Source organism: Kitasatospora sp. NPDC101157, from assembly GCF_044768255.1.
In the GTDB taxonomy this organism is placed as follows: Bacteria; Actinomycetota; Actinomycetes; order Streptomycetales; family Streptomycetaceae; genus Kitasatospora.
This window is the reverse complement of the sequence record NZ_JBIWPL010000025.1, coordinates 1-54,019: the sequence shown is the minus strand read 5'-3', so window position 1 is coordinate 54,019 and position 54,019 is coordinate 1. Positions and strand designations below refer to the sequence as shown.

At 73.8% G+C, this 54,019-nt stretch carries 55 protein-coding genes and 1 pseudogene (1 of these 56 cut by a window edge); 27 read left to right on the top strand and 29 right to left on the bottom strand.

Annotated features, from left to right (window positions below; all coding sequences use genetic code 11):
* Positions 1–3,026, top strand: the 3' portion of a protein-coding gene (locus ACIRVF_RS34240; RefSeq protein ID WP_402826794.1) for an error-prone DNA polymerase. It extends 283 nt beyond the left edge of the window; only the last 3,026 of its 3,309 coding nucleotides appear in the window; the start codon falls outside the window, past its left edge; it ends in the stop codon at positions 3,024–3,026.
* A 224-nt stretch (positions 3,027–3,250) separates the two neighbouring features.
* On the opposite strand, the gene ACIRVF_RS34235 is transcribed toward ACIRVF_RS34240, so the two are convergent.
* Positions 3,251–4,075 carry a TIGR03084 family metal-binding protein gene (locus ACIRVF_RS34235; RefSeq protein ID WP_402826791.1) on the bottom strand — a complete coding sequence of 275 codons (825 nt, stop codon included), beginning with the start codon at positions 4,073–4,075 and terminating at the stop codon, positions 3,251–3,253.
* A 148-nt stretch (positions 4,076–4,223) separates the two neighbouring features.
* Here ACIRVF_RS34235 and ACIRVF_RS34230 point away from each other — a divergent pair, with 148 nt between their 5' ends.
* Both ACIRVF_RS34230 and ACIRVF_RS34225 read left to right on the top strand, forming a co-directional pair.
* Positions 4,224–5,120: a LuxR C-terminal-related transcriptional regulator gene (locus ACIRVF_RS34230; RefSeq protein ID WP_402826788.1), complete on the top strand. Its 897-nt coding sequence runs from the start codon at positions 4,224–4,226 to the stop codon at positions 5,118–5,120.
* Between the two features lie 254 nt (positions 5,121–5,374).
* Positions 5,375–5,569, top strand: coding sequence for a hypothetical protein (locus tag ACIRVF_RS34225; protein WP_402826785.1), 195 nt, complete (start codon positions 5,375–5,377; stop codon positions 5,567–5,569).
* Positions 5,570–5,654: 85 nt separating this feature from the next.
* On the opposite strand, the gene ACIRVF_RS34220 is transcribed toward ACIRVF_RS34225, so the two are convergent.
* Genes ACIRVF_RS34220 through ACIRVF_RS34210 form a run of 3 tightly spaced genes read right to left on the bottom strand, consistent with a single transcriptional unit; the run spans position 5,655 to position 8,461 of the window.
* Positions 5,655–7,190: an AMP-binding protein gene (locus tag ACIRVF_RS34220; protein ID WP_402826782.1), complete on the bottom strand. Its 1,536-nt coding sequence runs from the start codon at positions 7,188–7,190 to the stop codon at positions 5,655–5,657.
* A gap of 51 nt (positions 7,191–7,241) precedes the next feature.
* Positions 7,242–7,676 (bottom strand): MerR family transcriptional regulator, encoded by a 435-nt coding sequence (locus ACIRVF_RS34215; RefSeq protein ID WP_402826779.1) that lies wholly within the window; start codon positions 7,674–7,676, stop codon positions 7,242–7,244.
* Between the two features lie 20 nt (positions 7,677–7,696).
* Positions 7,697–8,461, bottom strand: a complete 765-nt coding sequence (locus ACIRVF_RS34210) for an SDR family NAD(P)-dependent oxidoreductase (protein WP_402826776.1) — start codon at positions 8,459–8,461, stop codon at positions 7,697–7,699.
* 125 nt (positions 8,462–8,586) lie between these two features.
* Here ACIRVF_RS34210 and ACIRVF_RS34205 point away from each other — a divergent pair, with 125 nt between their 5' ends.
* From ACIRVF_RS34205 to ACIRVF_RS34195, 3 genes are all read left to right on the top strand, one after another.
* Entirely contained in the window at positions 8,587–9,147 is a 561-nt protein-coding gene (locus ACIRVF_RS34205) for a GNAT family N-acetyltransferase (protein ID WP_402826773.1), read from the top strand.
* A gap of 4 nt (positions 9,148–9,151) precedes the next feature.
* Positions 9,152–9,538 (top strand): VOC family protein, encoded by a 387-nt coding sequence (locus ACIRVF_RS34200; RefSeq protein ID WP_402826770.1) that lies wholly within the window; start codon positions 9,152–9,154, stop codon positions 9,536–9,538.
* 118 nt (positions 9,539–9,656) lie between these two features.
* Positions 9,657–10,304, top strand: a complete 648-nt coding sequence (locus tag ACIRVF_RS34195) for an NAD(P)-dependent oxidoreductase (protein ID WP_402826991.1) — start codon at positions 9,657–9,659, stop codon at positions 10,302–10,304.
* Positions 10,305–10,400: 96 nt separating this feature from the next.
* On the opposite strand, the gene ACIRVF_RS34190 is transcribed toward ACIRVF_RS34195, so the two are convergent.
* Complete coding sequence (locus tag ACIRVF_RS34190) at positions 10,401–11,183, bottom strand: dioxygenase (RefSeq protein WP_402826767.1); 783 nt, start codon at positions 11,181–11,183, stop codon at positions 10,401–10,403.
* A 132-nt stretch (positions 11,184–11,315) separates the two neighbouring features.
* Between ACIRVF_RS34190 and ACIRVF_RS34185 the strand changes: the two genes are divergently transcribed.
* On the top strand, positions 11,316–11,783 hold the full coding sequence (locus ACIRVF_RS34185) for a MarR family winged helix-turn-helix transcriptional regulator (protein ID WP_402826988.1): 468 nt from the start codon (positions 11,316–11,318) through the stop codon (positions 11,781–11,783).
* On the opposite strand, the gene ACIRVF_RS34180 is transcribed toward ACIRVF_RS34185, so the two are convergent.
* The 3 genes from ACIRVF_RS34180 to ACIRVF_RS34170 form a co-directional block, all read right to left on the bottom strand.
* Positions 11,780–13,021, bottom strand: a complete 1,242-nt coding sequence (locus tag ACIRVF_RS34180) for an RNA polymerase sigma factor (RefSeq protein ID WP_402826764.1) — start codon at positions 13,019–13,021, stop codon at positions 11,780–11,782. The genes ACIRVF_RS34185 and ACIRVF_RS34180 overlap by 4 nt on opposite strands.
* Before the next feature lie 55 nt (positions 13,022–13,076).
* Positions 13,077–13,448, bottom strand: a complete 372-nt coding sequence (locus ACIRVF_RS34175; RefSeq protein ID WP_402826761.1) for a YciI family protein — start codon at positions 13,446–13,448, stop codon at positions 13,077–13,079.
* A 139-nt stretch (positions 13,449–13,587) separates the two neighbouring features.
* Positions 13,588–15,117, bottom strand: coding sequence for a PucR family transcriptional regulator (locus ACIRVF_RS34170; protein ID WP_402826758.1), 1,530 nt, complete (start codon positions 15,115–15,117; stop codon positions 13,588–13,590).
* A gap of 289 nt (positions 15,118–15,406) precedes the next feature.
* Between ACIRVF_RS34170 and ACIRVF_RS34165 the strand changes: the two genes are divergently transcribed.
* The 3 genes from ACIRVF_RS34165 to ACIRVF_RS34155 all read left to right on the top strand — a co-directional run bounded on the left by ACIRVF_RS34165 (position 15,407) and on the right by ACIRVF_RS34155 (position 17,509).
* Positions 15,407–15,631 carry a hypothetical protein gene (locus ACIRVF_RS34165; protein WP_402826755.1) on the top strand — a complete coding sequence of 75 codons (225 nt, stop codon included), beginning with the start codon at positions 15,407–15,409 and terminating at the stop codon, positions 15,629–15,631.
* A gap of 91 nt (positions 15,632–15,722) precedes the next feature.
* Positions 15,723–16,241 (top strand): GNAT family N-acetyltransferase, encoded by a 519-nt coding sequence (locus tag ACIRVF_RS34160; RefSeq protein WP_402826752.1) that lies wholly within the window; start codon positions 15,723–15,725, stop codon positions 16,239–16,241.
* Between the two features lie 230 nt (positions 16,242–16,471).
* On the top strand, positions 16,472–17,509 hold the full coding sequence (locus tag ACIRVF_RS34155) for an endonuclease/exonuclease/phosphatase family protein (protein ID WP_402826749.1): 1,038 nt from the start codon (positions 16,472–16,474) through the stop codon (positions 17,507–17,509).
* A 21-nt stretch (positions 17,510–17,530) separates the two neighbouring features.
* Here the strand turns inward: ACIRVF_RS34155 and ACIRVF_RS34150 are convergent, their stop codons facing one another.
* The gene (locus tag ACIRVF_RS34150) at positions 17,531–18,556 is read right to left on the bottom strand and encodes a LacI family DNA-binding transcriptional regulator (protein ID WP_402826746.1); all 1,026 of its coding nucleotides are present in this window, start codon (positions 18,554–18,556) and stop codon (positions 17,531–17,533) included.
* 155 nt (positions 18,557–18,711) lie between these two features.
* Here ACIRVF_RS34150 and ACIRVF_RS34145 point away from each other — a divergent pair, with 155 nt between their 5' ends.
* Positions 18,712–19,692 carry a DUF4436 family protein gene (locus tag ACIRVF_RS34145; protein ID WP_402826743.1) on the top strand — a complete coding sequence of 327 codons (981 nt, stop codon included), beginning with the start codon at positions 18,712–18,714 and terminating at the stop codon, positions 19,690–19,692.
* A gap of 29 nt (positions 19,693–19,721) precedes the next feature.
* Here the strand turns inward: ACIRVF_RS34145 and ACIRVF_RS34140 are convergent, their stop codons facing one another.
* The 5 genes from ACIRVF_RS34140 to ACIRVF_RS34120 form a co-directional block, all read right to left on the bottom strand.
* Positions 19,722–20,480 carry a GNAT family N-acetyltransferase gene (locus ACIRVF_RS34140; RefSeq protein WP_402826740.1) on the bottom strand — a complete coding sequence of 253 codons (759 nt, stop codon included), beginning with the start codon at positions 20,478–20,480 and terminating at the stop codon, positions 19,722–19,724.
* Positions 20,481–20,584: 104 nt separating this feature from the next.
* Complete coding sequence (locus ACIRVF_RS34135; RefSeq protein WP_402826737.1) at positions 20,585–21,679, bottom strand: WD40/YVTN/BNR-like repeat-containing protein; 1,095 nt, start codon at positions 21,677–21,679, stop codon at positions 20,585–20,587.
* A 189-nt stretch (positions 21,680–21,868) separates the two neighbouring features.
* On the bottom strand, positions 21,869–23,332 hold the full coding sequence (locus tag ACIRVF_RS34130) for a dihydrolipoyl dehydrogenase family protein (protein WP_402826734.1): 1,464 nt from the start codon (positions 23,330–23,332) through the stop codon (positions 21,869–21,871).
* A 128-nt stretch (positions 23,333–23,460) separates the two neighbouring features.
* Positions 23,461–24,195: an alpha/beta fold hydrolase gene (locus ACIRVF_RS34125; protein WP_402826731.1), complete on the bottom strand. Its 735-nt coding sequence runs from the start codon at positions 24,193–24,195 to the stop codon at positions 23,461–23,463.
* A 117-nt stretch (positions 24,196–24,312) separates the two neighbouring features.
* A complete protein-coding gene (locus ACIRVF_RS34120; protein WP_402826728.1) occupies positions 24,313–24,741 on the bottom strand; it encodes a thioredoxin family protein in 429 nt (142 codons plus the stop codon).
* Positions 24,742–24,860: 119 nt separating this feature from the next.
* Here ACIRVF_RS34120 and ACIRVF_RS34115 point away from each other — a divergent pair, with 119 nt between their 5' ends.
* From ACIRVF_RS34115 to ACIRVF_RS34105, 3 genes are read left to right on the top strand one after another with little or no spacing between them, the layout of a single operon-like run.
* Positions 24,861–25,505: a hypothetical protein gene (locus ACIRVF_RS34115; RefSeq protein ID WP_402826725.1), complete on the top strand. Its 645-nt coding sequence runs from the start codon at positions 24,861–24,863 to the stop codon at positions 25,503–25,505.
* Between the two features lie 36 nt (positions 25,506–25,541).
* The gene (locus ACIRVF_RS34110) at positions 25,542–26,114 is read left to right on the top strand and encodes a sigma-70 family RNA polymerase sigma factor (RefSeq protein WP_402826722.1); all 573 of its coding nucleotides are present in this window, start codon (positions 25,542–25,544) and stop codon (positions 26,112–26,114) included.
* Positions 26,111–26,851, top strand: coding sequence for an anti-sigma factor family protein (locus ACIRVF_RS34105; protein WP_402826719.1), 741 nt, complete (start codon positions 26,111–26,113; stop codon positions 26,849–26,851). The genes ACIRVF_RS34110 and ACIRVF_RS34105 overlap by 4 nt, the downstream gene beginning before the upstream one ends.
* A gap of 29 nt (positions 26,852–26,880) precedes the next feature.
* Here the strand turns inward: ACIRVF_RS34105 and ACIRVF_RS34100 are convergent, their stop codons facing one another.
* Genes ACIRVF_RS34100 through ACIRVF_RS34085 form a run of 4 tightly spaced genes read right to left on the bottom strand, consistent with a single transcriptional unit; the run spans position 26,881 to position 29,602 of the window.
* The gene (locus ACIRVF_RS34100) at positions 26,881–27,588 is read right to left on the bottom strand and encodes a hypothetical protein (protein ID WP_402826716.1); all 708 of its coding nucleotides are present in this window, start codon (positions 27,586–27,588) and stop codon (positions 26,881–26,883) included.
* Positions 27,585–28,202, bottom strand: coding sequence for a hypothetical protein (locus ACIRVF_RS34095; RefSeq protein WP_402826713.1), 618 nt, complete (start codon positions 28,200–28,202; stop codon positions 27,585–27,587). The genes ACIRVF_RS34100 and ACIRVF_RS34095 overlap by 4 nt, the downstream gene beginning before the upstream one ends.
* A 42-nt stretch (positions 28,203–28,244) precedes the next feature.
* Positions 28,245–28,796: a DUF1990 family protein gene (locus ACIRVF_RS34090; RefSeq protein WP_402826710.1), complete on the bottom strand. Its 552-nt coding sequence runs from the start codon at positions 28,794–28,796 to the stop codon at positions 28,245–28,247.
* Positions 28,793–29,602: a YndJ family protein gene (locus tag ACIRVF_RS34085; protein WP_402826985.1), complete on the bottom strand. Its 810-nt coding sequence runs from the start codon at positions 29,600–29,602 to the stop codon at positions 28,793–28,795. The genes ACIRVF_RS34090 and ACIRVF_RS34085 overlap by 4 nt, the downstream gene beginning before the upstream one ends.
* 205 nt (positions 29,603–29,807) lie before the next feature.
* On the opposite strand from ACIRVF_RS34085, the gene ACIRVF_RS34080 reads away from it, so the two are divergent.
* Both ACIRVF_RS34080 and ACIRVF_RS34075 read left to right on the top strand, forming a co-directional pair.
* On the top strand, positions 29,808–30,077 hold the full coding sequence (locus ACIRVF_RS34080) for a DUF1876 domain-containing protein (protein WP_030281392.1): 270 nt from the start codon (positions 29,808–29,810) through the stop codon (positions 30,075–30,077).
* Positions 30,074–30,277: a hypothetical protein gene (locus tag ACIRVF_RS34075; RefSeq protein WP_402826707.1), complete on the top strand. Its 204-nt coding sequence runs from the start codon at positions 30,074–30,076 to the stop codon at positions 30,275–30,277. Before ACIRVF_RS34080 ends, ACIRVF_RS34075 begins: the two co-directional genes overlap by 4 nt.
* A 78-nt stretch (positions 30,278–30,355) precedes the next feature.
* Here ACIRVF_RS34075 and ACIRVF_RS34070 read toward each other — a convergent pair whose 3' ends face one another.
* The 4 genes from ACIRVF_RS34070 to ACIRVF_RS34055 form a co-directional block, all read right to left on the bottom strand.
* Positions 30,356–30,796, bottom strand: coding sequence for a PPOX class F420-dependent oxidoreductase (locus tag ACIRVF_RS34070; protein WP_402826705.1), 441 nt, complete (start codon positions 30,794–30,796; stop codon positions 30,356–30,358).
* Positions 30,797–30,823: 27 nt separating this feature from the next.
* Positions 30,824–32,437: a cytochrome bc complex cytochrome b subunit gene (locus ACIRVF_RS34065; protein ID WP_402826702.1), complete on the bottom strand. Its 1,614-nt coding sequence runs from the start codon at positions 32,435–32,437 to the stop codon at positions 30,824–30,826.
* 218 nt (positions 32,438–32,655) lie between these two features.
* Positions 32,656–34,191, bottom strand: coding sequence for an MFS transporter (locus ACIRVF_RS34060; RefSeq protein WP_402826699.1), 1,536 nt, complete (start codon positions 34,189–34,191; stop codon positions 32,656–32,658).
* 148 nt (positions 34,192–34,339) lie between these two features.
* Complete coding sequence (locus ACIRVF_RS34055; RefSeq protein WP_402826697.1) at positions 34,340–35,020, bottom strand: TetR/AcrR family transcriptional regulator; 681 nt, start codon at positions 35,018–35,020, stop codon at positions 34,340–34,342.
* Positions 35,021–35,145: 125 nt separating this feature from the next.
* Here ACIRVF_RS34055 and ACIRVF_RS34050 point away from each other — a divergent pair.
* Together ACIRVF_RS34050 and ACIRVF_RS34045 are read left to right on the top strand one after the other, a co-directional pair.
* Positions 35,146–35,418, top strand: a pseudogene (locus ACIRVF_RS34050) (Uma2 family endonuclease); the annotation flags it as partial.
* A gap of 119 nt (positions 35,419–35,537) precedes the next feature.
* The gene (locus ACIRVF_RS34045; RefSeq protein ID WP_402826695.1) at positions 35,538–36,326 is read left to right on the top strand and encodes a VOC family protein; all 789 of its coding nucleotides are present in this window, start codon (positions 35,538–35,540) and stop codon (positions 36,324–36,326) included.
* 66 nt (positions 36,327–36,392) lie between these two features.
* On the opposite strand, the gene ACIRVF_RS34040 is transcribed toward ACIRVF_RS34045, so the two are convergent.
* Together ACIRVF_RS34040 and ACIRVF_RS34035 are read right to left on the bottom strand one after the other, a co-directional pair.
* Positions 36,393–36,851: a hemerythrin domain-containing protein gene (locus tag ACIRVF_RS34040; RefSeq protein WP_402826692.1), complete on the bottom strand. Its 459-nt coding sequence runs from the start codon at positions 36,849–36,851 to the stop codon at positions 36,393–36,395.
* A 148-nt stretch (positions 36,852–36,999) separates the two neighbouring features.
* Positions 37,000–37,593, bottom strand: coding sequence for a TIGR03086 family metal-binding protein (locus ACIRVF_RS34035; protein WP_402826690.1), 594 nt, complete (start codon positions 37,591–37,593; stop codon positions 37,000–37,002).
* A gap of 193 nt (positions 37,594–37,786) precedes the next feature.
* Between ACIRVF_RS34035 and ACIRVF_RS34030 the strand changes: the two genes are divergently transcribed.
* Positions 37,787–38,356, top strand: a complete 570-nt coding sequence (locus ACIRVF_RS34030; RefSeq protein WP_402826687.1) for a DoxX family protein — start codon at positions 37,787–37,789, stop codon at positions 38,354–38,356.
* A 126-nt stretch (positions 38,357–38,482) separates the two neighbouring features.
* On the opposite strand, the gene ACIRVF_RS34025 is transcribed toward ACIRVF_RS34030, so the two are convergent.
* The gene (locus ACIRVF_RS34025; protein WP_402826684.1) at positions 38,483–39,244 is read right to left on the bottom strand and encodes a PP2C family protein-serine/threonine phosphatase; all 762 of its coding nucleotides are present in this window, start codon (positions 39,242–39,244) and stop codon (positions 38,483–38,485) included.
* A gap of 170 nt (positions 39,245–39,414) precedes the next feature.
* On the opposite strand from ACIRVF_RS34025, the gene ACIRVF_RS34020 reads away from it, so the two are divergent.
* From ACIRVF_RS34020 to ACIRVF_RS34005, 4 genes are all read left to right on the top strand, one after another.
* Entirely contained in the window at positions 39,415–40,569 is a 1,155-nt protein-coding gene (locus ACIRVF_RS34020) for an LLM class flavin-dependent oxidoreductase (RefSeq protein WP_402826681.1), read from the top strand.
* A complete protein-coding gene (locus ACIRVF_RS34015) occupies positions 40,566–41,192 on the top strand; it encodes an FMN reductase (protein ID WP_402826678.1) in 627 nt (208 codons plus the stop codon). Before ACIRVF_RS34020 ends, ACIRVF_RS34015 begins: the two co-directional genes overlap by 4 nt.
* A gap of 204 nt (positions 41,193–41,396) precedes the next feature.
* Positions 41,397–42,446, top strand: a complete 1,050-nt coding sequence (locus tag ACIRVF_RS34010) for a Dyp-type peroxidase (protein WP_402826675.1) — start codon at positions 41,397–41,399, stop codon at positions 42,444–42,446.
* Positions 42,447–42,487: 41 nt separating this feature from the next.
* A complete protein-coding gene (locus tag ACIRVF_RS34005) occupies positions 42,488–43,285 on the top strand; it encodes a family 1 encapsulin nanocompartment shell protein (protein ID WP_402826672.1) in 798 nt (265 codons plus the stop codon).
* A 144-nt stretch (positions 43,286–43,429) separates the two neighbouring features.
* On the opposite strand, the gene ACIRVF_RS34000 is transcribed toward ACIRVF_RS34005, so the two are convergent.
* Positions 43,430–46,516, bottom strand: a complete 3,087-nt coding sequence (locus ACIRVF_RS34000; protein ID WP_402826669.1) for a BTAD domain-containing putative transcriptional regulator — start codon at positions 46,514–46,516, stop codon at positions 43,430–43,432.
* A 263-nt stretch (positions 46,517–46,779) separates the two neighbouring features.
* Here ACIRVF_RS34000 and ACIRVF_RS33995 point away from each other — a divergent pair, with 263 nt between their 5' ends.
* Positions 46,780–48,939, top strand: coding sequence for a tetratricopeptide repeat protein (locus tag ACIRVF_RS33995; RefSeq protein WP_402826666.1), 2,160 nt, complete (start codon positions 46,780–46,782; stop codon positions 48,937–48,939).
* Here ACIRVF_RS33995 and ACIRVF_RS33990 read toward each other — a convergent pair.
* Both ACIRVF_RS33990 and ACIRVF_RS33985 read right to left on the bottom strand, forming a co-directional pair.
* Positions 48,908–49,597 (bottom strand): hypothetical protein, encoded by a 690-nt coding sequence (locus tag ACIRVF_RS33990; protein ID WP_402826663.1) that lies wholly within the window; start codon positions 49,595–49,597, stop codon positions 48,908–48,910. The genes ACIRVF_RS33995 and ACIRVF_RS33990 overlap by 32 nt on opposite strands.
* Positions 49,594–50,892, bottom strand: coding sequence for a hypothetical protein (locus ACIRVF_RS33985; protein ID WP_402826660.1), 1,299 nt, complete (start codon positions 50,890–50,892; stop codon positions 49,594–49,596). Before ACIRVF_RS33985 ends, ACIRVF_RS33990 begins: the two co-directional genes overlap by 4 nt.
* A gap of 370 nt (positions 50,893–51,262) precedes the next feature.
* On the opposite strand from ACIRVF_RS33985, the gene ACIRVF_RS33980 reads away from it, so the two are divergent.
* A complete protein-coding gene (locus ACIRVF_RS33980; RefSeq protein ID WP_402826657.1) occupies positions 51,263–52,048 on the top strand; it encodes an electron transfer flavoprotein subunit beta/FixA family protein in 786 nt (261 codons plus the stop codon).
* Positions 52,049–52,093: 45 nt separating this feature from the next.
* Positions 52,094–53,056, top strand: coding sequence for an electron transfer flavoprotein subunit alpha/FixB family protein (locus ACIRVF_RS33975; RefSeq protein ID WP_402826654.1), 963 nt, complete (start codon positions 52,094–52,096; stop codon positions 53,054–53,056).
* A 91-nt stretch (positions 53,057–53,147) separates the two neighbouring features.
* On the opposite strand, the gene ACIRVF_RS33970 is transcribed toward ACIRVF_RS33975, so the two are convergent.
* On the bottom strand, positions 53,148–53,582 hold the full coding sequence (locus ACIRVF_RS33970) for a hypothetical protein (RefSeq protein ID WP_402826651.1): 435 nt from the start codon (positions 53,580–53,582) through the stop codon (positions 53,148–53,150).
* A gap of 183 nt (positions 53,583–53,765) precedes the next feature.
* Here ACIRVF_RS33970 and ACIRVF_RS33965 point away from each other — a divergent pair.
* On the top strand, positions 53,766–54,019 hold a 254-nt coding region (locus tag ACIRVF_RS33965; RefSeq protein WP_402826648.1), incomplete at its 3' end, for an acyl-CoA dehydrogenase family protein.

Below are 54,019 nucleotides of genomic sequence, written 5' to 3'. Positions count from 1 at the left end.
TCACCGACCACGACGGCCTGTACGGCGCCGTGCGGCTCGCCGGCGCCGCCCGGGGGACGGGCGTGGCCACCGCGTTCGGCGCCGAACTGACGATCAGCCGCGCAGGCGACACCGGACGCGACGCCGGACGCGGCACCGGACGCGGCACCGGACAGGACACCGGGCACGACACCGAACACCTGCTGATCCTCGCCCGCGACCCGGCCGGCTACCGCCGCCTCTCCGCCGCGATCGCCGCCGCCCAACTGGCCGGCGGCGCCAAGGGCCGCCCGGCGTACGACCTCGCCGAGCTCGCCGGGGCGCACGACGGCCACTGGGCGGTGCTCACCGGCTGCCGGCTCGGCCGGGTCCCGGCCGCGCTGCCCGACCGGGACGAGGCGCGGCGGCGACTGCGCGCCCTCACCGAGGCGTTCGGCCCCGAGAACGTCCACGTCGAGCTGATCGACCAGTGGCTGCCCGGCGACGACCGCCGCAACGACGCCCTCGCCGCGCTCGCCGCCGAACTGCGGCTGCCCGTCGTCGCCTCCACCAACGCCCACCACGCCGGCCCCGCCCAGGGCCGCCTCGCGCAGACCCTGGCCGCCCTGCACGAGCGCCGCACCCTCCAGGAGGCGGTCGGCTGGACGCGGGCGGCCGGCACCGCGCACCTGCGCTCGGGCCGCGAGATGGCCGCCCGACTGGCCCGTTTCCCCGGCGTGCAGCGGGCCACCGCCGAACTCGGCCGGGCCTGCGCCTTCGACTTCGCCAAGCTGGACCCGGAACTGCCGGGCTACCCCGTCCCCGAGGGCGAGACCGAGATCGGCCACCTGCGCGCCCTGGTCGCAGCCGGCGGCCCGGCCCGCTTCGGCCCCGGCAACGCCGCCGCCCGTCGCCAGCTCGGCAAGGAACTGGACGTGATCGAGGACCTCGACCTGGCCGGCTACTTCCTGATCGTGCACGACATCGTGGACTTCTGCCGGAGCCAGGACATCTGGTGCCAGGGCCGCGGCTCGGCCGCCAACTCGGCGGTCTGCTACGCCCTCGGGATCACCGCCGTCGACCCGATCCACTACAAGCTGCTGTTCGAACGCTTCCTCTCCACTGCCCGGGACGGGCCGCCCGACATCGACCTGGACATCGAGAACCGCCGCCGCGAGGAGGTCATCCAGTACGTCTACCGCCGCTACGGGCGCGAGCACGCCGCCCAGGTCGCCAACGTGATCACCTACCGGCCCCGGCTGGCGATCCGCGACGCCGCCCGGGTGCTCGGCTACCCGCAGGGGCAGGTGGACGCCTTCAGCCGGCAGACCGACTTCCGCTCCGCCCCCGGCGCGGACGCCGTCATCCCCGCCGACGTGCTCTCGCTCGCCACCCAACTCCACGGCCTGCCACGCCACCTGGGCATCCACTCGGGCGGCATGGTGCTCACCAAGGAGCCGATCGGGGAGATCTGCCCGACCGAGTGGGCCCGGATGCCCGGGCGTTCCGTGCTGCAGTGGGACAAGGAGTCGATCGCCGGCGCCGGACTGGTGAAGATCGACCTGCTGGGCCTCGGCATGCTCGCCGCGCTGCACGACGCCTGCGACCTGATCGCCGAACACCACGGCCTGCACTACGACCTGGCCACCATCCCGGACGACGACAAGGGCGTGTACGCGATGCTGCGCCGGGCCGACACCGTCGGGGTGTTCCAGGTCGAGTCCCGGGCGCAGATGGCGACCCTGCCCCGGCTCAAGCCCGACCACTTCTACGACCTGGTGGTCGAGGTCGCGCTGATCCGGCCCGGCCCGATCCAGGGCGGCTCCGTCCACCCGTACCTGCGCCGCCGTGCCGGGGTGGAGCCGCCCGGCTGCCCCCACCCGCTGATGGAGAACGCCCTCGGCAAGACCCTCGGGGTGCCGCTGTTCCAGGAGCAGATGATGCAACTCGCCATCGACTGCGCCGGGTTCACCCCGTCCGAGGCCGACCGGCTGCGCCAGGCGATGGGCGCCAAACGCTCGCACGAGCGGGTCGCCCGGCTGCGCGACCGGCTGCTCACCGGGATGGCCGAGCGCGGCATCCCGCCCGAGGTGGCCGAGGACGTCTACGGCAAGATCGAGGCCTTCTCCAACTACGGCTTCCCGGAGAGCCATGCGATCAGCTTCGCCTACCTGGTGTACGCCAGCGCCTGGCTCAAGTACCACTTCCCGGCGGCCTTCACCTGCGCCCTGCTGGCCAACCAGCCGATGGGCTTCTACTCGCCGCTCAGCCTGGTCGCGGACGCGCGGCGGCACGGCGTCCGGGTGCGCGGGGTGGACGTCAACGCCAGCGGCCCGCGCCCCACCCTGGAGCCGTACCGGGGCCCGACCCCCGCGCCGCCGCTGACCGCCGGCCGCCCGCAACCCGCCATCAGGCTCGGCCTGGAGACGGTGCGCGGCATCGGCACCCCGCAGGCCGAGGCGATCGCGGCCGGACAGCCGTACGCCGACCTGGAGGACTTCGCCCGTCGCACCGGCCTGCCCGCACCCGCCCTGGAGGCGCTGGCGACGGCCGGCGCCTTCGACTGCTTCGACATGACGCGACGTCAGGCACTCTGGGCAGCAGGGGCGTTCGCCGGGATCTCGGCCGAGCTGCTCCCCGGCACGACCCCCGGCGCCGAGGCGCCCGAACTGCCCGGCATGAGCCCGGTCGAGGAGACCATCGCCGACCTGTGGGCCACCGGCACCTCCGCCACCAGCCACCCGCTCCAGCACCTGCGCGCCCACCTGGACCGCGGCGGCGCGCTCCGCGCCGACCAACTCCCGGACGTACCAGCGGGAACGGCGGTGGTGGTCGGCGGCCTGGTCACCCACCGGCAGCGGCCGCCGACGGCCGGCGGGGTGCTCTTCCTCAGCCTGGAGGACGAGACCGGCCTGATCAACGTGATCTGCAACCGCCCGGTCTGGGAGTCCCAGCGCCGCACCGCCCTGGACCGGGCGGGCCTGTTGGTCCACGGCCACGTCGAGCGCGACCGCGGCGCCACCAACCTGGTCGCCACCCGGCTCACTCCGCTGCGGATCGGCCTGTGAGCGGCGGCGCCGTTCGGTCGGGGTGGCGCACGAGCCCGCTCAGGTCCAGCTCGAAGTCGAACGGATCGGGAATGCGCATGGCATCACCGAACTTCCGGACGTGCCGCACGTGGTAGCGGTCGCGGTGCGGTTCGGAGAACTTCGGAGAACGGCGGAGAACTTCGGAACTTCGGAACTTCGGAGAACAGCGTGACCGCCCCCTGTGACGACCCGCCCCGGGCCGTTCAGGTGCCGGAGGCCGCCGCCCGACCCTTGCCGGGGGGCCCGGCGAAGGCCTGGGCGATCGGCAGCCAGGCGGTGGCGACCGGGCCGGTGGCGGTGAGGGCCAGGTCGTCGCGGTGGCGGCGCTGGGTCACCAGCAGGCAGAAGTCGAGGGCCGGGCCGGTCACCACGTCCGCCGCGTCGGCCGGGCCGAAGGCCCAGGTGCTGCCGTCGGGGGCGGTCAGTTCGAGCCGCACCGGGTGCTCCGGCGCGGGCAGCCCGTGGGCCGCGAAGGCGAAGCCGAGGGTGCGCAGGCCCAGGTGGGCGATGTGACGCAGCCGGGAGGTGGGCTCCCGGGTCACGCCGAGCGCGTCCGCGACGTCCTGGCCGTGCGCCCAGGTCTCCATCAGCCGGGCGGTCGCCATCGAGGCGGGCTTCATCGGCGGGCCGAACCAGGGCAGCCGGACGTCCGCCGGGGCGGCGGCCAGCGCGGCCTGCACCTCGGCCCGGCCGGTGCGCCAGCGGGCGAGCAGGGCGGCGGGGTCGGCGGCCGCACCCTCCCGGGCGCCCTCCTCGACCGGGTCGGCCCCGGCGGCCAGCAGGGCGGTGAAGCCGCCGCCGAGCGCCGCGGTGAAGCCCTCCGGGTCGCGGGCGGCCAGTGCCGTCCAGTCGTCGGTCCAGGCCAGGTGGGCGATCTGGTGGGCGACCGTCCAGCCCTCGGCCGGGGTGGGCCCGGCCCAGTCGTCGGGCGGCAGGGCTGCCACCAGCGCGTCCAGGACGGCGCTCTCGGCCCGCAGGTCGGCCAGCAGGCCGCGCAGGACGTCGCCCGCGGGGTTCGGGTCGGTCATCGGCTTTCCCTCCGGTCGAGAGCGGTTGCCACCCGCCGGCGGTCCGCCGCCGCACCCTACGCCGAGCCCGGCACCGGTGCCCGCCACTCCACGAAACACGCACGTCAGGCCTCTCGCCACCGGACCCACCGCATGTGACAATTCCGCGATGACCAGGGCTGCGGACACCCTCACCGCTGCGCGACCCGTCGACGGCGCCGCGCGTCCGGACACCCGTGCCGCGTGTCCGGACACCCGCGCCGCCGCGCGCGCCGAGGCCCCCGAACTCGCCACGCGGGCCGAGGACCCCGAACTCGCCGTGCGGGCCGCCGAGCTGGTCCGGGACGCCGTGCTCGGCGACCTCGCCCGCCGGGTGGTGGCCGAGTGCGGCGCCGATGTCGGCCTGGTCGGCGTGCCCGAGCCGCTGCCCGGCGGGGCGGCCCGCGGCCGGAACGACGGCGGTATGGTGCTGCGCCACTGGGCGGGCACCCGGGCCGATCTGCTGCACGACGTCGCCGTCCCGTCCGGACTGGGCCTCGGCGGCCGGGCGCTGGCCGAGCGCGCGCCCACCTGGGTGTCCGACTACCGTGCGGCGACGACGATTTCGCACCACTACGACGACGCCGTCACCGCCGAGGACCTGTACGCGATGCTCACCGTCCCGCTGCTGCACGGCGGTACGGTGCACGGCGTGGTCTACGCCTCGCTGCGCACCGTCGTGCCGTTCGGCGACGTCCGGATCTCCGCCGTCGGCAAGCTGGCGGCGGCGGCCACCCGGGCACTCGCCGGGGCCGCGGCCTGGAGCGGCGAGGAGCCCCGACCGGTCGTCCCTGACAGGCCGTTGACCCCGCGCGAGCACGAGGTGCTGCGCTGGGCGGCGACCGGCCGCACCAACCCGGAGATCGCCGCCCACCTGGGCCTCACCTGCAACACCGTGACCGGCTACCTCAAGTCCGCGATGCACAAGCTCGGTGTCCGGAACCGCACCGAACTCGCGATCGCCGCCCGGGAGTCCGGTCTGCTGGAACCGGCCTCCCGGCCTCCCGGCCAGGTCCGGACGCGCTGAGGCCGGACGCCCCCCTCGGCCCGACACCTGCCGCCACCTGGTTGGCAGGCTCGCGTCACCGGGCATGCATTCGCGTGGAAGCCCTGACGGGGAATCGTCCGAACAGGGGTGAAGTGATGCCGTTCCGCATTCTCGGACCGGTCGACATCGAGACGGCCGACGGAAGGTCGGTGAGCCCGCGCGCCCAAGGTCCGCTCGCTGCCGGCGTTCCTGTGCGTGCACCACGGGAAGGCCGTCCCGGCCACCCCGAGCCGGTGCAGCCCCTGCCGGGCCCGTCCCACGCGCTGCGCGCGGCCAAGGCGGCCGTGGACCAGGGGCTGGAGGCGGACCTCGTGACCGGTCCGGCCCTCGAACGGCGGCTGTTCACCGGGCTGCTCGCCACCGAGGACCGGGAGCTCGGCATGCGGAGCTACCTGGAGGCCGGCCCCGGCAGGGCGAAGTCCCGCTGACACCCCACCCGGCCGGCCCCCCGGACAGGCCCCCCGGACAGGCCCCCCCGGACAGGCCCCCCCGGACAGGCCCCCCGGACAGGCACTAGTTGACCTGGCGCTCCCGCCCGCTCCAGTACGGCTCGCGCAGCCGGAACTTCTGCAGCTTCCCGGTGGCCGTCCGGGGCAGTGCCTCCCGGAACTCCACCGAGGTCGGCGACTTGTAGCCGGCCAGCCGCTGCTTGCAGTGGGCGATCAACTCCGCCTCGGTGACGGCCGCCCGGTCCTCCCGGAGCACCACCAGCGCCTTGACCGTCTCGCCCCACTTCTCGTGCGGAACGCCGATCACCGCCACCTCGGCCACCGCCGGGTGGCCGTACAGGCAGTCCTCCACCTCGATCGAGGAGACGTTCTCCCCGCCACTGATGATGACGTCCTTCTTCCGGTCCGAGATGGTCAGTTGGCCGTCGGTGAGGGTGCCGCCGTCGCCGGTGTGGAACCACTCGTCCCGCAGCGCCTCGGCGGTGGCCTCCGGCTGGCGCCAGTAGCCGTCCAGCACGGTGTTGGAGCGCACCAGCACCTCGCCGGTCGCGTCGACCCGCAGCTGGGTGCCCAGCGCCGGGGCGCCGGCCTGCACCAGCTTCTCGGCCCGTTCGGCGGCCGGCAGGGCGTCCCACTCGGCGCGCGAACGGTTGACCGTGACGATCGGGGCGGTCTCGGTCAGGCCGTAGAGCTGCATGAACTCCCAGCCCAGCTGCTCCTCGACCTGCTGCACCACCGAGGTGGGCGGCGGCGCGCCGGCCACGATCATCCGCACCCGGTCCCGGCCGGGCACCGGGCCGTCCCAGTCGGCGGCCGCGTCCAGCACCATCTGCACCACGGCGGGCGCGCCGGACAGCAAGGTCACCCCGTGCCGCTCGACCCGGCGCAGGATCTCCGCGCCGTCCACCTTGCGAAGCACGACGTGCCGGCCGCCGAGCCCGGTGATCGTGAACGGCAGGCCCCAGCCGTTGGCGTGGAACATCGGCAGGGTGTGCAGGTACACGTCCCTGTCGCTCGCGCCGTAGTGCAGGCCCATCAGCGTCGCGTTCAGCCAGGCGTTGCGGTGGGTGACCTGAACGCCCTTGGGGCGGGCGGTGGTTCCGCTGGTGTAGTTGATGGTGGCGGTGTCGTTCTCGGAGACCGCGTACCGGCGGGGCGCGTTGTCGAAGTCGTACAGCAGGGCGTCGCTGTCCGCGCCGAGCACGAACTTGTGCTTGGCCACCACCCCGTCCAGCGCGTCGGCGAGTTCGGGGTCGACCAGCAGGACGGAGGCGCCGCTCTGCTCGACGATGTACGCGACCTCCTCGGCCCGCAGCCGGAAGTTGACCGGCACCAGCACCCGGCCGTACCCGCTCACCCCGAAGAAGGAGGTGAGCAGCCGGGCCGAGTTGTGCGAGACGACCGCGACCCGTTCGCCCGGCCCGACGCCGAGCCGGTCCAGCCCGGCGGCCTGGGCCCGGGCGAGTTCGGCGACCCGCCGGTAGCTCAGCTCACCCCAGGATTCGGCCGGCTGCACCGGCTCGTCGACGATGCCGACCCGGTCGCCGTAGACCAGCTCGGCCCGGTCGAGGAAGTCCATGACGGAGAGTGGAATCTGCATGCGCCCACTGTCCTCCGTGGCCGGTTCCCTGCACACCCCCGATCGGGGGTGTCACCCGTCCGTCTGTTCCCCCGTTCCTTCCCCCGTTCCTTCCCCCGTTCCTTCCCCCGTTCCTTCCCGCGTGCCTTCCCACGGCCCGCTTCCGGCCGCCGCCAGCGCCGCGACCAGCCGGTCCCTGGACTCGGTCTGGGCGGCGATTCGGCGCTCCAGCACCGCCAGGCGTTCCCGGGCGATCTTCAGCACCCGTTCGGACGGCGGCCGGGAGAGGACGTCCCCGTCCAGGCAGCCCAGCAGCGGCAGCAGGTCCTCCAGGGTGAGCCCGGCGGCCACCAGGGCACGGATGTTGCGCACCCGTACGACCGCCGGCTCCCCGTACTCCCGGTAGCCGTTGGCCGCCCGCTCGGAGTCGATCAGCCCGGCCTGCTCGTAGTGCCGCAGCGCCCGGGCCGTGCTGCCCGTCCGCCGTGCCAGTTCGCCGATCAGCACCCCTACCGCGCCCCCGTTCCTCAGCCCACCAGTGCGCCCCCGTCCACCGGCAACACTACGCCGGTCACGAACGAGGCCTGCGGTGAGGCGAGTTGGGTGATCGCCCAGGCCACCTCGGCGGGCCGGCCGATCCGGCCGAGCGGGGTGTGCCGGAGCTGCCAGGCGCGGACCGCCGCGGACTGCTCGGGGCCGTATCCGGCGTGCTCACCGATCGGGGTGTCGATTGCCCCGGGCGCCACCGCCACCACCCGGATGCCGCGCGGCGCCAGCTCCACCGCCCAGCTGCGGGTGATCGTCTCCAGCGCCGCCTTGCCCGCCGCGTACACCGCGTTGTTCGGCCAGCCGCGCTGCCCCACGGCCGTGCTGACGTTGACCACGACCCCGCGGCTCTCGCCCAGCGCCGGCACCGCGGCCTGTCCGAGCAGCACCGGGGCGACCAGGTTGGTGGCCAGCAGCGTCTCGACGCCCGCCCGCCGGTAGCCGCCGACGGTCTGCCCGCTCTGCACGATGCCGGCGTTGTTGACCAGCACGTCGAGCCGCCCGTACCGCTCCAGGGCCGCCCCGACGATCGTCTCCGGGGCGTCCGGTCCGGTGACGTCCGCGACCAGCGGCTCGATCAGCCCCGGGTGCGCGGCCGCCGTCTCCGCCAGCGGCTCGGCCCGCCGGCCGACCGCCACCACCCGGGCCCCCTCGGCCGCGAAGGCGCGCGCGGTCTCCCGCCCGATGCCCGTCCCGGCCCCGGTGACCACCACGACCCGCTGCTCCACCATGTCCTCCTCGCTCATGCGGAGAAGCCTCCGACCCTGCCGCCAACGGCAGGGTCAAGCCCGGCCCGCAACCGGGCGGCGGCCGCCGCCCGTCCATCAGGGAGATCACCGCGCGCGGAGCAGAACCCAGGGGGAGACCACCGATGACCATCACCGTGACCACCCACCCGACGGCCGAGGGCCTGCTGCTGCGCCCCTTCGAGGACGCCGACGCACCGGCGTTGATCGAGGTCTACCGGGACGAGACGCTGCGCCGTTTCACCCGCGTCCCGGTGACCGACGCCGAGCAGGCCGCGCACTGGCTGGGCGTCCAGTACGAGGGCCGGGCCGCCGGCACCCGCTACTCCTTCGCCGTCCTGGAATCCGGTGAACTGGTCGCCAACGTGGCGCTCAAGCGCCCGACCCCGGGCGGGGAGGCGGCCGAGGTGGGCTACTGGACGGCGGCCCCGGCCCGCGGCCGCGGCGTGGCCCCGCGGGCGGTGGAGGCGCTCACCGCCTGGGCCTTCGCCGCCCTCGCCGAGGACGGCCTGCGCCGGATCGACCTGCTGCACCAGGTCGACAACCCCGCCGCCTGCCGGGTGGCGGAGAAGGCCGGTTACGTCTTCCAGGAACTGCTGACCGCCCTCCCGCCGGAGTTCCCGCTGGACGGCCACCGGCACTCCCGGAAAGCGGTGGACGTGACCGAACGGCACAGGTCAGAGTGATCGCATGGCTTCTCTGGTACGGCACGTGACGATCGACTGCGCGGACCCGCACGCCCTCGCGACCTTCTGGGCCCAGGCGCTGGACGGCACCCTGGGCGAGGACGACAACCCGGGCGACGGGGAGGCGGTGGTGAACTCCGAGGGCGCCTCGCTGCTCTTCATCCGGGTGCCCGAGGGCAAGTCGGTGAAGAACCGGGTCCACCTCGACCTCCAGCCGCAGGACCGCAGCCGGGACGAGGAGGTGGAGCGCCTGGTCGCCCTCGGCGCCACGGTGGTGGCGGACCTCCGCCGCCCGGACGGCACCGGCTGGGTCACCATGGCCGACCCGGAGGGCAACGAGCTGTGCGTCGAGCGCAGCCGGGCCGAGCGGGTCGTCACCGGCGCCGCCTGAGCCCCGAAGGGCCGTCACACGACAGGCCGAGCCCCCGGGCCGTCGCCGGGGGACCGGCCGATAATCGACCGTGTCCGACGCCATCGCGTCCACCCCCGGCAACCAGGGCAGGTACCCCATGGCCAGAATCGCCGTGATCGGCGCCAACGGCACCATCGGCAGCGCCGTCGTCGCGGAGGCGGTGGCGCGCGGGCACGAGGTCACCGCGGTGGTCCGCGACCCGGACCGCTACCGGGGCGACGCCGCCCCGGTGGAACGCGGCGACGTGCTGGACCCGGCCGACGTGGCCCGGGTGGCGGCCGGCCGGGACGTCCTGGTCAGCGCCGTGGGCGGCGGCGACGGCCCGGGCCACCTGGCGCTGATCGAACCCGCCGCCCGCTCACTGGTCGAGGGCCTGCGCTCGCTCGTCGACGGCGCGCCCCGGCTGATCGCGGTCGGCGGCGCGGGCAGCCTGGAGACCGCGCCGGGGGTGCGGGTGTGGGACGCCCCCGGCCTGCCGCAGTCGATCCTGCAGATCATGCACGCCCACGGCGAGGCGCTGGACTACTACCGGACGGTCACCGACATCCGCTGGACGGTGCTCAGCCCGGCCGCCGAGATCGGCCCGGGGGAGCGGACCGGCCGCTACCGGACCGGCCTGGAGCAGCTGCTCACCGACGGTGAGGGCCGCAGCTGGATCTCCGTGCCCGACTACGCGGTCGCGCTGGTGGACGAGATCGAGCAGCCCGAGCACATCGGCGAGCGCTTCACCTGCTGTTCGCTCTGACCGTCCGCCCTGGCCGGTCGCTCCGGCCGGTCGCTCCGGCCGTCCGCTCCGGCCGTCCGCCCTGGCCGGTCGCTCCGGCCGTTCGCTCCGAACCGGTCAGCCGAGCTGGATCGACCGCTTGGCCAGCCCCATCCAGAACCCGTCGATCACGCTGCGCTGGCTGCCCAGGTCGGCCTCGCCGGCACCGAGGGTGACGAACAGCGGGGCGAAGTGCTCGGTGCGCGGGTGGGCCAGCCGCCCGGCCGGGGCCTTGTGCTCGAAGTCGAGCAGTGCGTCCAGGTCGTGGGCGTCCAGGGCGCGCCTGCCCCAGTCGTCGAACTCGGCCATCACCGAGCTGATCCGGCCGTCACTGCTGAGCGCCCGCAGGTTGTGGGTGAAGAAGCCGCTGCCGATGATCAGCACGCCCTCGTCCCGCAGCGGCGCGAGCCGGCGGCCGATCTCCAGCAGCCGCTGGGGGTCCAGGGTGGGCATGGAGATCTGCAGCACCGGGACGTCGGCCTCCGGGAACATCTCCACCAGCGGCACGTACGCGCCGTGGTCGAGCCCGCGGTCGGGGATGTCCTGGACGGGCGTGCCGGGGGCGCGCAGCAGCTTGCGCACGCGCTCGGCGAGCTCCGGGGCGCCGGGGGCGGCGTACCGGACCCGGTAGTAGTGCTCGGGGAAGCCCCAGAAGTCGTACACCAGCGGGACGGTGGTGACGGCACCGACGGCCAGCGGGGCCTCCTCCCAGTGGGCGGACACCATGAGGACGGCCTTCGGGCGCGGCAGCCCGGCGGACCAGGCGGCGAGCTCGCCCGGCCAGATCGGGTCGTCGGCGAGCGGCGGCGCGCCGTGCGACAGGTACAGGGCGGGCATGCGCTCGGGGGCCGCGGCGCTCATGGCGTCCTCCTCGGGGGCGGTCGGGGGCCTCGGGGCCCCGGGGTCGAGTAGTTCAAATTTGAACCTCTACCCCCCGACGGTACACCTTCGTTCGAATTTGAACAACAGGAGTAGGCTTCACCCATGTCCGCACTGAACGAACCCCGCTGGCTCGACCGGGACGAGATGGCCGCCTGGCGGGGCTTCGTCGTCGCGAGCAACCTGCTGAACCGGCGGCTGGAGCGCCAGCTCAAGGAGGACTCCGGCCTCTCCCACCAGCAGTACGAGATCCTGGTCCACCTGTCCGCCGCCCCGGGCGACTCGCTGCGGATGACCGAACTCGCCGACAAGCTGGTCACCTCCAAGAGCGGACTGACCTACCAGGTCACCCAGCTGGAGCGGATGGGCCTGGTCGCCCGCCGCTCCTGTCCCAGTGACGTACGCGGCGTCATCGCCGAACTCACCGACCAGGGGCGGGAGATGATCCGCCAGGCCGCACCCGGCCACGTCGCCCTGGTGCGCGAGCTGCTGATCGACGTGCTCACCCGCGAACAGCTCGCCGTCCTCGCCGAGGGCCTCGGCGAGGTCAGCGCCCGGCTGCGCCAGGACGAGACTCCTTAGTCCCGGAGGGAAGCCGCCCGTTCCCGCAGCAGCTCCCGCTCCCGCTCGTTGCGGGTCAGCTCCGCCGCCCGCTCGAACTCCGCCCGCGCCTCCGCCGTCCGCCCCAGCCGGGCCAGCAGATCACCCCGCACGCTCGGCAGCAGGTGGTAGTCGCGCAGGGCCGGCTCCGCCGCCAGGGCGTCCACCAACTCCAGGGCCGCGGCCGGGCCCTCGACCATCGAGACGGCCACCGCCCGGTTCAGCGCCACCACCGGGGAGGGCGCCAGGGCCAGCAACCGCCCGTACAGCGCGGCGATCGTCGCCCAGTCGGTGTCCTCGTACCGCCGCGCCCCCGCATGGCAGGCGGCGATCGCGGCCTGCACCGAGTACGGCCCGGTGCCCGCCCGCCGGAACGCCTCGAAGCCGCGCCGGATCAGCAGCCCGTCCCAGCGCGCCCGGTTCTGCTCGGCCAGCAGCACCGGCCGTCCGTCCGGCCCGGTGCGGGCCGCCGTCCGCGAGGCCTGGAACTCCAGCAGCGCGGCCAGCCCGTGCACCTCCGGCTCGGCCGGCGCCAGTGCGGCCAGCACCCGGGCGAGCCGCAGCGCGTCCTCGCACAGCTGCGGGCGGAGCAGGTCGTCCCCGGCGGTGGCCGAGTAACCCTCGTTGAAGATCAGGTAGATGACCTCCAGCACCGAGGACAGCCGCTGGGCCCGGTCCGCGCCGTACGGCACCTCGAACGGCACCCGCGCCTCGGCCAGGGTGCGCTTCGCCCGGACGATCCGCTGCGCCACCGTCGGTTCCGGGACCAGGAAGGCCCTGGCGATCTCCGCGGTGGTCAGCCCGCCGAGCAGCCGCAGGGTGAGCGCGATCCGGGCCCGCGCCGACAGCACCGGGTGGCAGGCGGTGAAGATCAGCCGCAGCAGGTCGTCGTCGATGGACTCCGACCCGGACGGCTCCGCCGGTTCGGGCGGCGGCGCGTCCTCCAGCGACCGACCCACCTCGGCGAGTTTGCGGGCGTAGACGTCCCGGCGGCGCACCAGGTCGATCGCCCGCCGCTTGGCGGTGGTGGTCAGCCAGGCGCCCGGGTTGTCCGGGACGCCGTCGCGTGGCCACCGTTCCAGCGCGGCCACCAGCGCGTCCTGCGCCAGCTCCTCGGCGATCCCGACGTCCCGCACGATCCGGGCGACCGCGGCGATGATCCGGGCGGACTCGATCCGGAACACCGCCTCGACGGCCGCCGCCGCATCCCTCTCCGTCACGGCCACCCATCAGAGCAGCCGGCGGAGAGGGAGGCAAACGACGCCACGGCGGTGGTCACCGCGGAGGCTGCGGCATCTCGTCGATCTGCCGGACCTCCGCCTCGACCCGCCAGTTCGCCGGGTGGGTCTGCAGGAAGCGCCGGGTCCACTCCAGCGCCTCCGCCTTGTCCTTGCACTGCAGGATGGCGTAGCCGCCGACGACCTCCTTGGTCTCGGTGAACGGGCCGTCGGTGTAGCCGACCTTCCCGTCGTTCCAGGTCACCCGGGTGCCCTGGGCGGTCGGGGTCAGCCCGGCGGTCTCCAGCATCACCCCGGCCCTGGTGATCTCCTCGAACAGCGCCCCCATCCGCTGCTCGAACCCGGGGTCGGGCTCCCACCCGTCACGGGCGTTCTCGTCGATGCGGACCAGCGTCATGAAGCGCGGCATGGTGACTCCTCGGTCGTGCGGGCGGGGCCTGTCCCCACCGCTCACCCCTGCGTCGATCGGGCCGGCGCCGGATCGACACCCGCCGCGAAGAATTCTTCCGCTTCGAGCTGGTCTGCACCCGGTACGGGCGCCGGGCGCTTCAGCCCGACGCGGTCCGACGCGCGGTCCCCGCCGCCCCCGGCGCGCACAGCAGCGCCGCCCGCAGGTCCAGCCGGTCGCGCAGCCGGGCCAGGTTGCGGCCGGTCAGCTCCTCGATCCGACGGATCCGGTAGTGGACGGTGTTGACGTGGATGTGCAGCGACTCTGCCGTCCGCGCCCAGGAGCCGTCGTGGTCCAGGAACACCGCCAGGGTGTCCAGCAGCGAGACGCCGTTCTCCGCGTCATGGGCGGTCAGCGGCGCCAGCAGCCGGGCGTGGAAGGCGGCCGTGACCTCGGGCGGGATGCCGCGCAACAGCCCGTCCAGGGAGTCCAGTTCGGCCGCGCTGCCGACCGGCCCGGCCGCGCCCGCGAGCACGTACCGGGCCTGCACCAGTGCGGCGCGCAGCGCCTGCGGGACGGGCGGCGCGGCCGGGCCGACGCCGATCCGCAGGCTGCGCCGGCCGGTCAGCGCGGCCTGGAGGGCGGGCCGGGCCCGGCGCAGCCGCTCGGCGGTGCGGTCGGCGGGCGCGGCCACCAGCGCGGTGCCGGCCCCGGTGCGGTCGGTGCCCGCCGCGTACGGCACGCCCAGCGGGTGCAGCGCCTCGGCCAGCGCGTGCGCGGCCCATTCGGCCGGCGGCTCCTCGCCGGGCCGGCCGGGCTCGATCCGCGCGGTGACCGCGACCAGTGACCCGGCCTCGCCCAGCCCGCAGGCCGCCAGTGGCTGGGCGAGGCCGCCGTCGTCGGCCAGCGCGTCCAGCAGCCGTCCGGCGGCCAGCCGCCGGGCGCCCGCCGCGGCCCGGGTGCGGACGGCGAGCGGAGCGAGCAGCTCGGCCAGGCACTGCAGCGCGGGCTCCACGGCGGGGGTGTGAGGGTGGGCGCGCAGCCGCCAGCCGTCGAACGGCGAGCCGTCCTGGGGGCCGGCCGGCAGCCCGGTCCTGCCGCGACCGGCCCGTCCGGCGGGCGGCGCGGGCGGCGGCCCGCCGGCGATCGGGCGGCCGCCGGCGGTGCTGATCGTGCAGTCCGGCAGCCCGAGCCGGCCGACCGCGTGGGCCAGCACCTCACCGGGCCCGGCCTCGGTGCGGACCAGGTCGAGCAGTTCGCTCCGGACGGCCTCCGGGATCGCCGCGGTGTCCCGCGCCCCGGCCCGCAGGTCGCCCCAGAGCCGTAGGTACACCCGGTCGGTGACGGCCCGGAAGCTCACCCCGGCGGGCACCGCGAGCAACGGGATGCGATGAGTGCGGCAGGCCTCGGCCAGGCCGTCCGGGATGCTGCCGTGGGTGCCCTCGCCGGCCAGCAGGGCGGCCACGCCCGCACTGCGCAGCGCGGTGGCGAAGCGCAGCGCGCCGGAGTCGTCGGCGGGCTGCCACCAGACCAGGCCGGTGAGCACGAGTTCGCCGGACCGGAGGTAGCGCGCCGGGTCCTGGAGGTCGGTGGAGCTGACGCCGGTGACCGGGCGGTCGAGCAGGTCCGGGGTGCCCCAGGCCAGTCGGATGGACAGGTCGTCGAGGTTCAGCAGGTCGCCGACGATCATCTTTCGCTCACTCTCGCCCGGTGTCGCATTGGTGCGTCACCCCCGGTCAGCTCGCAGATGAGATGGCTTGAGGCGCAGTCGCATCGTAAATGCCAGCCGGTCAGCCGTGAATCTTCTTGTCGGATCATCCAGTGCGCGGGCCCGCGGCCGGTGTCCGGAACCAGTCGTCCACCCGATTGCCGGGTTGCTTGAATCCGGGGTGCGGGGCGCGTCGAGCCTTCTCCTCCGGCGCGCCCCGTGATGAGGAGAGCGCAGATGCGCGAAGCAGCGGCTGCGCTTCCTGCTCAACGTGGTCGGCGCCGACGGCCACCGGGCGGTGGTCTCCTGGGCCGAGATCGACCCGGACTTCGGTGGCCGCAGGGTCCTTCTCGCCACCAGCATGGACGGCGCCCCGCTGGACTCCGCCGGCCCGCAGCTGGTCGTGCCCGACGACCACTGCGGCGCCCGCTTCGTCAGCTCCGTCACCGCCGTCCGGCTCGGCCCGCTGGGCGACCCGGCGCACCCCGCCGGATAGCTCGCGGCGGCGCGGGTGGCCCGGGCGGGACCGGCGTCCCCGGCGCGCAAATCGCTCGCCCGGGGCGGCGTTCCGTGTCAACATGCCCCATATGGGGACGATTCTGCACGGCACCCTGGTCACCCTCCGCCCGGCCACCGCCGACGACATCCCGGCGCTGGTGGCGATCCGCAGCACGCCCGAGGTGTTCGCCCGCTGGCGCGGTGGTGACGACCTGGTCGACGAGGTCGCCGAGGACCTGGAAGCGCCCGACACCGAGACCTTCGCGATCGACCTCGGCGGCCGGGTGGTCGGCGCCGTCCAGTGGTACGCCAACAACGACGACGAGTACCGGCACGCCGGGATGGACCTCTACCTGGACCCGTCGGTGCACGGCCTGGGCCTGGGCACCGACGCCGTGCGCACCATGGCCCGGCACCTGGTGCACGACCACCACTACCACCGGCTGGTGATCGACCCGGCCGCGGACAACGCCGCCGCGATCCGCTGCTACACCAAGGTGGGCTTCCGCCCGGTCGGCACCATGCGCCAGTACGAGCGCGGCCCGGACGGCAGTTGGCACGACAACCTGCTGATGGATCTGCTCGCGGACGAACTGTCGGACGGCTGACGGGAGTTCACCGGGCCTGCGGCGCCCGGTGCAAGGGTGTACAGACATCTTGTCAGCCCAGCGGTCTGACCTGTACATACACCTCGTCGCCACAGGGGCGATCGAAACTGATCGCCTGCCGTTCTTCCCGAAGTACCGGGCAGTAGCTAGCGTTCCCCCGCCAATCCCCGGCGGCCGGCCACCCCGGCCCGACCGGGCCCCATCGGATTGACGGACCCAGGAGAACGCCCATGCTCTCGCGTCGCACGGCCACCGCCCTCACCTCGGCGGCCGCCGCCGCACTGCTGTTCGGCGGCACCGCGCCGACGGCCGCCGCCGCCACCGCGGCGAGCCCCACCACGCTGTCCGTCTTCGCGTTCAACGTCGACCTCGGGACCGCGATCGTCGACAGCACCCAGAACGAGCAGGCCGCCCGCCGCACCCCGGTGATCGAGCAGATCGTCCGGCAGCACAACGCCGACGTGGTCGTCCTGGACGAGCAGTTCAACAACAGCTCGACCGCCGACATCAACGCCGAGCTCGCCGACCTCTACCCGTACCGCACCCCGGTGGTCGGCGGGGTCTGCTCCGGCGGCGGCTGGACCGGTGTCAGCGGCAACTGCTCCAACTCGCTGTTCGTCATCAACGGCGGCACGATGATCCTCTCCAAGTACCCGATCACCGCCCAGTACGCCCACGTCTTCAGCAACTCCACCTACGGCACCTGGGACTACCACGCCAACAAGGGCGCGGCGCTGGTGCGGGTGAACAAGAACGGCAGCACCGCCTGGGTGGTCGGCACCCACCTGCAGGCCGACGAGTCCGACACCTCCACCGACACCACCCAGTCCACCCGGCTCGGCCAGCTCGCCGAGATCCGCGCCTGGGTCGACGGCATCGTCGGCAGCGGGGCGCCGGTGCTGATCGGCGGCGACCTCAACGTCGAGTACTTCCACGGCCGGAGCCGCGGCGACTACGCCAACGCCCAGAACGCCGTCAACGGCGTGCTCGGCACCCCGGCCACCGACCCGACCCAGACCCGCACCACCATGGACTGCCCGGTCTCCTCCTGGTGCCAGTACATGGCAGGCGTCGAGACCTTCCCGACCGACTACCGGGACGACCTCGACTACATCGGCTACCTCAACGCCCCCGGCCGCCCGGTGCCGACCTCGATGTCCAACGTGAAGGTCGACTTCGACCCGCAGGCCGGCTGGACGCCGGGCCGGCCGGACACCGCCGCGCCCAGCGACCACTACCCGGTCGAGGTCGTCTTCCAGCTGAACTGACCGGAAACGCGGGGCTGTTGCTCAGCGCGTAGCAGCGGCCGGGCAGCCGCAGGAGCGCCGCACCACCAGCTTGGCCGGGAAGGTCCGGGCCCCGGCGGCGCGGCGCTCATGCCCGCCGAGCACGAGGTCCAGCGCGGCCCGGGCCATCTCGTCCTGCGCGGTGGTGACGGTGGTCAGCGCCGGTCCGGCGATCACCGCCTCGGCGATGTCGTCGAAACCGGCCACCGCGAGCTCCTCCGGCACCCGGATGCCCAGGTCGTCGGCGGCCCGCAGCAGGCCGATCGCCTGGTCGTCCGTGGCGCAGAAGACGGCGGACGGCCGGTCCGGCCGGCTGAGCAGGGCGAGCGCCTCGGCGTGCGCCCGGACCCGGTCGAAGGGCGCCGGGGTGAGCCGCCCCTCGGTGGACAGCCCTGCCTCGGCCAGCGCCTCGGCCCAGCCGGCCGTCCGACCGGTGACCGGGTCGAGCGGGCTGAGCGCCAGGGTGCCGCCGAAGCAGTGCACCTCCGCGTGGCCGTGGCCGAGCAGGTGGCGGACCACCTCGCGGGCGCCGCCCTCGTCGTCCGCCACCACGGCCACGCCCCCGGTGCTCTCGGCACGGTGGTGCAGCAGGACGACCGGGGTGCCGTCGGCCGAGTCGAAGCCGGTCAGCCCGGGGGTGGCCGGGTCCTGGGTGACCAGGATCAGGCCGTCCACCTGCATCCCGAGGAAGGCCCGGATGTAGTGGGCCTCGCGCTCGTCGGCGTAGTCGGAGTTGCCGATCAGCAGCAGCCGGCCGTGCTCGGTCGCGGCCTGCTCCACGGCGTGCGCCAGTCCGGCGAAGAAGGGCTGGCGGGCGTCCGGCACGACCATCCCGAGCAGGTTGGTCCGCCGCCGCGCCATCGCCTGGGCGACCCGGTTGGGCCGGTAGCCGAGCTCCTCCACGGCCGCGAGGACCTTGGCCCGGGTGGCCGCCGCCACCGGCCGCGGTCCGTCGTTGATCACATAACTCACGACCGCTGTGGACGTCCCCGCCAACCGCGCCACATCGTCCCGTGTCACCCTCGCCATGACCAGTGAGCCTACACAGCCCCTCCGACCAGCGTGTTTTCCGCGTCCGGGGGAGTCCCCGATCGGCCCGCCCCGGTTGCGGGGCGGGCGTCGGCGTCCCGACGCTGGCAGGACGGGCGGCAGCGGATGCCGCCGCCGACCGTGGGAGCGGGTCGATGAGCACGCCACCGCAGCGCCGGGCGCCGCAGCAGCGCCGGCCGGTCCGTCCGCCGCGCCCGACGGCCCGCTCCCGGGTCCGGATCCACGCCCGGGCGCGAGCGACCACGGTGAGCGCCGTCCGGCGGACCGTCCGGCCCTGGCGGGCGTACGCCGTGGTGGTGGCGATCGCGCTGCTGGTGGCCGCCGGGCTGCTGCTCTACTTCGACGAGCGCTCCAGCCGCGGCCACGCCCAGGTGGCGGGTGCCACCGCGCCCGGACCGGACCACCTGGAGGTCCATGTGGCGCTCCAGCGGGTGGACGCGGCCGCGCAGACGGTCACCGCGAAGGTCGTGGTGCAGCCGCACGGCACCCTCGAACTGGCGGACAACCCGCTGGTGCCGTCCGGGGACGTGGTGATGGAGACCACCTCGCTGGAGCAGACCACCCTCAAGTACCCGGCCGGCCAGCAGATCGGCTCCAGCACGGTGACCTTCAGCCTGTTCGACGGCCGGGTCTCGGACTATCCCTTCGACCGCTACAACACGGTCATCGGCTTCCGGGCCACCGTCGGCGGGCGGTCCGTGCCCCTGGTGATCGGGCTGGAGGAGAGCGATCCCTTCTTCGCCTTCCGGCAGACCGGGAAGCTGGCCGAGGGCGACGGCGTCGCCGTCACCGAGCGGGTCAGCCGCTCCCGCAGCACCTTCATCCTGGTCTGGTTCATGATGGCGGCGATGTGGGCGCTGGCCCTGGCGGTGCTGCTCGCCTCCCGGCTGATCGTGCGCCAGCGGCGCGGGATCATCTGGCCCGCGCTGAGCTGGATGGCCGCGACCCTGTTCGCCCTCGTCGGCATGCGCAACGCCGCCCCCGGAAACCCGCCGATCGGCACGCTGCTGGACTACGCGGCGTTCTTCTGGGCGGAGCTGCTGGTCGCGGTCGGACTGACCATGGTCGTGGTCCGCGGCGCCCCCGTCGAGGGCGCGCACGGCCCGCGTTCGTAGCGGCGGCCCGACCCCCGGACAGGTCCTCGCTAGTAGGACCTGTCCGGCACGATCACCGTCAGCGAGGTCTCCTGCCGCCGGAAGCCCAGGGCCTCGTAGACCCGGCGGGCCGGGTTGCCCTCGGTCACCACCAGGTGCACGTCGGCCAGCCCGCGTCCGGCGGCGTCCGCGACCGCCCGGCGCAGCAGGTCGGCGCCGAGGCCGCGGTAGCCGCGCCGCGGGTGGCGGAAGACCTCGGCGACCCAGGGCAGGCCGTCGCGGTCGGTCAGCACGGCGGCGGCGACCACCCGGTCCTCGGCGTCCACGGCCAGCACGCTGGAGGGCAGCACCGGGCCGATGACCTTCCCGGCCAGCAGCGGGCCGATCCGGTCGGCGAGGGCCCGGGCGTCGTCGCCGGGGAAGTGGTCCACGTGGGCCGGGTCGAAGGCGGCCCGCCAGGACTCCAGCATCTCCTCGGGCGAGCGGTCGCAGGGCACCGCCCGCAGGCCCTCGCGCAGCGGCGTCCCGGCCCAGTCGGCGGGCGGGGGATCGGCGCGCAGGTCGCGCCGGTAGGTGTGGGCGTGCCGCAGCGCGGTCGCGCCCCGCGCCAGCAGCCGCCGCCCGAGCTCGGGCGGGCCCGAGACGACCCAGCCGGGCAGCTCGGCGCGGATGAACTCCGCCGCGTCCGCCGAGCCGTCCAGCACCTCCAGCAGGTCGGCCCAGGGCCGCCCCTCCCGCTCGCCCGGCCGGTACCGCAGGACCGGCACGCCGTCGCCGTTCCGCCTGATCACCCGGTCCGCGTCGGCCATGGCCCCACCCCGTTCACGAGTTCGTTCGTCGGCGGTCCATGCTCATCAGTACCGGGAGTCCGGTGCAACGGGTTTTCGACGGCGTGTTCGGGGCGGCGACCGGCTCAGCCGACCACCGCCGCCCGGACGCAGAGCACGTCCGGCAGGTGGGAGACCAGCAGCGACCAGTTCTCGCCCTCGTCCCGGCTGCCGTACACGTCGCCGGTCCGGTTGCCGAAGTAGATCCCGGCCGGGTCGGCGTCGTCGGTGCGCAGGGCGTCGCGCAGCACGATCCCGTAGTGGTCCTCGCCGGGCAGGCCGTTGGCCAGCTGCTCCCAGCTGGTGCCGGCGTCCGTGGTGCGGAAGACCCGGCAGCGGCGGCCGGGCGGGATCCGGTCGTCCGAGCCGCCGAGCGGGAAGAGGTAGGCGGTGTCGCCCCGGCGCGGATGGGCGGCGACGGCGAAGCCGAACTCGGCGGGCAGCCCGTCCGCGATGGAGCGCCAGCTCGCGCCCCAGTCGTCGCTTCGGTACACGCCGCCGTGGTTCTGCAGGTAGAGCCGGTCGGGGTGGACCGGGTCCGGGGCGATCTTGTGGACGCACTGGCCGAACTCGGGGTACTGCCGCTCCTCCGGGAAGAACTCGGCGCGCAGGCCGGTGTTGGAGGGGGACCAGCTGTCGCCGCCGTCCTTGCTGCGGTAGACGCCGCCGCTGGAGACGGCGACCAGCAGCCGCTGGGGGTCGCGCGGGTCGGTCAGGACGGTGTGCAGGCCCTGGCCGCCGTAACCGGCACCCCACTCGGGCCGCTGGGGGTGGTTCCAGAGCGACTCGACCAGCGAGAAGGTCTCGCCGCCGTCGGTGGAGCGGAACAGCGCGGCCGGTTCGGTGCCCGCGTACACCACCCCGGGGGCCTCCGGACCGGCGGGCTGGAGCTGCCAGACCCGGGTGAGCGAGGCGCCGGTGGACTCCGGGAAGCGGATCGCCGGCCGGGACGGCTCGTGCCAGGTGGCGCCGAGGTCGTCGGAGCGCCACACCGACGGGCCCCAGTGGCTGCTGTCGGCGCCGACCAGCAGTCTGGTCCGCCCCTCGCGGCGGTCGATCGAGACGGAGTAGATCGCGTTCATCGGGAAGTGCGGCCCGCTGAACTCCCAGTCCAGCCGGTCGCGGCTGCGGCCGAGAAAGAGGCCCTTCTCGGTTCCGACGGCCAACAGCACTTCGGTCATGCCTCACACCACCTGATCACGAGCGCGGCCCCCGGGACGGCCCCCCGGGGCGCCTCGGCACGCCCCATCGCCAGTGTCCCGCCGTCCGCCGACGAGCACATCTCGCCGCGCGGTGCGGTGCCGGACCGCGCTGCGCCGCACCACGCGGCGCAGCGCCCCGGCAGGGCCGCGGGCGGCCCGGGAGCGTCCCTACCCCCGGCAGCCCTCCAGCAGCCGCAGCCACACCTCGCTGATCGTCGGGTAGGCGGGGACGGCGTGCCAGAGCCGGTCGATCGGCACCTCACCGACCACCGCGACGGTCGCCGAGTGCAGCAGCTCGGCGACGGCCGGGCCGACCAGGCAGGCGCCGACGATCACCTCCCGGTCCAGGTCGAAGACCACCCGGGCCCGGCCGCGGTAGTCGTCGGCGTAGAGCGAGGCCCCGGCGACCTCGCCGATCTCGTGGTCGACGGCCTTGACCCGCAGTCCGAGCCGCTCGGCCGCCGCCAGCGTCAGGCCGACGGCCGCGACCTCCGGCTGGGTGAACACCACCTGGGGCGCGCCGGCCAGGTCGGCGGACGCGGAGTGCGCGCCCCAGCGCGAGGTGTCCAGCGCACGCCCCTGGGCGCGGGCGGCGATCGCCGCACCGGTGATCCGGGCCTGGTACTTGCCCTGGTGGGTGAGCAGCGCCCGGTGGTTGACGTCCCCGGCCGCGTACAGCCACTCGCCGTCCACGCCCAGCACCGTGCAGCTGTCGTCCACGTCCAGCCAGCTGCCGGGCCGCAGTCCGACCTGCTCCAGCCCGATGTCGGCGGTGCGCGGGGCCCGTCCGGTCGCGTACAGCACCTCGTCGACGGTCAGGCGCTCGCCCTCGGTGAGCCGCTCGCCGTCGTTCAGGGAGAGCACCACCGGCCCGTCGGCCCCGGCCCGCTCCAGCGAGGACACCTCCGTGCCGAAGCGCAGGTCGACCCCCGCCTCCCGCAGGCCCTCGGCGACCAGCTCGCCCGCGAAGGGCTCCATCCGCGGCAGCAGCGCGTCGCCGCGCACCAGCAGCACCACCTCGGAGCCCAGTGCCCGCCAGGCGCGGGCCATCTCCACCCCGACCACCCCTCCGCCGACCACCGCGAGGCGCCCGGGAACGGTCGGCGAGCCGGTCGCCTCGCGGTTGGTCCACGGGTGGGCCTCGGCCAGCCCGGGCACGTCGGAGGGCAGCACCGGGCGGCTGCCGGTGCACACCGCGACGGCGTGCCGGGCGGTGAGGACCCGCTCGCCGCCGTCCTCCGCCTCCACCGTGACGGTCCGCACGCCCGCCAGCCGGCCGTGGCCGCGGACCAGCTCGATCCCGGTGTCCCGGAGCCACTTCACCTGGCCGTCGTCCTTCCACCGGGAGGTGAAGGAGTCCCGCCGGGCCAGCACCGCCGCCGCGTCCAGCCGTCCGTCGCCGACCGCCTCCCGGGCGCCGCCCACCGCGCGGGCGTCGTCCAGTGCGGCCGCAGGACGCAGCAGCGCCTTGCTCGGCATGCACGCCCAGTACGAGCACTCGCCGCCGACCAGTTCGGCCTCCACGATCACCGTGCGCAGGCCCGCGGCGACCGTCCGGTCCGCCACGTTCTCCCCGGTCGGGCCGGCGCCCAGGACGATGACGTCGTACTCCTCGGCGGTGCTGCTGGTCATGTCGCGTCCTCCGTGTCTCGCGGGCCTCGCGTCGTCGCGCCCGGTCGTGGCCGCTCTGGACGGCCCCGGGCGTGGGCCCCATCCTGCGACGCGGAGCGGCCCGCGCGCGGGCGAACACGCGGACGGGCTCAGATTGCCGCGAGCTCCGCCAGCAGGGCGGCCGTGTCGGCGGGGCGGGAGAACATCGGCCAGTGCCCGGTGGGCAGTTCGCGCAGTTCCCAGTTGGGCCGGTCCATCCCGGCGAACCACGGATGCCCGCTCGCGATCAGCGCCCGCACCTGTTCGAGCGGGAGGGAGCAGGAGACCAGCGCCTGCGGCAGCGCGGATCCGGCGCCGGTCAGCCGCAGCGGGTCCCGGTAGGCCCCGACCGGGTGCGGGGTGAGCCGGGTGCGGATCCGGGCGAGGGCGGCGTCGTCCAGGCCCTCGGTGCTGGTCCCGTGGGCGGCCATGTACTCCCAGGAGGGCATCGGCAAGCGGCCGTCCACCGCCGTGGCGTCGGCCTCGGCCCGGAAGTCGGGCTGCCAGAGGTCGTAGACCGAGGCGCCGTCGACCATGGGGCCGCTGTCCAGGTAGACGACCCGCCGGATCCGCTCCGGCATCCGGTCGGCGACGCCGCCCACCGGCGCGCAGGCGCCGCTGTGCGCGACGAGCACCACGTCCCACAGGTCCTCGCGCACCAGCAGCTCGGCCAGGTCGGCGATGTGCTCCTCAAGCCCGAAGTCGCCCGGCTCGCCCGCCCGTTCCGCCAGCCCCGGCAGGCTGACCGGGTGCACCCGGTGCCCGGCCGCGCGCAGCGGCGCGGCCACCGCGTCCCAGGCCCAGGCCCCGAGCCAGAACCCGGGAACCAGTACGAACGTGCTCATCGTGAATCGCTCCTTCCGCGGTGGGACCCCCGTCACGGGCGACTCTAGGCACCGAACCGGACGGACGCGCCCGGATTTCCCGCTGCGGAAGGGGCACCGAGGTGGAGCACCCGGGTGTCAGGCCTGGCCCTCGGCCGCCTGCTCCTCCGCCACCTTGCGCTTGACCTCGGTCATGTCCAGGTTGCGGGCCTGGCCGATCAGGTCCTCGAAGACCGGCTCGGGCAGCGCGCCGGCCTGGGAGAAGACGAGCACGCCCTCGCGGATGATCGCCAGCGTCGGGATCGACTGGACGCCGAACGCGGCGGCCAGCTCCTGCTGGGCCTCGGTGTCGACCTTGGCGAAGACCAGGTCCGGGTGGCGCTCCGCGGCCTTCTCGTACACCGGGGCGAACTGGCGGCACGGCCCGCACCACCCGGCCCAGAAGTCGATGAAGACGAAGTCCTTGCCCGCCGGGCCCGGGACGATGTCGTCGAAGTTCTCCTTGGTCAGCTCGACCGTGTTGCTCATCTCGCGGATCCTTCCCTTCCGAAGTGGCGGCACAGGCATTGCCCCGGACAACCGTGATGCCCACAGGGGTATTCCGGGGGCCGTCCGGATTGAGCACGCGACGGCCACCGTCCGTACAGCAGGTTGTCCAGTCCGTTCACGGAGGCGGGAGGCGTCCCATGCGCAGCAGACCCCGCACCCGCCGGGCCGCCGGGACCGCCGCCACCGGCAGCGCCGCGGCCGCCCCGGTGGCCGACTGCGGGTCGTCCGGCTCGGGCAGGTCGTGCACCCCGAGCGCGTCGGGCGGTTCCGGGTCTCCGGCCGGCGCCACCCCGCAGGTCACGCACGACCCCCGGCTCGGCACGATCGTGACCGACAGCGCGGGCCTCACGCTCCACCGCTTCGACCAGGACGGGACCAACCCGCCGGAGTCCTACTGCAACGGTAACCGCGCGACGCTCCGGCCGCCCGAGCAAGCCCACGGCACCGTCACCGCCAAGGGCGTCGACAGCACGCTGCTCGGCACCGTCACCCGCTCCGACGGCACCGAGCAGGTCACCGTCAACGGCTCCCCGTTCCACCGCTTCCCGAAGGACACCGAGCCCGGCGAGACCAACGGCGAGGGCGCGGCCGGCGCCTGGTTCGCGGTGACCCCGACCGGCGGCAGGGCGAGGCCGGGCGGCAGCCGGCACCCGGTTCGCCCGGGCCCGCCACCCCCACGCGGATGCCCAGCGCCCCGGGCCACTGACCGACGGGTTCGACCGACGGCCACTGACCGCCCCCGACCCCGACCGCCGCCGCCGGCGAGGACCGACGGCCGCTGACGGCTGTCGATCACCGCCCTCGCCCGGGCGGCCGGGGTGCGCAAGGATGAAGTCGTGACCGATGAGCACCCTGCCGGCGGTTCTGCCGCACACGGCACGGGGGCCGCCGACGAGGAACTGATGCGGGCCCTGTACCACGAGCACGCCGGTCCACTTTTCGCCTTCGTCCTCCACCTGGTCGCGGGCGACCGCCAGCGTGCCGAGGACGTCGTCCAGGAGACGCTGGTCCGGGCCTGGCGCAACATCCACCGGCTCGACCCGCAGAACGGCTCGCTGCGGCCCTGGCTGGTCACCGTCGCCCGCCGGATCGTGATCGACGACCACCGCAGCGCCCGCGCCCGGCCGCGCGAGGTCGACACCGAGGGCCTGGAGCAACTGCCCGCCGAGGACGAGATCGACCGCGCCCTGCGGATGATGACCATCGCCGACGCGCTCGCCGACCTCTCGCCCGCCCACCGGGAGATCATCGCCGAGACCTACCTCAAGGGCCGTACCGCGAAGGAGGCGGCCGTCGAACTGGGCATCCCGGCCGGGACCGTCCGGTCGCGGGTGTTCTACGCACTGCGCTCGCTCAGGCTCGCGCTGGAGGAACGGGGAGTGACATCGTGACCGAGCGGCCCGTCCCCTGCCCCGGCCTGCCGGTCGGCCCGCAGCACGAGGACGTCGGAGCCTACGTCCTCGACGTGCTGGAGCCCGCCGAGCGAGCCGAGTTCGAAGGGCATCTGACGGGCTGCCCGCAGTGCATCGAGCAGGCCGAGCAACTTGCCACGGTGGAGCGCCTGTTGGCCCAGTACTGCGCCTCGGTGACGGCCACCGGACTGGACCCGGCCGGGCCGGCGCCGATGCCGGACGGCCCGCTCCTGGACCGGCTGGTCGCCGAGATCAGGGCCTGCCGGCGGCGGGGTCGGATCCGGCGGCTGGCCCTCGCCGTGGCCGCGACCGCGATGGTCGCGGCGGGCCCGGCCGTCACGGCCGCGGTGCTCACCGCCCAGACCACACCCGCCGCGGTGGCCGTCGCCGAACGGTTCATCGCCACCGACCCGACCACCGGCGCCAAAGCCACCGTCGGCATCGACGGCAAGGCCTGGGGCAGTCAGGTCGACCTCCAACTATCGGGCGTGCAAGGACCGTTGACCTGCCACCTGGTCGCAGTCTCGCACAGCGGCGAGCGTCAGACGGTCACCACCTGGAGCGTCCCGGCCGACGGCTACGACCGAACCGACGACCGGGGGACGCTGCGCACCACCGGTGGCGCGGCCCTCCAGCCGCACGACATCGACCACTTCGAGGTGCGGATCCAGGGCACCGACGCCCTGCTGGTCGCCGTCCCGGCCCACACGGCCTGACCGGAAGCCCCTTCCGCGCCCGGACGGGCTCAGTACGGCCCGTGCGGTGACTGGTACGCGGCCAGCCACTCGACCCGGGCCGCCCCGAGGCGGGTCGGCCAGTGCGGGTTCGGTTCACCGCCGGCGGTCATGTGCTCCCGCCGCCAGGCCCGGCTCCAGCCGACCCGCAGCTGCGGCTCGAAGCCGTGCCACCGGCCGCACGGGCAGGGCGACAGCACCCGTGCGCAGCAGCGGCACAGCGCGGCCCGGCCGTGGCCGGTCGGCACCGGTACCGGCGGCCCCTCCTCCCCGCAGGCCGGACAACCGGGCAGCTCGGCCCCGTCCAGCAGCGCGTTCTGCCGCCGGACGTAGTCGGGCAGGCTCAACCGCGGGTGCAGGAACGGGTCGTCGTACCAGAGCGCGTCGGGCGAACCCGGCCCCGGGCGCTCCCACCACGCCCTCGTCGCCGGCGCGCGTCGCCCGGCCCGTTTCTCCGCCCGCCGCCGCGCCGCGTACTCCCCGGCCCGGGCCAGCCACAGCACCCGCGCCTCGTCGAGCTCCTCCACCGCCCGCACCAGCGAGGCCGGGTCGGCCTCCAGGAGCCGGGGCATCCGCGCCGCGACGGTGAGGTGGTGGTACGTCGCCCGGAGGCCGTACGGGGCGAACTCGGTCAGGCAGGTCCGCAGGGCGCTGTGCCGCCGGTACGGCGGGAGGGCGGTGTCGTGCACCCGGGCGCGGTGGGTGAGGAAGCTGGTCACGGTGCGGCCTCCAGGGCGAGGGCCCGGGTCAGGGCGGCGGTGACGGCCGGGGCGTGCCCCGGGAGCTGCCGCTCGGCCCAGCCGCCCGCCAGGCGGACGAAGTCGCGCAGGTCCTGCTCGGCCCCGGCGAGCAGTCGGCGCAGCCGGTCCACCGGCAGCTCGATCACCGGGCCGCCCCCGGTCCGGGTGTCCGCCGTCAACCGCACGGTGCCGTCGAGGCGTTCGGCCGCCGCGTGGGGGTCGTGGCCGAACCAGCCCTCGCCGGAGCCGTCCGTCACCTCCAGCCACTCGCGCCACTCCTCCAGGCCGTTGCAGCAGCCCGGTGCGAAGACGGCGCCGGTGGCACCGTCCGTGACCCGGAAGCCGCCGGGGGCGAGCAGGTGGTCCGCGGTGAACAGCCCGTGCAGGAAGGCCTCCAGCGGATCGCCCACCGGGCTGCCCTCGGGGGCGTCCTCGTTGGCGCCGGCGATCCGCCACATGGCCGAGCCGATGTCCTGCGGCGCCAACCGCCCGTCCAGGGGCAGGAACCCGTACGGCTCGAAGGGCCCCGTCGGCCAGAGCGCGAAGTCCTTGTCGGGGGCGGCCATCTCCAGGACCGGCTGCATCGAGATCATCCGGCGATGATGCCGCAGGCCCGAACGGCTCGACCAGCCGTTTCACACCGCGTCGGCCGCGATCGCGGCCAGCACCCGCCCGCAGCGCCGGGCGAAGGCGTGCTGGAGGAGCGGGAACAGCGGACCGGCCAGCCGGGCCCACCAGGCGACCGGGCGGCTGAACGCGGTGACGCTGAACCAGACGGCGCCGTCGGGGGCGAGTTCGACCAGGAAGGTCTCCTCGCCCCGGCCCGGGTGCCCGTGCCTGGTCCCGTAGGTGAAGCCGTACCGGTCCGGGCCGTTGACGGCGGCCAGCACCCGGTTGGGCGCGTCGGCCCGCAGCGGGCCGAGGCCGATGGCGCAGCGCACGGCGACACCGGGGCCGGCCTCCTCGGCCTCCGCGTCGATCCGGACGCCGGCCAGGCGGTGCATCCGCCAGCCGAGCAGGGCGGCTCCGGCGACGTCGAGGGCGGCGCGGCCGTGGCCGATCCGGGCCCGGTGGCGCAGGTGGCGGTAGCCGGCGGGCAGGTCACCGGTGCGGCTGGCACCCTGCTCGGGGTAGCTGTAGTCGTCGCCGCGGCGGCCGGGGTGGCCGTGGTGGCCGTGGTGGTTCATCGAGGGGTCTCCGTGCCGTTCAGGTGGTTGACGTCGCCGATCCGGCGCCAGGCGAGGAGCGCGCAGAGGGCGAAGCCGAGGGCGTTGCCCAGGCCGTGGGTGGCGGCCATCCAGCCGAGGGTGGGGTGGGGGAGCCCGGCGGCCCGGCCGAGCGCCCACCACAGGGCCAGCAGCATGGTGAGGGCCAGGACGGCGGAGGAGGCTGCGAGCAGCCGGGCGGTGGCCCGGTCGGCCGCCCGGGGCCGCAGTTGGCGCCAGCTGATGAGGCCGACCAGCCACATCCCGGTGCTCAGGACGATGGCTCCGGCGAACTGCCACCAGTTGCCCAGGAAGTACCCGGCCAGCACCAGCAGGGTGCCCGCCGGGACGCTGAGCGCCGCGCAGCGGGCCGGCCGCGAGCGGTGGTCGGCGCGGCAGACCAGCCCGGCGACCAGCGCGGCGGTGAAGCCGGCGTAGTGGAAGTGCGGGACGGTCAGCGCCAGGATGTGCGGTTCGAAGCCGAACAGCGGGTAGCCGGAGCGCTCGGCGACCAGGGCGACGCCGGCCACCGAGGGCGCGGCCAGCGCGGTGAGCACGGCGACCTCGGCGGGGGCGAGTGAGCGGGTCCGGGCCAGCCGCAGCGGCGCGTGCAGGGCCACCAGCAGGGTGCCCAGGGCGTACAGGGTGGCGCTGCCGGTGGCCAGGGCACCGCGCGGCAGCCAGAGCGAGAGCGCTCCGGGGACGGCCGCGAGCGGCCAGAGCCGCCGGATCCGGGCGAGTCCGGGTTCGCCGATCAGGGCCAGCCCGAGCGGCAGGACGGCGCCCATGCCGAGCAGGACCAGCAGGTCCACCAGTTCGGTCGTGCCCTTGCCCACGGCGGACGCACCCTCTCTTGAACGCGTTCAAATAAGCTTTCGCGCTGACTCTACGCCGTCGAGTTGAACGTGTTCAACTAGGCCTCGGCCCGGCTGGCCTGGTGTTCACGTGGGGCGCGGCGCACTCTGGAGGGGTAACCGATGGAGGTGATCCGCCATGCAGACTCTGGTCGGTTGGCACATCGAGATGGAGTTCCGCGAGGACGGCCCGCGGACGACCGCCGCCGCCCTGCTCAGGCTCGGCGACGGGAGCGAACTGCGTGCCCACGGCTACAGCAGCCGCCACCCCTCCGACCCGGAACAGCTGCGGGTCGGCGAGGAGATCGCGGGGGCCCGCGCGCTCAACGACCTCGCCTCGCAGCTGCTCTCCAAGGCGCACGGGGAGATCCAGGAGGTCAGCCCGGTCCCGACCCATCCGCTCTCGTGACCGCCCCGCACCCCGCCGGTGACCAGGCCGGACGGGATCCGGAGCGCCCGCGCATCCCGCTGATCTGCCCGCGGTGCGGGCACGAGCAGCAGGTCGTCCCCGGCGGGCCCGAGCGGGCGGTCAAGGTGGTGCACGTGGGGACCGGTCGCGAGGCCTGCGAACCGGGGGACCTGGCACGGGCGCCGGACGAGGGGACCTGAGCCGGGGAAACGCCGAGTGCCGGGCCCGTGTCCCCACGGGTCCCGGCACTCGGCTGGCCAACCGGCGCGTGCCGGAGGTCAGTTGACGCAGTACGTGGCCGGCGGGCGCCACTCCGGCCCGACCAGCCGCTGTTCCAGCTCGTTCAGCGTGATCCGGATCCCGACCGTCCCGGCCAGCCCCACCCGGAACCGGCTGCGGGCCAGCGCGACCAGCGCGGTCAGGCCGTACTTGTTGATCAGCGAGGTGCGGTAGCGCGCGGTCGCGTCGGGGTCGCAGAGCCGGGCGCGGGCCGGGAGCCGGCGGCCGGTCGGGCGTCCGTGGGCGTCGCAGGGGCCGATCAGCACCCGGGGGTGACGCCGGATCCGTTCGGCCTCGCCGGAGTGGGCGGGGGTCCAGACGCCGAGCGCCGTGCCGTCGGGCACGACCCACAGCTGCGAGTCCTGTCGGCTGCCGTCGTCGCCGAAGGTGGTCAGCAGCAGGTACCTGCTGTCGGCCAGCCGGTCGGTTCGGTCGTGCATGATCTCCTCCCTCTCGCGGGGGGCGGGTCAGTGGTGACCGTGGCCCTCGGTGATCTCGCGGTACTCCTCGGCGGTGGGCCTGGGGATCCGGGCGTGCTCGCCGTGGAATCCGCGGGACAGCCGTACGCGGGTGCGGGTGAGTGCGCCCGCCGGTCGGGCCACACCATTCTCGTCCACCGCGGGCGGCAGTTCGAGGGGGCGGGGCTGTTCGTGGGCGGTGAGCCGGTGCAGTTCGGCGGGCGCGAGCCCGGCGTGCACCTCGGTGTACTCGCCGTGCGGCAGCCGGCGGACGATGCCGGTCTCCCGCCCGTGCAGCACCTTGTCGCGGTCCCGCCGCTGCAGGCCCAGGCACCAGCGCTTGGTGACCACGAAGACGGCCACCGGGACGACGAAGAAGCCGATCCGCACCGCGTAGGTGATCGCGTTGAGCGACAGGTGGAGGTGGGTGGCGATGAGGTCGTTCCCGCCGCCCGCGAGCATCACCAGGTAGTGGCTGATCCAGGCCGCGCCGAGGGCGGTGCGCACGGGCGCGTTGCGCGGCCGGTCGAGCAGGTGGCGCTCGCGCCCGTCGTCGGTCACCCAGCTCTCGACGAACGGGTGGACCGCGATCGCGCCGAGGATCACCGGGAACAGCGTGAACGGGATCAGCACCCCGAGGTTGAGGGTGTGCCCCCACAGGCCGATCTCCCAGCCGGGCATCACCCGGATCAGGCCCTCGGCGAAGCCCATGTACCAGTCCGGCTGGGCGTCGGTGGAGACCTGGTCCGGACGGTAGGGCCCGTACGCCCAGATCGGGTTGACGGTGGCGACCGCGGACATCAGCGCGACGATCCCGAAGACCAGGAAGAAGAAGCCGCCGGCCTTGGCCGCGTAGACCGGCATCAGCGGCATGCCGACCACGTTCTGCTCGGTCCTGCCGGGCCCGGCCCACTGGGTGTGCTTGTGGTGGAAGACCAGGATCAGGTGGGCCACCAGCAGTCCGAGCATGATGCCGGGCACCAGCAGCACGTGGATGGTGAAGAACCTCGGGATGATGTCGTGCCCGGGGAACTCCCCGCCGAACAGGAACATCTGGACGTACGTGCCGACCAGCGGCACGGCCAGTACCACGCCCTCGATGAACCGGATGCCGGTGCCGGAGAGCAGGTCGTCAGGGAGCGAGTAGCCGAAGAAGCCGTCCAGCATGCCGAGGAACAGCAGCAGGAAGCCGAAGACCCAGTTGATCTCGCGCGGCTTCCGGAAGGCGCCGGTGAAGAACACCCGCATCATGTGGACGAACATGGCCGCCACGAAGACGATCGCCGCCCAGTGGTGGATCTGCCGGATCAGCAGCCCGCCGCGGACCTCGAAGCTGATGTCCACGGTGGAGGCGTAGGCCTCGGACATCGAGACGCCCTTGAGCGGGACGTACGAGCCGCTGTAGACCACCTCGCCCATGCTGGGCTTGAAGAACAGGGTCAGCCAGACGCCGGTCAGGATGATGATCAGGAAGGTGTAGAGGCAGATCTCGCCCAGCATGAAGGACCAGTGGTCCGGGAAGATCTTCCGCAGGTTGGCCCTGGCCAGGGTGTGGATCCCCAGCCGGCCGTCCGCCCAGTCGGCAGCCCGCCGCCCCCGCCCTGGGTTCTGATTCCGGGTCATGTGCACGCACCTCAGTCCGAAGGAAACGGGGATAGTTCCCCGATTCGCACTGGGGTCACAATAATCGGGGAGCAATCCCCACTTCTACCCGGGGGCCGTTCGCCGGGACGGCCGGGGCGGAAACGCCGAGCGGCCCGCCCGGTGTCGGGGAGACACCGGACGGGCCGCGAACGCACCCATGTGACCGGGACGGGCGGCGCCCCGAGGGGCGGCGCGGGTCAGTGCACCAGCACCGGCACCTCGTCGACCTTCGCCGCGTCCGAGCCGGTGCCCGCACCCGTGGCGCCGGGGCGACCGGCGTTGATGAAGGTGAAGGCGACCGTGGCGGCCGCCACCAGGATCCCGAACGAGACCCAGATCGCGGTGGTGAAGCCGTGCACCATGCCCTGGAACTGCAGGGCCTTGGCGGCCTCGGGCGAGGCGGCGGTGGCCAGGGCGTGGGCGTGCGAGGTCAGCCACGTGGTGGTGGCGCTGGCCGCGATGGTGTTCAGCAGCGCGGTGCCGATGGCGCCGCCGACCTGCTGCGAGGTGTTGACCATGGCCGAGGCCACGCCCGCGTCCCGCGGCTGGACGCCGTGGGTGGCCAGGCTCATGGCCGGCATGAAGGCGGTGCCCATGCCGAGGCCCATCAGGATCAGGCCGGGCAGGATCAGCGCCGGGTACGAGGTGTCCAGGCCGATGTGGGTCAGCAGGAACATGCCGATCGAGGCGGTCAGGAAGCCGGGCGCCATCAGGAAGCGCGCCGGGACGCGGGTCATCAGCCGGGCACCGATCTGGGTCGAGCCGGTGATCATGCCCGCCACCATCGGCAGGAAGGCCACGCCGGTCAGCACCGGGCTGTAACCGCGCACCACCTGCAGGTAGTAGGTCAGGAAGAGGAACAGACCGAACATGCCGATCACGGCCATGCCCAGCGACAGGTACACCCCGCCGCGGTTGCGGTCCAGGACCACGCGCAGCGGCAGCAGCGGGGCCTTGACGGTGCGCTCGACGACGGCGAAGGCGGTCAGCAGCACGACGGCCGCGGCGAACAGGCCCAGGGTGCTGCCGGCCGTCCAGCCGTTGGACTCGGCGCGGGTGAATCCGTACACCAGGGAGACCAGGCCGGTGGTCACCAGCAGCACGCCGGGGACGTCCAGCTTGTTGCGGTTGCGGCCCTCGGCGGGCTCGCGGATCACCATGACGGCGCCCGTGGCGGCCACGACGGCGAACGGGATGTTGACGAAGAAGGTCCAACGCCAGTTCATGTACTCGGTCAGGAAGCCGCCGAGGATCAGCCCGATGGCGCCACCGCCACCGGCGATCGCGCCGTAGATGCCGAAGGCCTTGGCGCGCTCCTTGGCCTCGGTGAAGGTCACCGCGAGCAGTGACAGTGCGGCGGGCGCCAGCAGCGCGCCGAACACGCCCTGGAGGGCGCGGGAGCCGAGCAGCATCGCGGTGTTGACCGCGGCGCCGCCGAGCGCGGACGCCAGGGCGAAGCCGGTCAGGCCGACGATGAAGGTCCGCTTGCGGCCCCAGAGGTCCGCGATCCGGCCGCCGAAGAGCAGCAGGCCGCCGAAGGCCAGCGCGTAGGCGGTGATCACCCACTGGCGGTTGCCGTCGGATATGCCCAGGTCCCGCTGGGCGGACGGCAGGGCGATGTTCACGATGGTGGCGTCGAGGACGACCATCAGCTGGGCGAGGCCGATGAAGATCAGCGCCTTCCAGCGCCTGGGATCGGGGAGCGTCGCCGGGCGGGCGTCGGTCTGAGACATGGGGGTACCCATTTCACGGTGCGTGGGTGTGCGAGAACGGTCAACTGCCGTACGGGAACGGCAGGTTGCCGTACGGGTGCGAGGGCGCGCGAACGCGTCGGGAGACGCGGCGCCGGTCGGTGGTGCGTCGGGCGGTGCTGGTGGTCGGTCAGTTCTTGGGCTGGAGGTCCTCGAAGGTCGCGGCGCGGCCGGGCAGGACCGAGCGGACGGGCGTGCGCAGACCGTCCAGGAAGATCTGCAGGTGCCGGTGGACGAACTCGTCGAGCAGCCGGCAGGAGGTGTTCGGCAGCGGTCGGGTCAGCTGGCTCATCGCGATGAACAGGTCACCGTGGTCGACGTCCGGCCGGAGCTCACCCGCGGCCCGGGCGCGCTCCATCAGCCCGCCCACGGCGGACCTCAGGCGCTCCCGGACCTCGGTCAGGTCCGGGTCGTGCGGATCGATGTGGCTACTGAAGAGGGTGCAGAGGCCGCCGATCTTCTCCGCGACGGTCGCGTGCACGAACCGCTGCAGGGCGTCGAACGGGCCGCCGCCGTCAGGTGCGTCCGCCTCCGCCGTCGCCGTCTCGGCGAGCGCCAGGATGCGGCTCTTGACGAGCAGCGCCACCTCGCGGATCAACGCCACCCGGTCCGGGAAGTTCCGGTACAGCGTGGCGTTGCCGACCCCCGCCCGCTTCGCGATCTCGTCCAGCGGCGCGTCCGCACCGTGCTCGACGAACGCGTCCCGGGCCGCCAGCACGATCCGCTCCCGGTTCCGGCTCGCGTCCGCACGCAGCTTCGGCGTACGCACACTCCCCGTGGAACCGGCCGGCTCGGCGGCGACGGTGGTCATGACTACTGCTCCTCCAGGATACCGGGGAAGTTCTCCCCGCTTCTGCCAACGTACTCGTAAACGGGGAATCTGTCCCCGTAATTTCCGGCCACGATGTGACCTGCGTCACATGTGACTGGGCTGCTGCTGACCAGGTGCTCATGGTTGCCGAGGTCACGTCGTTCGACTCCGACACGGACCGCCGCGACCGAGTCGAGAAGCCCCGGGCCTACGCCGAGACCGGAATTCCCGTCTACCTGCTGATCGACCGGGACTCCGCCGAGGTCATCCTGCACAGCCAGCCCGACGGCGTCCGCTACGAGACCGTCCGGACCCTCCCGTTCGGCAAGACCGTCCGGATCCCCGAGCCCGTCGGCATCTCGCTGGACACCGAGCCGCTGAAGAACTGGGTGCGCTGAGCCCGGCCATGTCTTCCCGGGGCGGGTAGCCCCGTCGGCCTAGGCTGGGCGTCCCGGGCGGCCGGTGGGTCGTGGGAGTCGGGACGGGCCCGGCGGCCGGGTGGGCGAGGAGGTTCGCGATGGACAGCGAGGAGTCGACCGCCAAGGTGCGCTGTGTGGCGGCCGTTCCGTGCTGGGTGAGCCTGATCGCCCGGGACCTGGAGGGTGCCAAGGACTTCTACGGCCCGCTGCTCGGTTGGGAGTTCGAGCCCGGGCCGGAGCGCTTCGGCCCGTACGTGCACGCGGTGACCGGCGGGGAGGCGGTGGCCGGTCTGGGGCTCGCGGGGACCGGGGCGGTGCCGCTCGCCTGGACCAGCTACTTCGGGACGGAGAGCGCCGACGCCGCCGCCGACGCGGTGCGCGAGCGCGGCGCCACCCTGGCGGTCGGGCCGCTGGCCTTCGACGCCGGGCGGGTCGCCTTCGCCGCGGACCCGGCCGGCGCGGTGTTCGGCATCTGGGAGGGCCCGCTGGGCCGGGCCCGGAAGCTGGACCTGCCGGGAGCGCCGGTCTGGATCGAGCTGCGCACCCCGGACCCGTTCGCGGCGGCGCTGTTCTACGGCGAGGTGTTCCGCTGGGACGGCCGGGATCCGGAGCGCTTCGAGGTCCGCTGGGAGCACGACCGGGTGGTGCTGCGGGCGGAGGGCCACAGCGTCGCGGCGCTGGCCAAGGAGCAGGCGGGCGGACCGGCGGGCACGCCGCCGCACTGGGAGATCTCCTTCGCCGTCCAGGACGCCGACCGGGCGCTGGCCCGGGCGGTGGAGCTGGGCGGTTCGGTGGTCGGCCCGGCCTTCGACACCCCCTACGGGCGGGTGGCCCGGCTGCGGGACCGCGAGGGCGCCCGGTTCGCGGTGATCAGCCCCAAGGGCTGAGCCGTCGCAAGGGCTGAGTCGCCGCAAGGGCTGAGCCGCCGCAGGGACTGGCCTCGGCCCGGGGCCTCATCCCGGGTCGTCGAGCGCCTCCCGTTCCGTCCGCAGTCGTTCGCCGAGCGCTGCGCGGGCGGCGGCGGGCAGGGCCTTGCGGGCGGCCGGGAAGAGCACCTCCTCCTCGCCGGCCAGGTGCCGCCGGAGCGTGTCGGCGAGGCCGCGCAGCAGGGTGTCGAAGGCCGGGTCGGCCGGGCCGAGTCCCTGCAGGTCGGAGAGGTACTGCCCGATCGCCAGGTGGTCGTGGATGCTGCGGAAGACCAGTGCCCCGCCCTCGGGCACGTCGTGCTGGACGACCGGGAAGAGGTGTTCCTCCTCGGCGGCGCAGTGGGTGAACAGCAGGTCGGTGAGCCGGGCGACCAGCTCGGCGCGCTCGGCGGAGCCGGCCGGTGCCGTCTCGGCCCGGTCCAGCAGCTCGGTGACCGCCTTGTGGTCGGTGGTGAACTCGCCGAGGATGTCCGGCCTGCGGCTCATGGCGTGACCGCCTCTCGTCCGGGATCAGGACTGCCCCCCGTACCGTCCAGTATCCGGCGCCGCCGGACGGAACCCGGAATCCCGGAGCCGGACCGAACCGTGACCCCGAACCCGTGACCCGTCCCGGCCGGCCCCGGCCGGGCGCGCCTCAGCCGTCCCGCCGCCCGGTGAGGGCCAGTAGCCGGGTCTGCGGGCTCGCGCCCTCGGGCACCGGCAGCGGCGGGTCGAACATCCCGCTGCTGGCGAGGTCGCCGTGGCCCGCGACCTCGCCGAGCGCGAAGTCCACCAGGTCGCCCGGGAGCCGGGTGTGCTTCCCGATGCCCTCGGCGAGGTCCCAGGCGTGGATGACCAGGTCGGTGGTGAGCTGGTCCAGGTAGTCCTGCCCGGAGACGTCGCCGAAGGAGAGGTGGACGGTGAGCTCGGTGGCGCCGGGCACCTCCCAGGCCCGCCGGGCGGCCTCGGCGGCGGCCGCCCAGGCGGCGACCGGGTCGTCGCCGAGCACGTCGCCGTCGAACCGGCTCCCGACCTCGCCGGTGGTGGTGCCCATCAGCAGTTCGGGGACCCACAGCTGCTCGGCGGTGAGGTGGTTGACCAGGTCGCGGACGGACCAGTCGGCGCACGGGGTGGGGGAGTCCCACCGGTCGGGAGTGATCAGGCGGACCCGCTCGTCGAAGGCGGCGAGGGCCTCGGAGTACGGCGTGTCGGACCGGGCGGCCCGCTGGTGTCGCCTGCTGTGAGCCATGTCTCCACCCTGCACCGGTCCCGCCGGGCCGCGCGAGTCGCTCACGGACCGTCAGTTGTTCAAATTCGAACTCCACGGTACGGTCGGGGAGTGGCCGGTTCAAATTTGAACAACTGGCGCGGATGCCAGACCCCGCCCGGCCGCACCGCCATCCACACCCCCCTACGACCGACCCCGATCGATGGAGACGCGCATGCCGAGCAACAGCCCGAGCACGACCGCCGCCACCAGCCCCGCCGGCCCGGCCCGGAACAGCTCCGGGTCCACGGCCACCTCCCCGCACGCCTACGACGCCGGACTCCTGCTCCTGCGCCTGGTGCTCGGCCTGACCATGGCCGCGCACGGCAGCCAGAAGCTGTTCGGCTGGTTCGGGGGCGGCGGGATCGACGGCACCGGTCAGTTCTTCACCATGAGCGGCTACCCGGCGGGCAACGCCATGGCCGTGGTCGCCGGCCTCACCGAGATCCTGGGTGGACTCGGCCTCGCCGTCGGCCTGTTGACCCCGCTGGCGGGTGCCGCCGTCGTCGGGACGATGGTCAACGCTATCGCCGTCACCTGGGGCGGCGGCTTCTTCGCCCCCAAGGGCAACGAGTACGAGCTGCTGCTGACGGCAGGTGCCGCCGCCCTCGCGCTGACCGGCCCCGGCCGCTACGCGGTGGACCGCTTCCTGCCGGTGCTGAAGGCGCACCGCCTGGCGTACGGCGTGGCCGCCGTACTGGTCGGCCTGGCGACGGCTGGGGTGATCCTGCTGCTCCGCAAGTAGCCCGACGCCTACGGCGGGGGGCTCGACCCGCTGTTCCGGAGGCCGTGGTGGCCATCGCCGCCACGGCCTCCGCGCGTTTCCAGCGGGTTTGCCGGGTGTGCCGGGGTGCCGTGGGCGGGCGCCGTGTCACTCCCCGATCCGCACCAGCGCCAGGGTGATGTTGTCCGGCCCGCCCGCCTCGATCGCCGCCTTCCACAGTTCGAAGGCGGCCCTCCCGTCGGCCCGCTCGGAGGTGTCGGACGAGCGGGTGAGCAGTTCGGCCAGCTCCTCCTCGGGGACCGGGTCGGTCAGTCCGTCGCTGCACACCAGGTAGCGGTCGCCGACGGCCAGCGGAGAGGTCCGCACGTGCGGCTCCACGAAGGTGAGCCCGAGCGAGCCGCCCAGGGTCTGGGTGACGACCGAGGTGGTGAGCCGGCCGGGCGGCAGCGGCGGGCTGTCGTCCACGCTCACCCGCTCCAGCCCGTCCCCGGTGACCCGGTAGACCCGGCTGTCCCCGACGTTGAAGACCATCCCCTGCTCGGGCAGCAGCACCAGTCCGGCGACGGTGGTGCCCATCGCGGCCAGCTCGGGGTCCCCGGCGGTGGCCGCGTGGACCGCCCGGTTGCACTCCTGGAGTTCTTCTCGGACGGCCTCCTCGTCCTCCAGCCCGCCCCCGGCGGCGGCGAGCCGGCGGGCGACCAGCGCGCTGGCCACCTCGCCGCCGGGGTGGCCGCCGAGGCCGTCGGCCACCGCGACCACGCAGGGCGGGCCGAGCGGGAAGAGCAGGGTCTGCGGGTTGGCGGTCACCGTGGCGCAGAGCGTCCAGGGGCCGACCGTGAGGCTGTCCTCGTTGTGCTCCCGCACCAGGCCCTCGTGGCTCAGTGCGCTCACCGCGATGTACGGCGCCATCGGTTCGCCGTCCTTCCGCAGGGCCCGGCCGCTGTCGGGGCCCGTTGCCGTGGCCGCCCGGGGCCCGCCTTCCATTGTCGGCGGGAACCGGGGGAATAACGATCCGCGGCCCACTGCTAGGGTGGTTGAAAGTTGGACTACCTGGGACCTCCTGGAGTGTGGTGAGCAGCATGCAGTTCGGAATCTTCAGCGTCGGTGACGTCACCCCCGACCCGACCACCGGCCGCACCCCGACCGAGCACGAGCGGATCAAGGCGATGGTGGCCATCGCCCGCAAGGCCGAGGAGGTCGGCCTGGACGTCTTCGCGACCGGCGAGCACCACAACCCGCCCTTCGTCCCGTCCTCGCCGACGACCATGCTCGGCTACATAGCCGCGCAGACCGACCGGCTCATCCTCTCCACCTCGACCACGCTGATCACCACCAACGACCCGGTGAAGATCGCCGAGGACTTCGCGATGCTCCAGCACCTCGCCGACGGCCGGGTGGACCTCATGATGGGCCGCGGCAACACCGGCCCGGTCTACCCGTGGTTCGGCAAGGACATCCGCCAGGGCATCCCGCTGGCGATCGAGAACTACGCGCTGCTGCACCAGCTGTGGCGCGAGGAGGTGGTGGACTGGCAGGGCCGCTTCCGCACCCCGCTGCAGTCCTTCACCTCCACCCCGCGCCCCCTGGACGACGTCCCGCCGTTCGTCTGGCACGGCTCGATCCGCAGCCCGGAGATCGCCGAGCAGGCCGCGTACTACGGCGACGGCTTCTTCGCGAACAACATCTTCTGGCCCAAGGAGCACTTCCAGAAGCTGATCGAGCTCTACCGCGAGCGCTTCGCCCACTACGGCCACGGCACGCCCGAGCAGGCGATCGTCGGCCTCGGCGGGCAGGTGTTCATGCGGAAGAACTCCCAGGACGCGGTGCGCGAGTTCCGTCCGTACTTCGACAACGCGCCGGTGTACGGGCACGGGCCCTCGCTGGAGGAGTTCACCGAGCAGACCCCGCTCACCGTGGGCAGCCCCCAGGAGGTCATCGAGAAGACGCTCGGCTTCCGCGAGACCTTCGGCGACTACCAGCGCCAGCTGTTCCTGATGGACCACGCCGGCCTGCCGTTGAAGACCGTGCTGGAGCAGCTGGACCTGCTCGGCGAGGAGGTCGTGCCGGTGCTGCGCGAGGAGTTCGCCAAGGGCCGCCCGGCCGGGGTGCCGGAGGGGCCGACCCACGCCGCACTGCTCGCGGCCCGCGACGCCGCCGACAGCCACCGGGCCCACGAGGCCCACGACGCCCACGACGCCCGTGCGGCTCACGAGAAGGAGGAGGTCGCCAAGTGACCGCGTTCAAGCTGGCGGTGGTGAGCGCCGGACTGAGCGAGCCGTCCTCGACGCGCCTGCTGGCCGACCGGCTCGCCGAGGCGACCGTGCGCCGGCTCGGCGAGCAGGACCGGGAGGCCGAGGTCACGGTGATCGAGCTGCGCGACCTCGCGGTGGACATCGCCAACAACTTCGTCACCGGCTTCCCGGCCGCCGCGCTGCGCGGGGCGATCGGCGCGGTGACGGAGGCGGACGCGGTGATCGCGGTGACGCCGATCTTCACCGCCTCCTACAGCGGCCTGTTCAAGTCCTTCTTCGACGTGATCGACCATGACGCGCTCACCGGCAAGCCGGTGCTGATCGCCGCCACCGGCGGGACGCCCCGGCACTCGCTCGCCCTGGAGCACGCCGTACGGCCGCTCTTCAGCTACCTGCGCGCGGTCGTGCTGCCGACGGCCGTGTACGCGGCCACCGACGACTGGGGCACGGCCGGGGACGCGCTGACCGACGGCCTGCCGGGCCGGATCGAGCGCGCCGCAGGCGAGCTGGCGGCGCTGCTGGCCGGGCGCGGCCCGGCGGCGGGGGCGGCGGTGCCCGAGCAGGTCGTCCCGTTCGCCGAACAGCTGGCGGCGCTGCGGGTCTGACGCCGGACGGCGGGTCCGGCTCCGGACGGCCGAGGGGGTGCGCGCCTTCGCGCACCCCCCTCGGCGCACGTCCGGCCGCCGCGGCCCGCTCACCCGAACGGCCCCTCGGAGCGGTTTCGGATGGTGCCGCCGGCCCTGTCGTCGGGGCCGTTCGGCTGCATGCCGACCGTGCCGACGCGTCCGTTGTGCGATGTCATCGGTGGCATGCAGCCCGAACCGCAAGCCGTGCTCTCGCCGCTGACCGGCGCGGCGGTCTTCCTGGTCCTCACCGTCGAAGCCGGTGGCGAGGACGCCGTCCGCGACCTCCTGCCCGACCTCGCCGGACTGCGCCGGTCCGTCGGCTTCCGGGCCCCCGACGGCGGCCTCACCTGCGTCACCGGCATCGGCTCCGAGCTCTGGGACCGCCTCTTCGACGGCCCCCGGCCCGCCGACCTCCACCCCTTCCAGGAACTGGCCGGCCCCCGCCACCGCGCCCCGGCCACCCCGGGCGACCTGCTGCTGCACCTGCGGGCCGAGCGGATGGACCTCTGCTTCGAACTGGCCGGCCAGCTCACCACCCGCCTCGCCGGTGCGGCCACCGTGGTCGACGCCGTGCACGGCTTCCGCTACTTCGACGACCGGGACCTGCTCGGTTTCGTGGACGGCACCGAGAACCCCGAGGGCCGGGCCGCCGCCGAGGCCACCCTGGTCGGGGCGGAGGACGCGGACTTCGCGGGCGGGAGCTACGTCATCGTCCAGAAGTACCTGCACGACCTGGACAAGTGGAACGCGCTGAGCGTCGAGCAGCAGGAGGGGGCGGTCGGCCGCACCAAGCTCACCGACATCGAACTGGACGACGACGTCAAACCCGCCGACTCGCACGTGGCGCTCACCGTGATCACCGGCCCGGACGGCGAGGAACAGAAGATCGTCCGCTACAACATGGCCTTCGGCTCCTTCGACGGCGGGGGCGAGTTCGGCACCTACTTCATCGGCTACGCGCGCGACCCCGGCGTGACCGAGGAGATGCTGCGCAACATGTTCATCGGCAACCCGCCCGGCACCACCGACCGGTTGCTGGACTTCTCCACGGCCGTCACCGGCTCGCTGTTCTACGTCCCGACCGCCGACTTCCTCGACTCGCCGCCACCGGCCGCCCGGGCCGCCGACATCGTTCCCGCTGAGGTTCCCGCCACGGCTCCCGCCGCTGTTCCCGCTGTCGGGTCGCGCCCGGACGGTTCGCTCGGCATCGGCAGCCTCAAGCCGACCTCCTGAAAGCCGCCCGACCGAAGCCGACCCCGAACAGGACCCGCACCGTGAACAACCTGCACCGCGAACTGGCCCCCGTCTCCGCCGCCGCCTGGGAGGAGATCGAGGAGGAGGCCCGCCAGACCTTCAAGCTCCACATCGCCGGCCGCCGGGTGGTCGATCTCACCGGCCCGGAGGGCACCACCCTCGCCGCCGTCGGCACGGGCCATCTCACCGGCATCGAACCGCCCCTCGACGGCGTCCGGGCCCGGGCCCGCGCCAGCCGCCCGGTGGTCGAGCTGCGGGTGCCCTTCACCGTCGGCCGGGAGGCTGTCGACGACGTCGAACGGGGCTCCCGGGATTCCGACTGGCAACCGGTCAAGGACGCCGCCCGCACCCTCGCCCGCGCCGAGGACCGCGCCGTCTTCGAGGGCTACCGGGCCGCCGCGATCGAGGGCATCCGGGCCGGCTCCAGCAACCCTCCGGTCCAACTCCCGGAGGACGTCCGGGAATACCCGGAGGCCGTGAGCCGTGGGCTCACCACCCTGCGCCTGGCGGGCGTCGGCGGGCCGTACTCACTCCTGCTCGGCGCCGAGGCCTTCACCGCCGTCAACGAGACCAGCGACCACGGCTACCCCGTCCACAACCACCTGGCCCGACTGCTGGACGGCGACATCATCTGGGCCCCCGCGATCGAGGGGGCGTTCCTGTTGTCCACCCGGGGAGGGGACTTCGCACTCTGCCTGGGCCAGGACGTCTCGGTGGGCTACCTCTCCCACGACGCCGAGACGATTCAGCTCTATCTCCAGGAGTCGCTGACGTTCCAGGTCTACACGGGAGAGGCGGCCGTCGCGCTAAACGGCTAGCACCAGATCGGCATCGCTGTGACGATCAGGGCTATGTGAAGGAACATGGTCATTGTGCGCCGGGCTTTCTGTCCGATTCGGTCGGCGTCGCCGCTTGGATGGGCAGAGCCTCGCATAACCGCATCGGATGATCAAATCGATGCCCTAGGGCCGTACTTCATTTCGATGGGGGCGATTATATGAGGAGTTCGATTCGAGGTTGTTGAGAGCCGACCGGACCCGTGCGGCCTCGTCCGCGATGTCCACCTGTTCGGCCAGTGCGACGGCTGCTGTGAGGTGGGTGAGGGCGGCGGTTCGGTTTCCGGCCGCCGCCTCGCCCAGGCCCAGACCGCGCAGAGCGGCCGCCTCCTCGCGAGCGGCGCCGATGGTGCGGGCCAGCTCCAGGGCGATCGCGTGCTGGTCCAGTGCCGCTCGGTGTTGACATGCCGTCAGCAGGGTCTCGCCCAGCGCGTTGCGAGCGTCGGCCTCGTGGCGGATGCTGCCGACTTCGCGGAACGTGGCCAGGGCGGAACGGTGCAGCGAGAGTGCCTTTTCGAGTTCGTCGGGTATTGTCAGTGTCTTTGCAAGATTGGTGCGGACCACCGACAGGTCGAGCTGGGACATGACTCCGCGGCCGATCCTCAGTACCAATTCGAAGGTCTCGCGGGCCGATGGATTCTGTCCGGCGATGAGATGAAGCTCTCCGATATTGTTCAGGATCCGGAGTTCGAGAACCCGGTCATCGAATTTCTGGGCCAGTGGCAGAGCGCTGTTGTAAGCGGCGAGTGCGGAATCCGAATCGCCCATCGATCGGTGCAGTATGCCGATGTTGGCCAGGCAGCGCGAGACGTTCCACTGGTCTTCCTGCTCCTTCCGAATGGCCAGCACCTCGTGCTGGAGTGCCAGGGACTCGTGGAGTCGGCTCTGGCTCCACCGCAGTTGCCCCAGCAGGTTGAGGGCGTTGGCCGCTGCGTCGAGGTCGCCCTCCGTGCGGGCGAGGCTCAAGCCGCGTTCGAGGGCCTCGGCGGCGGAGTCGTAGCGCGAGGCGTTCGCCAGCGTCGCCCCCAGGTCGATCAGCGCCCGCGCCTCCTGCCGGTCGTTCGCCTGCGAATGCCAGTACGACGCCGCTGCCCGGTGCATCGCCTGGGCTTCGCTCCAGTACGCCTCGGCGTCCAGGTGACCGGCCAGGACGTGGGCGAGCCAGGCGCCCGCCTCGGCGAGCCCGGGGTGGTTCGAGTGGGTGGTGAGGGCGATCAGGGCGGCGTGCTCGCTCTCCAGCCAGGCCCTGGCCGAAGCGGGGGAGTCGATTCCGATGTCTCCCGACAAATCATCCACACCGCCGAATTGATGATTGGTCGGGACTTCGCTCCGCGACCTGCGCGGATAGAGCAGCCGGTCCGCCCGGTCGGCCGCGTGCAGGGCGAAGCGGAGCAGCCGTTCGATCGCCGACTCCCGTTGTGCGTCCTCCACTCCCAATGCCACCGCGAACTCCCTCAGGAGATCGTGCAGTTGGTACCTTTCGGGCGAAATTTCGATGATCAGGTGACAGTTCAGCAATGCCTCCAGCACCTGGTCCGTTTCGTCGATCGCCAGGCCCAGCAGGGCCGCCGCCGCGTGCACGCCGAAATCCGGGCCGGGGTAGAGGCCGAGCAGCCGGAATGCCGAGCGCTGGCCGGACGGGAGGTAGTGGTAGGAGACCTCGAAGGCCCGGGCGATGCTGGACGAGCCGCTGCGGATCTCGGCCAGCCGCCCCTTGCGGGAGAGGCGTCGGGCGAGGTGGTCGAGGGTCCAGGAGGGGCGGGCCTTGAGACGGCTGGCGGCGAGTTCGATGGCTAGCGGGAGGAGGCCGCAGCGGTCGACGATCTCGACGACGCGCTCCCGGTCGGCCGAGCGGTCGGGGCCGACCACGTTGCTGAACAGGGCGACGGCGTCGTCCACCGGCAGGACGTCGAGGAACACCGGCCGTGCGCACGGGAGTTCGGCGAGCCGCTGGCGGGAGGTGACGATGATCAGGGCGGACGGCGCGGGCGGCAGCAACGGGCGGATCTGGGCGGCGTCGGCGGCGTCGTCGAGGACGACGACGGCGCGCCGGCTGGAGAGGGCCTCGGCGCACAGCGCGAACACCTCGTCGGCGTCGAGCGGGATGGTCGTGGCGGGCACGCCGAGGCGTCTCAGCAGCAGGGCGCCGGCGGCCTCCGGGGTCAGCGGCGGCTGATTGCCGACATGGGCGCGCAGGTTGAGGTAGACGTAGCCGTCGGGGAAGTGCTCGCGCATCAGGTCGGCGGCGTGCAGGGCGAGCGTGGTCTTGCCGACTCCGGGCATGCCGAGGATGGCCGAGACGGTGACGACGCCTCCCCGGGCGCCGGCGGGGTCGCTCCCGGGGGCGGGCAGCACGCGCCGGAGGTCGTCCCGTCGGCCGATCAGCCGGTGCCGGCCGGGCGGGCCGGACAGGCCGGACAGGCCGGACAGGCCGGACGGCTCGAACGGCTCGGGGGCGGCGGCCGGGGCGAGTTCGACCCGTCCGGGCGTGCCGGGCAGCGGTTCGCCGTTGAGCATCCGCCGGTGCAGGCGGGTGAGGGCTTCGCCGGGTTCGGTGGCGAGCTGGGCGCGGAGCAGCCGGACGACGGCGGGGTAGACGGCCAGGGCGTCGGCCTGGCGGCCGGCCGCGTGGAGGGCGGTCATCAGGTGGCCGGCGAGGCGTTCGTCGGTGGGGCGGTCCTCGCGCAGGGCGGTGAGTTCGGGGATGAGTTCGTGGTGGCGGCCGATCCGCAGGTCGATCTCGATGCGCTGCAGGGTGATGGCGAAGCGCTGGTCGGCCATGGTGGCACGGGTGGCGCGGGCCCAGCTGCCGGGCAGGCCGGCCAGGGGTTCGCCGCCCCAGAGTTCCTCGGCGCGGGAGAGGACGGTTCTGGCCTGGTGGTCCTGTCCGTTCCCGGCGAGCAGGGCGGCTTGTCTGGCAAGGTCCAGATATCGCCACCAGTCGATGAGTTGGGGGTCGGCCCGCAGGGTGTACGTGTGCGATCGGGTGTCGATCGTGGGCGTTTCGCGCGGGTTTTCCGTCCCACCGGTACGAGCGGCCCGTCTCAGCAGCGCCCGGAGGTGGGATACGTGGCTGTAGAGGCTGGTCAGTGCGCTGGGCGGTGGTTCCTGGTCCCACAGTCGGTGTGCGAGCGACGTGTGGGAGAGCGGCCTTCCGACCTCCATGGCCAGTGCGGCCAGCAGCTGCCGCCGTTTGTCGGAGTGGAGCGCCAATGGCTCTCCGTTCACCGACAGTTCAACTGACCCCAGGAGATGGAACTTCATTGACGTCCCCCGCCGGTTGGCTACCAGCTTGCCGTGTCGCGGGTGAGCATGGCACGCGTCCGGGGCGGTCGGCTATACCACGACGGGGTTCGGGTGAGGCTCTTTTGGGAATGTCCTCGACTTGACGACAAGTCATCTGCTAACCGCACGCGGGCAATTCGTCGACGGCAGGGGGAGCCAGTGACAGGATCGGCCGTGGTCGGTGGTCGCCGGTGACGGACCCCGACCCGCCCTTCGGCGTGGTGCACAACTCGCTGACCGGCGGCGGGGGCGTCGGTGGCTCGGTGGTGCAGGCGGGCACGATCAACGGCCTGCACCTGCACGCCCCGCCGCTCCCGGTCCCGCGCCAACTTCCCCCGTCGCCGAGGCGGTTGATCGGCCGCGAGGCCGACCTGGCCGCCTTGGACCGTTCGTTGGGCGGGGAGTCCGGCCCGGCGGAGGCGACCGTCGTGGTGACCGGCCCGGCCGGGGTCGGCAAGACCGCGCTCGCCGCCCAGTGGCTGCGCGGCCTGGCCGGGCGCTTCCCGGACGGCCAGTTGTACGCGGACCTGCGCGGCTACGCCCCGGGCGGGCCCGCCGATCCGGCCGAGGCGCTCGGCGCGTTCCTGCGGGCGTTCGGGATCTCGCCGGTGCCCCGCAGCCTGGCGGAGGGCGCGGCACTGTGGCGCTCCCTGGCGGCGGAGCGGCGGATCGCCGTACTCCTGGACAACGCCTCGACGGCCGCGCAGGTGCGGCCGCTGCTGCCGGGCTCGGACGGCACGGTGGTCGTGGTGACCAGCCGCCGCAGGCTCACCGGCCTCGGGATGGACGGGGCGGTGTTCCGCACGCTGGCGCCGCTCGCGGCGGAGGCGTCGACCGAGATCCTCGCCGCGCGGGTCGGCGGGCGGCGGGTGGCGCAGGAGAGTGACGCCGCGGCCGTGGTGGTGGACGCCTGCGCCGGACTGCCGATGGCGATCTGCCTGGCGGCGGCGCGGATCGCCGCCCGGCCGGCCCAGTCGCTCGCGGCCACCGCCGAGCTGCTGGGGCGCGGCACCGACCGGCTGGCGGCGCTGAACGCGGAGGGCGAGACCGTGCAGGACCTGCTGGACGCCTCGTACGGAGTGCTGGAGCCCGGCGCCGCCCGGCTCTACGGGCTGCTCGGCCTGCTGCCCTTCGGCGAGTTCACCCTGGAGAACGCCGCCGTCCTGATGGACGTGGACCTGCCCGCGGCGGACCGGCTGCTGGACGGTCTGATCGACGTGCACCTGCTGGAGGAGCGCGGGCCGGAGCGCTTCCGCTTCCACGACCTGGTGCGCCTGCACGCCCGGACGCACGGCCGCGAGCTGCGGGGCACCGAGGCCGGCCGGGCCGCGCTGGACCGGATCGTCGACTGGTACCTGGCCTCGGCCACCGCCGCCGAGGCGGTCGTCTCGCCGAGCCACCGCACCCTCGCCCGCGACCACCTCACCCGGCCCCACCATCCGGCCCGGGCGTTCGAGGACGAGGTCCGGGCGCTGAGGTGGCTCGACCAGGAGCGCGACCGCCTCGCCGATCTGCTGCGCTGGTGCGAGGAGCTGGACCGGCCCGCCGCCGCCTGGCAACTGGCCGACGCCATGTGGCCGTTGTTCCTGCGGCTGCGCCCGGCGCGGCTGTGGGTCGAGGCCCACCGGATCGGTCTGCGGGCCGCCCGGACGGCCGGCGACCGCGGCGGCGAACTGCGGATGCTGACCTCCGGCGGGAACGGGCTGCGCAACGCGGGCGAGGCGGAGGAGGCGGCCCGCTGGTTCACCGAGGCCCTGGAACTCGCCCGGGAGCTGGGCCATCCGCTGGCCCAGGCGAACGCGCTGTACGGGATCGGCCAGACCCACCGGATGGCCGGCCGGCTGGCCGAGGCGGCCGAGTGCCTGCACCGGGTGGTGGAGCTGCGGGAGGCCCAGGACTACCTGCGCGGTGCGGCGCTGGCCCGGCTGGCGTACGGCGAGGTGCTGCTGCTGGCGGGCCGGGCGGCCGAGGCGGTGGAGCCCGTCGAGCGGGCGCGCCGGGAGCTGTCCTCGATCGGGGACGGCTACGAGGCGGCCCGCGCGACGGCCTTCCTGGGGCTGGCGCACGGGCTGCTGGGCGCGTACGAGCTCGCCGACGGCTGTCTGGAGGCGGCCCTCGCGGGCTTCCGGGCCGGGCTGTCGGCGCACTGGGAGGCGCGGACGCTGGAGTTCGCCGGGCAGGTCGAGGAGCGGCGCGGCCGTCCGGATCGGGCGCGCGCCCGGTTCGAGCAGTCGCTGGCGCGGTACCGGGACGTCGGTGCCGCGGCCGAGGCGGCCAGACTGGCCGGCCGCCTCGCCGCGTACGGGGTCGGTCCCGGCGTCACCCCCCGTCCCGGCGACCCGGACGCCTGAGCCGTCCGGCCGCCACCGCGCCGGCCCGGCAGGCGGCCGCGCCGAAGCGGTTGGAGCGGTCGGAGCCGAAGCGGTCGGAGCGGTCGAAGCGGTCGGAGCGGTCGGAGCGGTCGGAGCCGAAGCGGTCGGAGCGGTCGAACCGACCGGAGCAGTCGAGGCGGTCGAGTTCGGTGAGCGCCCGCCCGGCGGCCAGCCAGGCGTGCGCCAGCGAACCGAGGGCGAGCGGCAGGGCGGGAGCGCCGGGGTGGTGCGCCCCGCGGTCCGGCCGCAGCAGGAGCCGGGCCCCGGTCCGGGCGAGCAGCAGCACCGCTCCGCCGCGGTGCTCGGCGGTGGCGACCGCGCAGCCGGGATGGGCGGACAGCGCCCCGGCGAGCCGGGCGGCGGAGTCCGCCGCCGGAAGCAGCCCGAGGTGCAGTACGTCGGCCTGCCGTCGCCGGCGCCGGCCGGCCGGTTCGGTGAGGTCGAGCACCAGGTGCTCGTCCACGAAGCCGGGGCCGGGCCGGTCGCGACCGGGCCCGGTGGGCGGGGCCGCGGCCAGCAGCCCGTGGCGGGCACCGGTCGTGGACTCCACCCGGGCGTCGAACAGCGAGCCCGGGCACCCCTCGGACGGCGGACCGGCGAGCGGCACGAGCCGCACGGTGTGCAGCGCGGCGCTCATCCGGCCCGCCGGGAGCCCGGCGCCAGGGGCGCGTCCAGCGGATCGGGCAGCGGCAGCGGCGCCGGCTCGGGGCTGTGCGCGGGCTGGCCGAGCCCGAGCACCCGGTAGAGCAGCCGGCGGGCGTTGCGGTCGAAGCGTCCGGGTTCGGAGCTGATCCGGGCGGCGATGGCGGCGTACTCCTCCGGGCGGTACTGCTCGGCGGCGTACGCGAGCTGCTCGGTGAGCGGGTGCCCGGGGCTGAGCGCGGGTGCCGTCCGGGCGAGCTGGGCGGACGGCGAGCGCGGATTGACGTTGTGGTGCGGGTACTCCGCGAGGAGTACGGGGGCACCGGTCATCGCCGCGTACAGGGTGACCGAGCCGTGGTCGCCGATCACGTAGTCGGCGGCGACCAGCAGCGGCCGCCAGTCCGCCTCCGGGGGGACGACCGAGACGGCCCCGCGGGCGGTGGCCGTCGCCCAGGACCGCACCTGCCAGGGGCTGTGCGCGGCCGCGATGTTCGGGTGGGCGAGCAGCGCGGCGCGGTAGCCCTGCCGGGGCAGCTCCGAGGTGAGCCGGGGCAGCACGGCGTCCAGCCGGGTGAACAGCGAGCCGGCCCCCCAGGTGGAGGAGACCAGGACGAGTTTCTCCTCGGGTCCGAGCCCCAGCGCCGCCCGGTAGTGCTCCCGGTGCGGCAGCGCGGCGGCGATCCGGTCGTAGCAGGGGTCGCCGACCACCTCCGCGATCGGCAGCGCCTCCGGGCAGCTGCGGCCCAGTTCGTCCAGTTCCTCCGCGTGGGCCAGCGCGAAGGAGGTCGGGACGAGTCTGCCCTCCCAGTACAGGTAGTCCGGGCGCAGCCCGATGGCGGTCCGCTGGCCGTCCGGCCCGCCGCGCCGGGACAGCTTGATGTTGCCGGCGCCGTGCGGGAGCCGGACGACCGGCCCGCGCAGCTGCTCCATGCCCTGCGAGCCGGCCGCCAGGACGAGGTCGAACTCGCGCCTGACGGCCTGCTCCCAGGGCAGTACGGTGGCGCCCAGGGCGAGCAGGCCCTCCGCGGCGCCGCGGTTGAACATGTGCGGGGCCACCGTGAACTGCACGTGGATCCGCAGGTCGGAGGCGAGCAGCGAGTAGAAGTCGTGCAGCCGCTGGGCGTACACCACGGTCTGGGCGACGACCAGCACCCGCTTGCGGTCCCGCAGGGTCTCCCACGGTCCGTTGTTGCTCCAGGCGGCGCCGTCCCTCGTCCCGTTCGTCCGGTCGGTGTTGCCGTGCGTCCCGTGGGTGGTCGTGATGTCCTGTTCCCCGTGCACCAAGGTCATTCCCTTCCCCCTCCTTGACCGCAGGTCGGGGCCTCGACGAGGCCCGGTGCCGATGTTCCCCGCGCGGGCTGGCGGATTCATTGCCGGGACCTGGCGGGGGCTTGCGGAAACCTTGTGTCCGCTTCCGGCCGCCGCCCGGCGTTCGGACACCGGGTAGGGTACTGAGTGCCTTTACCAGGGGTACTGAGTGCCGTATTCTCTCGGTGGAGCCTCCGACGCCAGTCGGAGAGAGCCGACACGGCATGCCGGTCCAGGTGGCGCTCACGGCGCGCCGGCCGCGGCCGGGCCGGACTTGGCACTCAGTACCCTCGGCCTGACCTGAGGCCATGGATCCAGTGCATCCGTGCACCCGTGACAGGAGAAACCGCTCATGAGCTTGAGGATCGTCGTCTGTGTGAAGTACGTGCCGGACGCGACGGGCGACCGTCGTTTCGCGGACGACCACACCACCGACCGGGAGGGTGTGGACGGCCTCCTGTCGGAGCTGGACGAGTACGGCGTCGAGCAGGCGCTGCGGATCGCCGAGGCGAACGACGGTGCCGAGGTGACGGTGCTGACGGTGGGTCCGGACGACGCGAAGGACGCGCTGCGCAAGGCGCTGTCGATGGGTGCGGACAAGGCCGTCCACGTGAACGACGACGACATCCACGGTTCGGACGTGCTGGGGACGTCGGCGATCCTGGCGAAGGCGCTGGAGAAGACCGGGTTCGACCTGGTGATCGGTGGTATGGCGTCGACGGACGGCACGATGGGCGTGCTGCCGGCGCTGCTGGCGGAGCGGCTGGGTGTGCCGCAGGTGACGCTGCTGTCCGAGGTGTCGGTCGAGGGCGGCGTGGTGAAGGGCCGTCGTGACGGTGACGCGGCGACCGAGCTGGTCGAGGCCCCGCTGCCGGCCGTGGTCTCGGTGACGGACCAGTCGGGCGAGGCCCGCTACCCCTCGTTCAAGGGGATCATGGCGGCGAAGAAGAAGCCGGTGCAGTCGCTGGACCTGGACGACCTGGGCATCGAGGCGGACGAGGTCGGCCTGGCGGGTTCGTGGACGGCGGTCGAGTCGGTGGCGGCGCGTCCGGCGCGCACCGCGGGCACGGTCGTCAAGGACGAGGGCGAGGGCGGCAAGCAGCTCGCCGCGTTCCTCGCCGACCAGAAGTTCATCTAGTCCGCACCCCGACCCCGACCCAGCGAAACACGGAGACATAGAGCAATGGCTGAGATTCTCGTCCTGGTGGACCACGCCGAGGGTGCGGTCCGCAAGCCCGCCCTGGAGCTGCTGACCCTGGCCCGCCGCATCGGCGAGCCGTCCGCCGTCGTGCTGGGCGCGGGTGCCGCGGCCGCCGACATCGCCGCCAGGGCCGCCGAGTTCGGCGCCGCCAAGGTGTACGTCGCGGACGGCGCCGAGTTCGCCGACCAGCTGGTCGTCCCCAAGGTGGACGCCCTGGCCCAGATCGCCAAGGCCAACGACGTGGCCGGCGTCCTGGTGACCTCCTCCGGCGAGGGCAAGGAGGTCGCGGCCCGCGTGGCGCTGCGCCTCGGCTCCGGCATCATCACCGACGCGGTGGACGTCCGCGCCGGCGACGGCGGTCCGGTCGCCACCCAGTCGGTGTTCGCCGCCTCGTACACCGTCGAGTCCCGCGTCAGCAACGGCGTGCCGGTCATCACCGTCAAGCCGAACGCCGTCGCCCCGGAGGCCGCTCCGGCCGCCGGCGCCGTCGAGAACGTGTCGGTGGAGTTCACCGGCAACGCGGCCAAGGTCACCTCGCGCACCCCGCGCGTCTCGACCGGCCGCCCCGAGCTGACCGAGGCCGCCATCGTGGTCTCCGGCGGCCGCGGCGTCGGTGCCGCCGAGGGCTTCGGCGTGGTCGAGGAGCTCGCGGACGCGCTCGAAGCCGCCGTCGGCGCCTCGCGCGCCGCCGTCGACGCCGGCTGGTACCCGCACAGCTCCCAGGTCGGCCAGACCGGCAAGCAGGTCTCCCCGCAGCTGTACGTGGCCAACGGCATCTCGGGCGCCATCCAGCACCGGGCCGGCATGCAGACCTCGAAGACCATCGTGGCCGTCAACAAGGACCCCGAGGCCCCGATCTTCGAGCTCGCGGACTACGGCGTGGTCGGCGACCTCTTCGAGGTGCTGCCGCAGCTCACCGCCGAGGTGAAGGCCCGCAAGGGCTGATCCCCGGGGTCCCCCGGAAGCAGAACGGAGGGCGTGGCACTCGGTACCCCCGGTACCGAGTGCCACGCCCTCCGTCGTGCCGCCCCGCCGGCTACTCGGCGAAGGCCGCCAGGTGCTGGGTGAACCCGCCCTTGACCGGCGGCAGCGGGCGCGGCTCGGACTCCTGCTCCGCCGGCGGCTCCTCGACCGTCAGCAGCCGCAGCTCGGGCTGGTCGGAGCCGGGGGAGGAGTACAGCCGCACCCGGGTGCCGACCGGGACGGTGCTGCGCATGCCGTCCACGATGCACCAGACGTCGAAGCCCTCCGTCATCCGGATCAGCGACTTCTGGCGGACCAGCGGGGTACGGGCCTGCTCGACCGCGCAGCGCCGCACCACGCCGGTGCCCTCGCTGGGCTCCAGCCGCAGCTCGGTGGAGCCGCAGGTGGGGCAGAGCAGCCGCTGGAACGTCGGGTTGTTGCACCAGGTACAGCGCTGGAAGTACAGCGTCGTACTCCGGGTGTCGGCATCGATGGCTGAGTGGACCACGTCGTCATCTCCCTGCGCTCGGACCGGCTCTGTCGGCAGAAGTACGCCAGTAGTTCGGCTGTAGTACGGCAGGAAAAGGATAGGGAACTCAGTGCCGCCCTGTGAAGGCACTGAGTTCCCTTTTTGCCGCGCCCGTGCATAATGAAGGGTACTGAGTACCGTCGTGAAACAGGAGTGGCGATCATGAGCCAGGACTTCGATCTCTTCCGTATCTCCGAGGAGCACGAGATGCTCCGTGAGGCGGTGCGTTCGCTGGCCGAGGCGAAGATCGCTCCGTTCGCGGCGGAGGTGGACGAGCAGGGGCGGTTCCCGCAGGAGGCGTTGGACGCGCTGCGGGGCAATGACCTGCACGCGGTGCACGTGCCGGAGGTGTACGGCGGTGCGGGGGCGGACGCGCTGGCGACGGTGATCGTGATCGAGGAGGTCGCGCGGGTGTG

What these genes read in the sequence shown, in the direction of transcription:
- ACIRVF_RS34175 (WP_402826761.1), bottom strand. Translation starts at nt 13,448, where the DNA reads ATGCCGCGCTTCATGACGCTGGTCCGCATCGACGAGAACGCCCGTGAC.
- ACIRVF_RS34095 (WP_402826713.1), bottom strand. Translation starts at nt 28,202, where the DNA reads ATGATCTCGATGCAGCCGGTCCTGGAGATGGCCGCCCCCGACAAGGAC.
- ACIRVF_RS34145 (WP_402826743.1), top strand. Translation starts at nt 18,712, where the DNA reads ATGAGCACGCCACCGCAGCGCCGGGCGCCGCAGCAGCGCCGGCCGGTC.
- ACIRVF_RS34160 (WP_402826752.1), top strand. Translation starts at nt 15,723, where the DNA reads ATGGGGACGATTCTGCACGGCACCCTGGTCACCCTCCGCCCGGCCACC.
- ACIRVF_RS34200 (WP_402826770.1), top strand. Translation starts at nt 9,152, where the DNA reads ATGGCTTCTCTGGTACGGCACGTGACGATCGACTGCGCGGACCCGCAC.
- ACIRVF_RS34120 (WP_402826728.1), bottom strand. Translation starts at nt 24,741, where the DNA reads ATGCCTGTGCCGCCACTTCGGAAGGGAAGGATCCGCGAGATGAGCAAC.
- ACIRVF_RS34235 (WP_402826791.1), bottom strand. Translation starts at nt 4,075, where the DNA reads ATGACCGACCCGAACCCCGCGGGCGACGTCCTGCGCGGCCTGCTGGCC.
- ACIRVF_RS34055 (WP_402826697.1), bottom strand. Translation starts at nt 35,020, where the DNA reads ATGACCACCGTCGCCGCCGAGCCGGCCGGTTCCACGGGGAGTGTGCGT.
- ACIRVF_RS34020 (WP_402826681.1), top strand. Translation starts at nt 39,415, where the DNA reads ATGCAGTTCGGAATCTTCAGCGTCGGTGACGTCACCCCCGACCCGACC.
- ACIRVF_RS34085 (WP_402826985.1), bottom strand. Translation starts at nt 29,602, where the DNA reads ATGGGCGCCGTCCTGCCGCTCGGGCTGGCCCTGATCGGCGAACCCGGA.
- ACIRVF_RS34045 (WP_402826695.1), top strand. Translation starts at nt 35,538, where the DNA reads ATGGACAGCGAGGAGTCGACCGCCAAGGTGCGCTGTGTGGCGGCCGTT.
- ACIRVF_RS34170 (WP_402826758.1), bottom strand. Translation starts at nt 15,117, where the DNA reads ATGATCGTCGGCGACCTGCTGAACCTCGACGACCTGTCCATCCGACTG.
- ACIRVF_RS33975 (WP_402826654.1), top strand. Translation starts at nt 52,094, where the DNA reads ATGGCTGAGATTCTCGTCCTGGTGGACCACGCCGAGGGTGCGGTCCGC.
- ACIRVF_RS34090 (WP_402826710.1), bottom strand. Translation starts at nt 28,796, where the DNA reads ATGAACCACCACGGCCACCACGGCCACCCCGGCCGCCGCGGCGACGAC.
- ACIRVF_RS34025 (WP_402826684.1), bottom strand. Translation starts at nt 39,244, where the DNA reads ATGGCGCCGTACATCGCGGTGAGCGCACTGAGCCACGAGGGCCTGGTG.
- ACIRVF_RS34040 (WP_402826692.1), bottom strand. Translation starts at nt 36,851, where the DNA reads ATGAGCCGCAGGCCGGACATCCTCGGCGAGTTCACCACCGACCACAAG.
- ACIRVF_RS34150 (WP_402826746.1), bottom strand. Translation starts at nt 18,556, where the DNA reads ATGGCGAGGGTGACACGGGACGATGTGGCGCGGTTGGCGGGGACGTCC.
- ACIRVF_RS33980 (WP_402826657.1), top strand. Translation starts at nt 51,263, where the DNA reads ATGAGCTTGAGGATCGTCGTCTGTGTGAAGTACGTGCCGGACGCGACG.
- ACIRVF_RS34140 (WP_402826740.1), bottom strand. Translation starts at nt 20,480, where the DNA reads ATGGCCGACGCGGACCGGGTGATCAGGCGGAACGGCGACGGCGTGCCG.
- ACIRVF_RS34070 (WP_402826705.1), bottom strand. Translation starts at nt 30,796, where the DNA reads ATGCACGACCGAACCGACCGGCTGGCCGACAGCAGGTACCTGCTGCTG.
- ACIRVF_RS34060 (WP_402826699.1), bottom strand. Translation starts at nt 34,191, where the DNA reads ATGTCTCAGACCGACGCCCGCCCGGCGACGCTCCCCGATCCCAGGCGC.
- ACIRVF_RS33990 (WP_402826663.1), bottom strand. Translation starts at nt 49,597, where the DNA reads ATGAGCGCCGCGCTGCACACCGTGCGGCTCGTGCCGCTCGCCGGTCCG.
- ACIRVF_RS34010 (WP_402826675.1), top strand. Translation starts at nt 41,397, where the DNA reads ATGCAGCCCGAACCGCAAGCCGTGCTCTCGCCGCTGACCGGCGCGGCG.
- ACIRVF_RS34155 (WP_402826749.1), top strand. Translation starts at nt 16,472, where the DNA reads ATGCTCTCGCGTCGCACGGCCACCGCCCTCACCTCGGCGGCCGCCGCC.
- ACIRVF_RS34205 (WP_402826773.1), top strand. Translation starts at nt 8,587, where the DNA reads ATGACCATCACCGTGACCACCCACCCGACGGCCGAGGGCCTGCTGCTG.
- ACIRVF_RS34125 (WP_402826731.1), bottom strand. Translation starts at nt 24,195, where the DNA reads ATGAGCACGTTCGTACTGGTTCCCGGGTTCTGGCTCGGGGCCTGGGCC.
- ACIRVF_RS34080 (WP_030281392.1), top strand. Translation starts at nt 29,808, where the DNA reads ATGCAGACTCTGGTCGGTTGGCACATCGAGATGGAGTTCCGCGAGGAC.
- ACIRVF_RS34230 (WP_402826788.1), top strand. Translation starts at nt 4,224, where the DNA reads ATGACCAGGGCTGCGGACACCCTCACCGCTGCGCGACCCGTCGACGGC.
- ACIRVF_RS34065 (WP_402826702.1), bottom strand. Translation starts at nt 32,437, where the DNA reads ATGACCCGGAATCAGAACCCAGGGCGGGGGCGGCGGGCTGCCGACTGG.
- ACIRVF_RS34195 (WP_402826991.1), top strand. Translation starts at nt 9,657, where the DNA reads ATGGCCAGAATCGCCGTGATCGGCGCCAACGGCACCATCGGCAGCGCC.
- ACIRVF_RS34210 (WP_402826776.1), bottom strand. Translation starts at nt 8,461, where the DNA reads ATGAGCGAGGAGGACATGGTGGAGCAGCGGGTCGTGGTGGTCACCGGG.
- ACIRVF_RS34035 (WP_402826690.1), bottom strand. Translation starts at nt 37,593, where the DNA reads ATGGCTCACAGCAGGCGACACCAGCGGGCCGCCCGGTCCGACACGCCG.
- ACIRVF_RS34115 (WP_402826725.1), top strand. Translation starts at nt 24,861, where the DNA reads ATGCGCAGCAGACCCCGCACCCGCCGGGCCGCCGGGACCGCCGCCACC.
- ACIRVF_RS34130 (WP_402826734.1), bottom strand. Translation starts at nt 23,332, where the DNA reads ATGACCAGCAGCACCGCCGAGGAGTACGACGTCATCGTCCTGGGCGCC.
- ACIRVF_RS34030 (WP_402826687.1), top strand. Translation starts at nt 37,787, where the DNA reads ATGCCGAGCAACAGCCCGAGCACGACCGCCGCCACCAGCCCCGCCGGC.
- ACIRVF_RS33985 (WP_402826660.1), bottom strand. Translation starts at nt 50,892, where the DNA reads ATGACCTTGGTGCACGGGGAACAGGACATCACGACCACCCACGGGACG.
- ACIRVF_RS34135 (WP_402826737.1), bottom strand. Translation starts at nt 21,679, where the DNA reads ATGACCGAAGTGCTGTTGGCCGTCGGAACCGAGAAGGGCCTCTTTCTC.
- ACIRVF_RS34190 (WP_402826767.1), bottom strand. Translation starts at nt 11,183, where the DNA reads ATGAGCGCCGCGGCCCCCGAGCGCATGCCCGCCCTGTACCTGTCGCAC.
- ACIRVF_RS34220 (WP_402826782.1), bottom strand. Translation starts at nt 7,190, where the DNA reads ATGCAGATTCCACTCTCCGTCATGGACTTCCTCGACCGGGCCGAGCTG.